Raw genomic sequence first — 57,671 nt, 5'->3', positions numbered from 1 at the left:
CCGAGCCATATTCGCCAATGCCCCGGGCAAAAGCCAGAGCAAAACCCGTCAGCAGCGGTGGGATCAGATCTGGCAGCAGAATCGTACGGAATATCCGCCATCTTCCTGCCCCCAGTGTGGCAGCCGCCTCTTCCACCTCAGACTCCAGCTCCTCCAACACCGGTTGCACCGTGCGAACTACAAACGGAATTCCGATAAACATCAGCGCCAGCGTAATCCCTGCCTGTGAATAGGCGAGCTTGATGCCCAAAGGCTCTACAAACTGCCCAATCCAGCCATTGCCGGCATAGATCGCCGTAAGAGCAACCCCTGCTACCGCTGTCGGCAAGGCAAAAGGCAGATCAATGACCGCATCAAACAACCTTTTGCCCGGGAATTCATACCGAACAAGCACCCATGCCAGAAGTAGTCCCAGCACGAGATCAATCAGCGCCGCTGCACCTGCGGTCAAGAAACTGACCTGGAAGGAAGCCAGTACCCTGGGATTGGTCGCAACCTCAATCATGGTTGCCCACGTCAGTCCTGTTGAGTTAAATAACAGCGCAGCCAGTGGAATAAGTACAACCAGGCTCAGGTAGAACACACTGTAACCCATCGTTAATCCAAATCCCGGCAATGTGCGTCTCCGCGCCACAACCACCTTGCTCATGCACGTTCATCCTCTCTGCCTTCAGCCGGTAAGGCTGGTTGGCCGCTCACAGCGCGATTGATCGGGTGTTCATTGAACAGAGCAACCTTAGCTGCCTGGAACATAGATCTGGTCGAAGATACCACCGTCATTAAAATGTTTGGCCTGAGTATCCCGCCATGTGCCAAATACATCTTTCAACGTGAACAGCTCAAGTGCCGGGAACTGATCTTTGAATTTTTCCTCCACGCTGTCCAGCGTTGGGCGGTAATAATTTTCAGCAGCAATCGTCTGTCCTTCTTCACTGTACAAATATTTCAGATAGGCATCCGCCACGTCGCGGCTTCCTTTTTTGTCTGCATTTTTGTCCACAATCGCAACGGGCGGCTCTGCCAAGATACTAACCGAAGGCACGACAATGTCGAATTTGTCCGGACCCAGCTCTTTTACCGATAAAAAAGCTTCATTCTCCCAGGCAAGCAGCACATCACCAATGCCACGTTCAACAAACGTCGTTGTAGATCCGCGAGCACCCGAATCCAGCACAGGCGCATGTTTGAACAATTCACCAACGAATTCCTTCGCCTTCTCTTCATCATTGTTATTATGCTTAAGGGCATATCCCCATGCCGCCAGATAGTTCCAGCGCGCCCCGCCGGACGTTTTGGGATTCGGGGTGATGACTTGGGTATCCCCTTTGATCAGATCATCCCAGTCCTTGATGCCTTTTGGATTACCCTTACGCACAAGGAATACAATCGTAGAGGTATATGGAGAGCTGTTATGCTCGTATTTGTCCTGCCAACCCTCGTTAATCAGACCTTTATCTTCAATCGCATCAATATCGTATCCCAATGCCAGCGTCACCACGTCTGCATCCAGTCCGTCAATAACAGAACGACTCTGTTTGCCCGAGCCCCCATGGGACTGCTTGATGGTTACTTCCTGGCCTTTCTCTTTCAACCAATGCGCCGCAAACGCTTTGTTATATTGCTCATAGAGTTCCCGCGTTGGATCATAGGAAACATTCAGCAGCTCGATGGCCTTGGCCCCTTCCTTGCCGCCTTCCGCTCCCCCCGATGTTCCTGCCGCACTGGACCCGCCGCTATCCGATCCGCATGCTGCCAGTACCCCTGTTAACACCAGTGCCAGACCAACCAAAATACCCTTGTGAACTCTCTTTTTCATGAATAACACTCCCCCGATATAGATCTGCATGACTACCTCAGGCCGGCTGAACAGGATCGAACGCCCCGTAAAAAAAACAAGAAGACGGAGGAACCCCCGCGCACTTCTCCCCATAAAGTCATGCCGGCTTAAGGCCGTGCATGCTCCATCTGAAAAGGATGCGCTGCGGTGTTCCTCCGTCTATACGGTGAGAACGTTATTCTGTTCAGGTTGCATGGTTGCATCTGTCTGTAAAATGACCGTTTTCACAATGAAAACAGATCCATTTTTATTATTCCTACCTGTTTAGTAAGTTATATACGTATAATAAAGGCAGTCTATATACCTGTCAAACGTTTTTTCCGATTTTTACCGTATTTCTGGGCTATTGGCAAAAAAAAGAGGAACAACGAACCAGCGTCCGTTGTTCCCTTCAGCGAATCCCATGCTTCGCTGGCTATTGTAAACATAAACGGAATTGGACGGCCACACCTTGTCCATTCCTCATCTGCCCGCATACCGGATATTCGGTACCTGTGGTGTGCTCATGCCTTCTCCCAGATAAAAACCGGTGTGTGGCGGTTGATTGTAGGCTACATTTTGCCAAGCGACACCAAGACGGTACACTGGATCATGCATCAGCGTATAGATGCGTTTGTCCGTAACTGCTGTTGTGGTATAGATCCGCAGCGCTGAACTGTCATTCGTCCGCCACACCACTTCCTCTCTCCAGTCCCCGAACAGATCGGCCTGCAGATTCGGCGTAGACTTGGTTCCGTTATTGGAAGATACGCCGGAAGCGGTGAGCAGGTTCATCGTTGTGCTGTTAGCATAGTTCCACTTATCGATTCGGTTGCTGTCCAGCAGTTCACGGAGCAGATCCCCATCCCACCAGATACCAAAATTCGTGGAGGACGGCAGGGTTGTCCCGAGTTTCTGCCCTTTGGCTGTATACAGACTGCCGTCTGCCCATACTTCAGCGCCTTTATATCTTGGATCAATATCTGCCGCCATGCCGCGTCCAATATCCTTTGTTGTTTTGACTCCCCAGATTAACTGGCCTGTACCTGCATCCCGGAACTCCACTCCAGCATTGGATGGCGTCTCATGAACCTGAAATACCTCAAGTCCAGGGCGGTCCGGGTCGAGGTCACTCAAATGCATGGCATCGCCATGATGAAGTCCTGTTGTGTACAATCCTTTGCCGTTATCATCCACTGCCATGGCACCATAAACGATCTCGTCTTTCCCATCTCCGTCTACGTCCGCCACACTCAGATTATGATTGCCCTGCCCGGCATAACCCGAGTTACCGGAGGTATTGGAATCAAATGTCCATTGTTTGGTCAGCTGTCCATTCCGCCAGTTATAAGCCACGAGCACTGTGCGGGTGTAGTACCCACGCGCCATGACCAAACTTGGGCGCTCTCCATCCAGATAAGCAATGGCGGCAAGGAATCGGTCCACCCGATTGCCGTAGTTATCTCCCCAACTGGATACATTGCCACGAGCCGGTTCGTAGTTCACCGTGGAGAGTGCTTTGCCAGTCTGTCCATTGAAAACCGTCAGGAATTCGGGACCAGACAACACATAACCGCTGGAATTGCGGTAATCCTTGCTTGCATCCCCGATGACCACGCCAGTGCCATCCTTGGTGCCATCGGCTGTTTTCATCGCAACTTCGGCTTTGCCATCACCGTCGAGATCGTACACCATGAACTGGGTGTAGTGAGCACCCGCACGGATATTTTTGCCCAGACTAATTCGCCACAGGCGTGTCCCGTTTAATTTGTAGGCATCGATAAACACTTCCCCGGTATAACCACTCTGGGAGTTATCCTTAGAGTTGGAAGGGTCCCACTTCACAATCAATTCATACTCACCATCACCATCCAGGTCACCTGCACTGGCATCGTTGGCACTGTAGGTGTAGGCTACTCCATCGGGCGTTGTCCCACCTGCAGGTACACTGAGCGGTACAGATAGATAGTTATTGCCCCATACGCTTGCAGCCGCTGAAGCAGCTTGCTCCGTTCCACTGACGACAGCGCGAACCGTATATTTGGAACTGCTCGTCCCGCTTGCATCCTGAAGGTTGGTGCTGTTTGTTATGGGCGATGCGTTCACCTTGGTTCCATCCCGATATACGTTAAACGATACATTCGATCCTTCCGTTCCCAGAAGCCGCCAACTGATAAACACACCTGTCCCGGTCTTCACAGCCACCACACCGCGATCCAGATATTCCATCTGCCTTGGACCCGCTGCATGTGTTACCGACGTGTTGCCAAGGCCAAGCGAAGTAATCAGTAACGCGGAACTCAACAACGATACTCCTACTGTACGTAATGTGCGCTTCCACAATGATGATCGATTCCCCATAAACAATTGCCTCCCCAATTGGTTTGGTAAGCCCGATGCCCTTGTAGCGCCATCTTTTATGTAAGCGCTTTAATATATTCATTTTAAATTAAACATATAATTCCATCTATAGGTCTAATTTAGTAATTGGATGGTTGGCATATGAAAAATGCCAAAGGATTTCTCCTTCGGTTAGCCGTTGCCCATTCTTCGAATTGCTTCAGTCGACTGGAGTCGCAATCAACTGACTCACGGATATGGGACGATTCCCATGTTCGCATAAAAAGCCTAAAAAAGCTGTAAAACCATGTGTTTCTCCATGATTTTACAGCTTATAGACCACTTTTTAGATGTAATATTCCACGTTTACTTCACCGTATTACAACTTTTATACCACAGGCGCAATACATACCGGACGAGGCAGTTCTAGCTTGAACCCGTTATGCGTCAGACGTCCGTCTTCTTCACTGATCTGGAAACCTACGAGGTTATTGCTGTCCTGATTCGCCACGACCAGAATCCCACCTGGCAAAATATTAAAGTTACGCGGTGTCTGCCCAATCGTGGACGTCCACTCTACAGCTTCCAACTTACCGCTCTCCTGATCAATATGATAAAGTACGATGCTGTCATCTCCCCGATTGGATGCATACAGGAAACGTCCACATGGAGATACACGGATGTCTGCAGCCGTACCCTCTCCTTTATGCCCTTCTGGAAGTGTGGAAATGTGCTGCACCGTAGTGAACTCCCCTCTGCGCTCATCGTACAGGAATGCCGTAACCGTATTGTCCAATTCGTTGATCACATAAGCCCACTTCGAGTTGGGATGGAACACAAGATGCCTTGGCCCTGCGCCTGGTGGTTGATCCATCTCACGATGGGTAACCAGACGTCCATCTTCCAACCGATACACAATGATCTGATCCAGACCGAGGTCACATACGACAGCATACTGCCCGGACGGATCGGGTTGAATGGAGTGTGCATGCGGCCCTTCCTGGCGTTCTTCGTTGATTCCACTTCCCGTGTGCTCCACCCATGCACTCATCTCACCAAGCGTCCCCTGATCGCCAACCGGGAATACATTGACACTGCCGCTACTATAGTTGGATGAGAACACCCACTGACCATCCTTGGAGATAGACACATAACATGGAGAAGCCCCTCTGGTCTGTTTTCGATCCATCAGGTGCAGCTCACTTGTTGCCGCATCTCTCCGATAGACCAACACCTCTCCCTCGTCCGTTTCACTCGCCACATACAGACAGTTTCCATCCGGGCTTAGCGCCAGATAAGACGGATTATCCACACCATCCATGTGATTGACGATTCGCATCTCTCCTGTATCCGCATTCAACGCACATAGGAATATTCCGGGTTCATCCGCTGAAGCATACGTACCTGTATAGAAAAGCGTTTCCTGTGTTTTGACTGGTTCCATATCTAAATCTCTCCCTTTTCCTGTATATTCACTGTTCTGATTCTTCCCACTGGTATGTACTTACCCAATTCACGGGCAACTGCTTCACTTCCTGTAACGTGGCTTTCTAAATCGAGAACACCTCCGGTGAGCGCTCTCATATCTGTCATTGACTCCCTTATCGCCTCTCACCATAATACAAAGTATGAGACCTAACAACAGACCACCCCTACAGCGTAAATCTGACGGATTTCGTATGCAAAAACTCATTGTGCTTCCGGACTCCCTGCTGCAAGAAACCGCAGCTTATCCGGTCACGTCCGGATTATATGTTACCGATATCGGTTACTTTCACGAAGCAGAGCATCATTACCGTGACCGTCCCAATGGTTGTGAATCACACATTCTGATGTACTGTGTCCAAGGCACAGGCTGGTATACGATGGATGGCAGCAAGACATATGATGTCAGCCCGGGAAACCTCGTTATATTACCTGCACATGTCCCTCATGTGTACGGAGCCAACGCAGCTGAACCATGGAGCATCTTCTGGATTCATCTGCGCGGGGAACACGCTTTATCCTACATAGAACCCTTGTTAACTCATCATATTACTACCATGCCACCGGCCAAGGCTCAAAAATGGCTTGAGCTGTTCCATGAATGTTACGGCGCACTTGAGACGGGTTACTCCATGCAGACGATGACGTATGCCTCCCAGATTATTGGCTATATGCTGGGCATGCTCGCTTATGGACCGGAGACGACAGGAACAGATGGTGGGATCGTGAGCAGCAAACGTGCGGCCGAACAATCCGTCCAATATATGTTGGAGCACCTGGAGAATGGAATCACCCTCAAGGAACTGGCGGCTCACGCGCGGTTGTCTGTCCCTCATTACTCTCAGTTATTCAAGCAAGCTACGGGGCATTCGCCCATCGATTACTTTCTGCGGCTGAAGATTCAGCATTCCTGCCGCTATCTGGATTTTACCGATTGGACCGTGAAGCAGATCAGTTCCGAGCTTGGATTCAAGGACCCGTACTACTTCTCCCGTCTGTTCAGCAAAATGATGGGACGTTCACCCACGGATTATCGAAATAAATCCAAAGGTTAGAGGCAGTGCCTTCACTTAGCCCTATCTGAATGATTATGAATTCAGTTGGAAAATTCCAGCAACCTTTTGAACAGAAGGGTCGTCTATAGGGCAAATAACTTTTATATAAAGGGATCATCCCTAGAAAAGTGAGGCGAACCTAGCATGAAAAAAAATATACTTGCTACATTAACTGCGGGAGCTCTGCTCACGCTGTCTCTAAGTGCAGGCCCGATCAACGCTGCGCAGGCCCAATTCACGGATATTCAAGGTATCGCAGGAGCAGACAAAATCGAATCTCTCCATAAAGATGGATTCATCAAAGGTGTGAGTGACAGCTTGTTCAAACCTGAACTGGAGTTAAATACCGCTCAGGGCATTCAACTGATTGCGGACGGCCTGAATCTGAATCTGGACACGATTCGTTTTATTAAAATGCCGGTACCAAGTGACTACTTCTCTGCTGTAAAAGATGGCGTATGGTACAGTGATGCATTTATCCGCGCACAATATAATGGCATTCAGATGTCACAGAATATCGATCCGTCCAAACCGCTTACTCGTGAACAATTCACACTGTTCCTGATGCAAGGCATCGAGGCCAAAGGCGGTCTGCCGATGATTAATATCAAACCTGTGGACATTACCGACGAAAAGGAACTTACGCCAGAGTATCAAGGTGCCATTCAGCGTTCACTCGTTCTTAAAATCAATGAACTGGATGCCGACGGAAACTTCAATCCCAAACAAACGATTACTCGCGCTGAAGCAGCAGTGATGATGTATAACGCAATCGAGTACATGGAATCGTTCCATGCACCACAAATCCCGGAAACACCTGAGAAGTAATACTTCCTTGGTGGAAGCAGTATGCCAAACAGCCGCACCTTCCCTCAGCAGGAAAGTGCGGCCGTTTGTATTATACCTATATCACTGATGCAATCATCAGATTTAACTTTCTAACTTAGAAAGAACCTTTAACAACTACCTCAGACAACGGTAAACGTCCTGACGGGCGAGCTGGCTGTGCAGCTTTACCTACAGTAATCAACAACGTTGGCACAAATCGTGCAGGAATGTTGAATGTTTCGATCAGTTTTTGTGGATTATATCCACCGATTGGACATGTATCGTAACCCAGGGAGCGTGCAGCAATCATAATATTTTGGGAAGCAAAAGATGCATTGCGGATCGCTTCATCGCGAGCGATTTGCGGGCTTTGGTAAGCACCGTTGATCTGTCCAACCAATGCGTCACGAACCTCAGCAGTCAGTGCGCCTGCTTCAACAGCTTGATCGTAGATTACAGTGTTACGGTTTGCTTCCAAATCTCCGAGAACAGCAATCGTAACCGAACTTTCCACGATCTGACTTTGACCGTAAGCAACTGGCAGCAATTTCGCTTTGTCTGCTTCGGATTCAATCACGAGGAATCTCCAGTGTTGCAGGTTCCATGAAGATGGTGCTTCCGCAGCTGCTGTCAGAATCGCATTGAGATCAGCTTCAGGCAATTCAAACCCTTTTTCGTACTTTTTGACAGCATGGCGTTCGCTAATAACGCGAAGTGTTTCATTTTTTTCAATGCCTGACATGTGTTCCACTCCCCAGAATCTAGTTTGTTTATACTTCTTTTACTTTCGCAAGGTGATCTCGAAGTTTACTCTACCAGGGATTTTCCTTCCGAAAATAACATCAGCGCAGACGATCTCTCCTCATCTGTGTTCAGGTTATGCCCGGAATCGCTTGAGAACATCAATGGATCTTTCACCGGAGCATACGCCCATGCCGTAACTTGTCCACCATGCCTGACTAAACCAAGGCCATGTCATGAAGGACCATTCGTTGTGGACTCCGTCAGGACTTCTCCTTTGCAGGCAATCCATTCAGCGACAGGGTTATCGCTTCCCCATGACCTATGCGCTCTTTCACATCCTGGATGGATATACGGTCAAAATAAGCGCTGAGCGCCTCTTCGCCTCCGTTATATATGTTCCCCATCACATCCTGCATATTGGAAGATACCACGCATGATGAACCGGACTCCCCTGAGCACCAGCTGGGACCGAGTGAACCACCAGCTACCAGTCTGTACAATTCTCCCAGCTTGATCTCTTCACTTGGACGGCTAAGCAAGTACCCACCATGAGCACCTTCCTTGGTCGTCAGGTAACCATGCTTGCGCAGAACACTAAGTACCTTACGGACTCTGGCCGGGTGTGTACCCACACTCTGGGACAAATCTTCACTATTGGCCATACACTCATCTCTCATCGACAGAAAAACAAGACAATGCACCGCTATGGTAAATTCACTGTTCATAACTTACTCCTTCCCGGCTTACAACACCGATGAACTCCAACTCAAGGTAAGTATAACTGTCATTATATGAATAACAGTTATGTTTGTCAACTTTCACCCAGCATGGAGATCAAACGTGATTTTTCCTGTTATACCAATACTTACAGCTCATCAACACAATTAAGCTAGGATGAACATCCCGTCTTCATTTTAATCCAAAAAGAACAAAAAAGTGAGCCTTCCGCTACGCGAAGGGCTCCAATAAGATAGACATATGAAAGGGCTTACGTGATTATTATAATCGGTAATCTCCAATTTGAAAACGCTTTTTTTGTAAAGTGCATCATTATTTTAAATTTTTTTTATTTGAATAAATTAAACAACAGGTATTGCTAAAACTAATCCCATTAGTTATTATACTAATACCATTAGTTTTAAGGAGGGTTTAACGATGCGTATTACCCGAGAATTTGATGTCGTTCAAGTTACGTTTTTCCCAAGACTCTTCCCTGTGAACGTATACCTGGTTGAAGAGGAAGAGGGTTTAACCCTGATTGATGCCGGAATACCGGTCAGTCTTAAGGGGATTTTGGCAACTGCCCAGTCCCTTGGAAAGCCCATTACCAAGATCATTCTGACTCACGCGCATAGCGACCATATTGGTGCATTGGATCGTCTCACAGAGGCACTGCCTCAAGCCGAGGTCTTCATCTCCAGACGAGATGCCCGGTTACTGGCGGGTGATACTTCCCTTCTTCCCGGTGAGCCACAAACCCCGGTACGCGGCGGCGTGCCTAAGCCCAAAGCGGTGCGCACCCAGCCAAACCACTTGCTGAATGACGGTGACCAGATTGGTTCACTGGTCGCCATTGCCTCACCAGGACATACGCCGGGGCATATGTCCTTCATGGATACGCGCAGCCGCGTTCTCATCGCTGGCGACGCGTACCAGCTGCAAGGCGGCCTTGCCGTATCCGGCCGCGTGCGCCCGCTCTTCCCGTTCCCCGCGCTGGCGACGTGGAACCGCGAAGCGGCTCTGGCCAGCGCGAAGCGCCTGGCGGAGCTGGAACCGTCCGTGCTGGCTGTAGGCCACGGACGGATGCTGCGCCAGCCCGCGGGCGCCATGCGCGCGGCAACCGCTGATGCACAGCAGCGGTTTGATCTTGCCGGGGGGCAACTATGAGCCCCCGGCAAGGGCTGGATCGCGGCGCTCTGCTCAGCGCCGCCACCCAGCTTGCTGACAGCGACGGCTTTCAGGCGCTGACACTGGCCGCGTTGGCACAGCGGCTGGATGTGCGCTCGCCGTCGCTCTACAACCACATCAGCGGACTCCCCGGGCTTCGCCAGGAAATGGCGCTGATGTCCGTGCAACAGCTTAGCCGCGCATTAACCGCGGCTATCGCTGACCGAACTGGCGATGATGCCATTCAGGCCATCGCTGCGGCATACATTGGCTTCGTCCGCGAGCACCCCGGGCTCTACGAAGCCTCATTTCATGCCCCGGACCGCGAGGAGCCACAGCTCGCCGCGGCCAGCACAGCCACGCTGGAGTTGCTGCTGCACAGCTTGCAGCCCTACCCGCTCACCGAAGCGGAAGCATTGCACGCCGTTCGTGGTTTGCGCAGCCTCTGCCATGGATTTGCCTCCATTGAGGCACAAGGCGGCTTCGGCATGGACTTTGATCCGGACGAAAGTCTGCGTCTGACCGTATCCGCCTTCCTGCACGGACTCCGGCATCTTCACCAGGACTAGTTAAGGCACGCATTGCATCATGAAAAAGGACTGCAGAGGATCTGCAGTCCTTTTTACATTGCCGTGTATTGGATCATCCCATAGATTTGGAAGTAATAATGTTATAGTTGCGCCAATGACTTTTAACACATTAACATCCACTTTGAATTCATCTTTCATCCGCTTGTGTTCTTTATAATTTCTTTCTTTACAATTTCATTTAATACAGAGAAAAGTGGCGCCTCGGTTGCACGATGCCATGATCGGTGCCCTCTGACCAAAATCTAACGAACCGAGGACACTCTATAGCGGCAATTAGAGCGAATAACAACAACTAACGAACTCCACACGTCCTATTTCGCAGAAAACTGGCTGCGGGACAGGAATAATGAGTATATTCCGTCATTTAACGTGTCTGTGATTCGTTACATTTACCAACGTACCAAATTAGGACATATAAGATGTGCTGAGTTCGTTAGAACGTGCTACGTACGGTGCTTCAAATCACATTGCCATAGCGGCACACATCCAGACACACATTGTGTTATGGAGCTAAATACGGAGCGTTCATGCTCCAAATTGCGTTGATCATGCGGATGCGGATACATGGCTAGATAAGGATCTTACCTTGCTCGTAATGCACATGGTAGTACATGTTTTATTACTATTCATGCATAGATCACGCTATAGTTCAGTGCACACATTGGGGCGATACTCGATAAGGATCTTACTCTGATCATAATGCACATAGTAGTACATGTTTTATTACTATTCATGTATAGATCACGCTATAGTTCAGTACACACATTGGGGCGATTCTAGATACGAAGCTTACCTTGCTCGTAATGCACATGGTAGTACATGCTTTATTAGTATTCATGTATAGATCACGCTACAGTTCAGTACACACATTGGGGCGATTCTAGATACGGAGCTTACCCTGGTCGTGATGCACACTTTAGTACTTATTTTAATACGTGTCCTAATACGAATCATTTAATAGATCTCACTACATGTACGCCGCAGCGGGACAATTTTTGTTTTGGATCTAGCTACAACTCCCATTGTTCAGGGCGGTAAGAGTCTGAAACATATTCGATCTACCCAGTCCCAGTCCCATTTCACCTGGCCATCTGATCCTTACTTGATCCGCCCTGTCTCTCAACCGCACTTTTGCCTTTCACATCTACGCACTTCTCTAATATGTACATCTCCCGTTCCTCTCGCAAGGTGGAATGGACTTTGGCTTCCCTTTTTCCATCGAAACGGTTCTCGATAATCTATCTATGGCCATTGCTGCCGTCCATCCTGCACTTCATTCAAAATATGCTTCATCACGGGCACGTACACTTTCCAGTAGAACATGTCCGGAATATCTTTCTGATCTGGCGTAAGCTTGGACCGGACGACCTCCCATCCACGGATTCGGCGCCAGAAGGAATAATGCTTCATCTCTCCAAAGGACCCTGCCATGTAATACGACCGATTATAGTCGTCGTACCGGACCAGTGCAGCAAATTCCGCAGGAATTCCTGCATCCACCAGCTTCTGCTCACCTGTCTCCGTCAGATCCGTCTTATACCAGGCCAGTATGGAGTTCTTCTCTTGCGGCACAATGATATCGAACCAGCCACTATAATGTATATCCTGGGTTATGCCGCTCCAATCACTGCCTTCCGGTGTAAATGCAATCTGTATATTGCCTGTCTTCACATCCGGACCTTTCGCCAGTACCATGACCTGTCCATCCATATGGATCAGCAGCATACCCGCTCCGTGATAAGACCATTTCTTCTTCTCTTGTTGCTCATAGTTCGTCCGAATCCAACGGGGTACTTCTTCTATACTTTGCAGATTAGATACCGATTTCCCTTGCCATCCACTGCTGTCCACACCCAAGATGGGGTATAGTTGCTCTCTTGTCATCTTGGAAGCCGTATTTGCCAATGCACTGTATTCGGCAACAATCGTTACCCCTTTATACGCAGCCTCGCGGATTTTCTGCACATCATATATCGTTAATCCTTCATAGATTCCGCCTTGTTTCCCTTCACTCTTGTGTGCAGACAGACTACTCCGATTCGCCGTCAGATAGATCAGATCCGTATCTGTCACCTCATCAGGCAGCAGTTGCTTCATCCGTGGAAGCCCGTTCTGAAGATCATAACCGTAATAATCCTCTTCATACGAGTAGTATTCCCCTGTGTGCTGTACAATCTTCTGTTGATTCAGAAGCCAAACCAACCCCTTGTGCCCCTGATAGGACAAGTCCGGTCTGCTCTTGTCAATAATCATGATGTTCAGTGAAACCGGGGCCTGGGATTGCCACATAATCCATGGGACAACCAGCACCACCGATACCACTGTAAAACAAGCCAACGTCCACATCGTGGCTGGCCTGTAACTTTTTTTCATGAAGCGTATTCCTCCTTGCTCTGTTCCAAGGTATTGTCAGGATCGATCGTTAGATTACCCTAATCCATGTCTGCTGTCCTTTTCCTCTGCCTTCCGCAATCCCATAGCCTGCAACATGCCATATATACGGGATATGTTATTCAGCGGTCTGAACCAGAACGTCTCCGTACATGCATACAACAGCAGACGTGTCACCTCTCGGGACGTATATACCTTGCGTGAACACCATATTTCGAACATCACCACACTTGCGGACAACAAGGAACCATAGAGGGTCAGTAGCAGAACGAGAATGATGCATAGGTTAATATCCACCCACTGTAGCCCTATGCCTGCAATGAACAGCACGATCGCTCCCAGTTCCAACACAGGCCCCAACAATTCGATCAAAATAAAATACGGGATGGATACCATCCCCATCCAGCCATAGGCCGGATTGAAGATCATGCTCCGCTGAGTCCATAGACTGCTTGCAAGCTGCATGTGCCAACCGATACGCTGTCTGCACAGCTGATGCCATGTACCGGGTACTTCTACCCTGCAGATCGGATCGGGAATATATATAATACGGCCACGTTCCCGAATCTGCTTCATATGTTTCTGTAACCGCATCACCAGTTCCATGTGAGCGACCTGGTCATCGCGCTTGTAACCTCCAACTTCCAACACCCGGTTCTTTTTGAATATACCGAATACTTCAGACGTAAATAAAAGCACATTAATATTATAACGAACAAGGCCCACACCGCTAATCAGAAAAGCACGCACGTATTCAATGGTCTGCATTACAAACAACGTACTGCCCGTCCTTCTTGCGCCGTTGTGGGTTAAATCCGTTTGATTCGTATTTCTGGAGGCCATGAGATCTACTCGTCCACTACAAGCAACGACCTCTTCTCCTGGGAGAGCATCCATAACGGGCTTCATAATCTTCACCAATGCATCCCGTTCCAGAACTGTCCTGGGTCCAACAGAGGCGATATAAGGATATTGCGAGATATTCAGACCGGCATTCAGGGAGTCCATTCGTCCCCCATACGCCTTGTCGATCACAACCAGACGATGATGTAATCTGGATTGGTAGACACATTTAATCTGAGCCGTCTCCTGACCGAGTCCCGAATAATGAACTTTACTCCGAATGGGCATCAGATCATAGGTTTCTTTTAGACGCCGCATGGTCTCATCCTCTGATCCATCATTAATGATAATAACCTCATAACGTGCATACTGCATATCCAACAGACAGCTGATTCGCTGTACGATCGTATCCTCGCTATTCCGCACCGGAACAAGCAGGGATACCGCAGGAGCCAGTTCTTCATCCAACATCTCATGATATTGCAGCGGGTCCAGATCCCTCTGGCGGATCAATGTGCGAGCGGCAGCAACGACCAGAACACTACACATCACAATTGCTAACACCAGATAGATAAATATCCCCTCGTAACATGCCAAAACAAAACTCCGCAGCATCTCAATCCATCTTTCGTCCATACTGCATCCTTTCCAGCGTTTCCTCCGCTATCTGCCTTGCATATTTATCCAGATGGTTTACAGCCGTATCCCGGAGCTCTTCAAGTCCCTGCTCGTACCGGGCAAGAGAGTTCGCCGCTTCCTGTCGGATCTGAAAAGAAGGATCACCCATCATTACCTTCAGTCTAGGAATAAAAGCATCCGCATGAACAGTACCCATAAGCTGGGTCACTGTTAGTCTTTCAGAGCGTTGCCTCTCCTCACCAGATTCGTTCCATACCAGCAATAGCCCCTTCAGCAACTCTTCGCGACCTCTGCTCACTTGAGCCAATGCCTGATAAGCGTGGGTACGCAGCAACGCATCCTCTCCAAGAATGAGCTTCTCCAGTAGGACAACAGCACCCTCCGTCTGGTCATCCCGAATACGAATGGCATGGACGATATTAGACTGGACCTGATAAGGTACCTCCTTGAAATGATCTTTCAGACAAGTCCAGGATGAATCGGTAAGCAACAGCAGAATCTGCAGATACTGCGAATCGGACCATACATATTGCTCACGCATCAATTCCTTCACGATTCTGAAATAACCGGTTCTGGCATATATGCGCAATATGATGAAGCGTTCAAGCGGCGTACAGGAAGTAACCCGCAGCATATCCTCTAACCTGGGCAGAAGCTCTATCATATGAAACTGTTCAATATATAACAACGTGTTGACCCGTTCACTCCACTTTCCCGTCTTCAGAACCGACCGGTATGAACTTCCAAAGACTTGCCAGGATAACAGACGAACTCGCAGAATCTCGTGCTCTTCCGGACCTTGAGCAAGCCGTTGCAATAACAATTGCTGCAAAACGATCTGTTGATCTCCACTCATATTCAATAAGTCTACGCCAATTTCTCCCTCGTTCAGGTACCGCTGTAGAAATGAACCTTCTGCAAGTAATTCATGCATCAGTGCCGTCTTAACCTTTTCCCTGCGCCTACTGCTATATTTCATCCATAAGATGTAACCGTAGATAACCAGCAAAAAAGCTAGTACACTTGCACATATGAGGCTGACCACATGTACTAACCAATCTGTATTACCTGCAAGCCACCCTCTATGATGTGAGCCGATAAGCTTGATATACATCCATTGTTGTCCAATCATTGCATGATTTCCCCTTAATCGAATAAACAGCCTTACAACGGGCACAATAATACAAAATTTTCAAATACACCCTGTGAATACATATCGGGTATATGATACACTAAGCTTTCTATCGGCTTTCTGCGTTTGTGATATAATAGGAACTGAAAATTCCGGCAATTCGTATTGGGTTCCGGATCTCCGGATAACATATTATTCCAGAAAGAGGGAGTTCTACGTGGCTCAAATCAGTCCGTACTACCTGCAAATCGGAGCAACCGTGGGCATGCTTGTCATGGCACTGCTTGCCATCTTCATCCGCATGAAAGCCAGTCACAGACCGGTGACCATTCGTAAAATCCTTATTCCTCCGCTCGGCATGAGCACAGGATTTCTCATGTTTGTTGTACCGGAGACTCATGTTCCTCTACTCTGGGCATTCATTGCGTTTCTGGTGGGCTGGTTCCTCTTCTCCTATCCCCTCATTCGCAGTACACGGTTTGAACGAGTAGGTGAAGAAATTTTTGCCACACGTTCTCGCAGCTTTGCATTTATCTTGCTTGGATTGCTGGCCGTACGCCTGATCCTGCATGAAGTCATTCAGCGATATGTAAGTATTCCGCAAACAGGCGGATTGTTCTTCCTGCTGGCTTTTGGCATGATTGTACGCTGGCGTGTATATATGTACAAACACTACAAAGAAGTGCTGGTCGCCGAACACTAGTCACCTACATAGACCACGCATAGATTTACAGATAAAAAAGACACGTTCTGCTGCACCCTCGGTGTGCAGAACGTGTCTTTTCGTTTTCAACCTAATTGTACATGTAAACCATTCAATATCTATTCAGGATCTGCAACCTTAACCAGTTGCTTGCCCAGATTATCTCCCGAGAAAAGACCCATGAATGCTTCCGGCGTCTGTTCGAACCCGTCCACAATGTTTTCTTCATACTGGATATGACCTTCCTTGATCCATTTCGCCAACTTGGCGCGGCCTTCCTTGAAGGATTTCGTATAGTCACCCAGCAGGAAACCTTTCATTAATGCTGTATTTGTTAACAGCAGCGTCTGTGGTCGCATCCCGATATCCGGCTTCTCCAGATTATAGGACGAGATCTGACCGCATAACGGAATACGTGCATTCCGATTGATGTGGCGCAAGACTGCATCCGAGATGTCCCCGCCCACATTGTCAAAGTAGACATCTACACCGTCCGGGCAAGCCCGTTCAATGGCCGCTGACATATCCTGCTCCTTTTTGTAATTCAACACCACATCGAAGCCCAGCTTTTCTTTCAAATAAGCGCATTTCTCATCAGAGCCTGCAATACCAACCACGCGTGCTCCCACAATTTTACCAATCTGACCTGCAATCATGCCTACCGCTCCGGCTGCTCCCGATACAACAACCGTTTCGCCGTCCTTCGGTTTGCCGATATCCTCCATACCAAAATAAGCCGTCAGACCCGTCAGGCCCAGCGCACCCAGGTAAGCCGTGATTGGTGCTTCTTCAGTATCAATTAGCGAAAGGTCAGCCGTATTCACTGCGGCATATTGCTGCCAGCCCCACATACCGGATACGAGGTCACCTTTGCGCAGATTCGGTTCCGAAGATTCCACAACCTGTCCAATGGCTCCACCCTTAATCACTTCATTTAACGCGTACGGTGCAGCATAGGATTTTGTATCTTTCATGCGGCCCCGCATGTATGGATCAACCGACAAATATAATGTACGTACCAGGACTTGCCCAGCTTCCGGTTCAGGAAGAGGTGCATCAATGAATTTGAAATTCTCTCTGGATGGGGCACCTTCGGGACGAGAAGCAAGTACGATCTGTTTATTTAAAGACACCAAAATTACCTCCTTGTTGCCAAGTGGACGCAAGGTTAACCCTTGTCAGCTGAGATCACTTACCACTGGCTCTGTGTTATCACTTCTTAATAGTTTAAACCGAAACAGGCGGTTCACAAACGTGGGCCGCCTTGAAATATGCAAATATCGTCACATTGTAGCTGCTTTTGGCTATTATTGTGCTGTCAAAATCACTGGACCATCCGCCGTAATCGCAATCGTATGTTCATACTGGGCAGACAGACTTCCATCCAAAGTACGAGCAGTCCATCCATCTGAATCCAGCTTACTTCGGAACGTACCAATATTCAGCATCGGTTCGATCGTAATAACCATGCCTTCCTTGAGACGCGGACCCCGATGAGGCGGACCGTAGTGAGGGACTTGTGGTTCCTCATGCATCTTCTCACCAATGCCGTGTCCGATAAACTCACGCACAACCGATAGGCCTTCACCTTCTGCATACACTTGAATCGCATTGGAGATATCTCCGATCCGGTTGCCCACCACGGCAAGTTCAATGCCTTTGTACAGAGAGTTTTTCGTTACATCCAGCAGATGTTGTGCTTCCGGAGTCACTTCACCTACGGCATATGACCAAGCCGAATCCGCCAGCCAGCCATTCAGATTAACGACCATGTCGATTGTAACGATATCGCCGTCTTTCAGTGCATATTTTCCCGGAAACCCGTGACAGATCACATCATTAACCGACGCACATGTCGCATATTGGTACCCGTTATATCCCTTTTGTTCCGGCGTAGCGCCATTTTTCTTCATAAAAGCTTCTGCAAACTGGTCGATCTCCTGTGTCGTAATGCCTGGACGAATCATCTTTGCAATTTCTCTATGGCATGCGGCGAGAATTTCTCCGGCTTTTTTCATATATTCAATCTGTTCTTTGGTCTTTATTGTAATCATAACAACTGCTCCTGTCCGTTAAAATCTTATCCTGTCCTCTATTGTAACGCTAAACGCTCAAAATAAAAAATTCCGCGCAATCAGCAACATCCTATTATACGCCAAGCTCCTGTCCATTGAATACAATTATCCATGAAAAAATCGAAACCCCTCCATATCTGGCCACGTATATGCTTAAAACAGTTGAAGTCGAAAGGGTGAAAGCTCATGTTCAAAAAGATTATCGGCAAACTTATCGATTCCAAATCTTCATCTCACCGCAAACGTCATAGCTCCTCCGACAGGCGCTCATATAAACGTCACAGTAGTTCCTCAGGCAAGCGTTCCTACAAGCGCTATTCTTCTTCGGATGTGAAATACCGGGATAGCCGTAGTGGCTCCGGGTATTACAAAAGCAGAAAATACAGCTCCAGCTAAGCTGCTAACACAACTGGTTTTAAAGAGCAATGATCACACCAGCTTATTAGACGCTACAATAAATGAATATGTAATAAAGGGGTGTTCGCCAGCCGTACTTACGGCCAGCAGAACACCCCTTTATTGTTTCTATATAAGTATGTATCAATTTTGCTGATTTTGATGTCTTAATGCTTCAATATAGCAAATTCGCTTATCCAGAGAGAACGAATAATACACTTTAAATTTATCAACTAATATCCGGTACGTCCCTTGCCAGGATGGTTCCTGAGCTGGCATGGATTCCGCCATGACAGCCACCTTCAATTCAATTCTTCGAACTAGTTCAATCTTATAGAGCTTTGTCTCTTCCTGAGTGAAACGAATACTTCCGATTTGAGCGAGAGCCTGTCTTGCTGAAGGTGTCCACTGGATCAACATCTATAAATTCCCTTTTTCAATTGCGTCAATTATATCATCTGTAGAGTAGACCCTACCCGAAGAAATATCTTTTTTGGCTTGCATAATTAGAGTTTTGAGCTCCAGATCACTTTCTATTTCTTCCTGAACCACGTTTTCCAGCGGCTTGATTAAATAATGCTTACCTTCAATATCCACAATGGTGTCTTTTTTGCTATGAAACCACGATTTGAATAATTCGGCATGATCGCCTTCCAGTTTTTTAAGCATATGATGAATCGCCTCCTTCAACGTGTAATTGTTATCCATTATATCATTTAACCCACTGTTTTGATACGTTTTGCATTTTCAGCAAAAAGGAAAAAGACCCCTGCAGATATCATACGAAGAGGTCACGGATAACAAATATAGGTCCGCCTACAGAGCTTATTTCATTGTAATTTCAGCAACACATTCTCAATCTCTGCCTGTAACTCTGTCGCCCCACCCTCATAACTTGGCCGGAGTCCAAGGAGTCGCTCCAGCATCTGGTGCAATTCCGGCGTAAGCTTAAGTTCCTCCTGCCAGCTGGCGGGTTCGCGGCCCTTCTCTGGCTCATAAGCCGAATACAGCATAAAGAGAAGAAAGTGGCCGATATCCTGCAAATCATGATCCGGTGTAGCCGGTTCATCTTCAGGCTCAGGGACTTCACGCATACGTCGCTTTAGCTCCGGCAACAACGGCTCCCCCAAGCGTCTCGCCAGGCCAAAGTCAATCAAATGCACCATCCCTTCACGTAAAATAACATTGGGAATCCGCACATCTCCATGAATATATCCCTGCTCATGCACATGAGCCACCGGAGCCAGCAGTTGACCTGCCAATTCCAGACATTCCCGCTCCGTATATCGAAGACCTTGCTCAAATATGCAATCTTCCAGCGTCTGTCCACGAATATACTCGGTAACGATATAACTTCGTCTCCCGGATGTGAACACATCCAATAGATCAGGGATCGCCGGATGATGCAGACGTCTCATCACGTCCGCCTCCCGCTCCAACAGGTGCGCAGAGAGTCTGCCCTTGCTAGGCTTGGACTCCTTTAATGCCACTTCCCTGCCGTTCTGGTCATCTGTACACAGGTATGTCAGCCCATAACTCCCCATACCCAGCAATTCCTGTATTGTATAACGCTCAGCAATGGTCTTGCCTTCCCGCCGAGGACGATCCGTCCATAGTCCGAGCAATCTTTGCCAACTTCGTCGCAGCTCCACAGATCCTCCCACGCCAGCTTCCTGATCCACTCAGTCTTTATCTATACTGAGCAGTTCGTTGCCAGTCTTCATGTTGTATGGAGCTTATTATATCAGGCCCATAATGCAAAATCACGATGAGCAAGAGCCTGTCATTCAAGCTTCCTTATGCTTCTTGGGCAGGAACCCGAACAACATACGCAGGGATACTCCTTTGGGTTTGCGTTTTCTTCCCTGGAAACTGCGCAGATTGGTTACGAGTTCACGATCCCGCTCCTCTTCCAGCTTCTCGTTCATCCATAGACGCTGTTTTTCCATCTGTTCCTGAAGCGCCATATGTGTCTCCGCCAGATGCTGAAGGGTCAGCTCCAGTTCATCGACCCGCTGTTGCAGCAGCTGTACCCGATCATCCTGCTGTTGTTCTACAGCACCATAAGTCACCTCACTTACCAGTTGCCCCAGACCTTCATAGGATCTCAGATTACCCATTATTTCAGGTTCTTCAGGGAGTACAGATGACATGACTGTCGCTGCACATTCCGCCTCTGACAGACCTTCAATTCCCACCACCGGGACATCCACTTCTACTACAGCTACAGGTGCTTCTGGAGCCAATACAGTCACCACAGCATCAGCCAAGGGTAGATTATGCTCTCTGAGTTCAGTCATCAGCCGTTCAATGCACTCGATGTCGTCGGACTTGAATAGTCTGGATTTGTTGGCTGACCGTTCGAACCGGTATCCCTGTTCTTCCAGTGCCGCCGCATATTTACGAAGAGTACTGGCACCTATGCCCAGGCTCTTGGCCGTTTCCGTCGTTGCTCCTGCTTCTTCAATCATCATTAATTCCCTCCCGGAATGAAGTCTTTTGGGAATCAATTTCATAATACCTTTAGTGAGTTATGAAATTGATTCTTGAATAAAAACATTATGGCTTCAGCGTTCCTTTATGGAACCGTCATCGGATCGGGGCAACCTGTCTCATGGATCAAGTATGCTTATCTTTTGCTTGTCCGTATGTATTCGTCAGCTTCTCGGCAGATCCCTTTGGCGGTTTTGTTCTGTTTCTGCGGATTCCTAAGAAGTTTTGTCAGGTATATGATCCGCACAAATAACCCCCAATCCGACAACAAGCATGAATGCTGTCATGTCGAATGACACAGGTGCAAACGCCGTCAAATCTTATGATTATGGATTATTCATGTCAATTTTGTTAACTCCGTTACTCCAATACGCTCCCGCGATAGCGGATATCATTGCTGCGCAGCTTTTTCATGTGTTATCTTATGTAACGTAGAAGTGGATTCCAGCATAAAATAAAGGACTATACTTAACATAGGACGCATTAGTAACGGATAAATATCAATCTAAATGGGGGCTGAACGGCAGTGTTAGGCAAATCAGGCAAAGTAGCGGTGATCGGGGCGGGTCTTGTCGGTTCGAGTTGTGCGTATTCCATGATTAATCAATCGATATGCAGGGAAATTATGATGGTGGACCGGACGTATGACCGTGCTGTAGCACAGGCACTGGATTTTTCCCATTGTATGGACTTCACACATAACCGCACCAAGGTATATGCAGGCACGTACGCCGATTGTGGCAATATGGATGTTATTATCTTAACTGCCGGGGCAAATCCCAAGCCAGGACAGACACGGCTGGATATTCTGGAGGAAGCGGAGTCGATTGCCAAAGACATCGTGGTCCCGATCATGAACAGTGGATTTAACGGGATTTTTGTCGTCGCTGCCAATCCGGTTGACATAGTAACTTATATGGTATGGAAATTATCCGGCCTCCCGCGCGAACACGTCATCGGTACAGGCACGTCCATTGACTCTTCACGACTCAAAACACTGCTGTCTGAAGTCTTCTCCATCGATCCACGCAGTGTGCATGGTTATGCTCTCGGAGAGCATGGAGAATCCCAGTTCGTGGCCTGGTCGCATGTGACCATCGGTGGCAAACCGATTATGCACATCATGGATCAGCACAAGGAGCGCTTCAAACATCTGGATCTGGAGGATATTGCACGCAAAACAAAGGATGCCGGCTGGGAAATCTTTACCCGTAAAGGTTCTACCCAATTCGGAATCGGCAATGCCCTCGCGCATATCACTCGTTCCATCCTCAATGACGAACACAAGATCATCGCCGTATCAGCTATCCTGGATGGAGAGTATGAGCAACATAACGTCTGCGTCGGTGTTCCTGCAATCATCGGTGGCAATGGTATTCAAGAGATTATCGAATTGAATCTGGATGCAACGGAACGTGAGAAATTCAACAATTCCTGTGAAATCCTATCAGGTAACATCAATCGTCTGACATTGGTATAAGCCATTCGTATACAACTCCACTTTGTATGCTTCGGCTCAACTTCAAAAGCCTGCCGACACAAACATGCCAATAACACTCCATCCGAGGAGTTTTATTGGCATGTTTGTGTTTATTATTTTTCACAGCCAGATGAATCAATTTCATAATTGATTTGAGTAGTTGTTCAATTCGGTGCAAGCTGAGGTTCGTCCCTTGGCCCCCATTGCTGTAACACTCGCTTCAACTCACTCAGCATAACCGGTTTGCTAATAAAGTCACGCATACCAATCTCCAGACAAGCTTCCTTATCTTCACGTTTGGCATTGCTTGTAACTGCGATGATTGGAGGTATGCGATCCTGTGGAATTAGGCGGTGTAACAGGTCTGTCGCCTTCAGTCCATCCATCACAGGCATATGAATATCCATCAGGACAATATCATAAGCATTCTGAGAGATGGCATCAATTGCCTCCACACCATTAGTACATACATCTGCGTGGTATCCGAGCTTCTCCAGATATTCTCGCAAAATCTTCCGGTTCACCGGATGATCCTCCGCCACCAGAATACGCATGGCCACCTTATCACTTTGACGTGTGCGATCATGATGGAACTGACTTGCTGTCTGTTCTGCTGAAGCATCTACACTCGCCGCAGGAACAGCAAACCGGAAGGTTGAGCCTTCCCCTTCTATGCTCTCGACACTGATACTACCTCCCATGATCTCCACGAGTCGCTTGGAGATGACCAGTCCCAGTCCGGTACCACCATACTTCCGGTTAATCACCGGATGCAGTTGAGAGAAGGACTGAAACAACTGATCCAGCTTGTCAGCCGGGATGCCAATTCCCGTATCTTGCACCGCAAAATCAAGAACACTGTCTTCAGGCTTTCTACCCTTGATAATATCCACGGCAACCTCAATGCTTCCCTGATCTGTGAACTTGAGCGCATTGCCAACCAAGTTCACCAGAATCTGCCGGATACGTATGGCGTCACCGACCATGAACTCAGGAATGCTTGGATTGAGACGATATCTGATCTCCAGATGTTTCTCATCTGCAAGCGGTTTAAACAGTTCGGCAACCTGTTCCAACATCTTGCGTAATGCAAATGGTTCATAAGCCAGTGCCATTTTCCCCGATTCCAGCTTACTGAAGTCCAAAATATCATTAAGGATGTTCAGCAGAGCATCGCCGCTGTCTCGAATAATCTCGGCATATTCACGCTGTTCTTCCGATAAATCGGTACCGATCAACAATTCTGTCATCCCCACGATCCCGTTCATCGGTGTCCGGATCTCATGGCTAACCATCGACAGAAATTCCGACTTGGCCTGAGCTGCCAGCTCAGCTGTCTCTTTGGCACGTACAATTTCACGTTCGCCAGTCACATCATTAAATACAACCACCGCGCCCTGAATCTGTCCCTGTTCAATAATCGGCGTCACCTGATACTGCACCAGAAAGCTGCTGCCATCTTTACGCCAGAACACATCTTCCTTGATTGAACGTATCTGTCCATCCAACACGGTCATGTGGATCGGGCATTCTTCTTGTGGCAAATGACTTCCGTCTGCACGGGTGTGATGGATGATGGGATGTGAGTTTTTGCCAATGAATTCTTTCGCCTCATAACCGAACATCGAAGCTGCTGCTGGATTCATAAACATGGTGATTCCATCCGCATCCAAACCAAATATTCCTTCTGTAACCGTGTTGAGAATCAGCTCATGTTGCTTGCTGAGCTCCTGAATCCGTTCCGTGTATTCCTTGCGCTCGGTAATATCGGACACGATCCCATAGACGCCCACCATTTCCTTATCCACAATAATGGGCACATTCGTAACAGATACTTCAATCTTCCGACCACTTGAATTGACGATTCGGGTCTCATAATATTGCGGTTCGCCTTGCTTCACCATGTCAAAATAATGTTTGCCATATTGCACTTCGCATTTATCCAGATTGGATAAAAAAGACTGGCCAATAAGCTTATTGCGCGGAATATCCAACATTTGCACCAGTTTGCTGTTCACTGCGCTGTATTTACCTTCCAGATTCAATGAATACACAGCTGCCGGGTTATGTTCGAACAACGATCTGTATCGCTGACGGCTTTCCCGAAGACGTCTTTCCGCATCCTTATGCTGGGTAATATCCCTGCTGATGCTTACAATCTGGACACTCTTGCCACGCTCTCCAGCAACAGGTTTCGCCAATGTCTCCATCCAGATATAATGTCCCTTCTTGTGCAACACACGCATCTTGCAGCCATTGCCGATCTTGGAAAGATCCATAGGGTCCGGATAATCTCCCGAATAACAATAATCCTTGAAGGACTTACCTATGACTTCCTCCGGCTTATAACCCAGTAAGGTGTACACGGAAGGGGAAACGTATAACAACTCGCCATCCATAGCACAAGTTGTAATCAGATCTTGTGCATGGTCAGCCAGCACCTGATATTTCTCCTGTGCCTCCTTAAGCTCACGTTGCACTTCCAGGATATCGGTAACATCTTTGGCAATGCCATAAATTCCTACAACTTCTTTTCCCTCCGTTATAGGCACATACGTTATCTCTGCCTGTTTCAGGGAACCATCTTTATGATAAAAAGTAATGGGATTACTGACTGAACGTCCAGCCAGTACCTCTTTAATGTATTGTTTGCGTGAATTTTCACTGTCCGGAGGACAGATCTCACTCTGATTCATACGAATCAAGTCATCCAGTGTATACCCAGATATCCGCTCTACCGAGGGATTAGCATCAATATAGTTTCCATGGATGTCCATTACATAAATGGCATCCGGATGGTTAAAAAACAGTGATTGGTAAGAACTTCCCTCAGAAATAATGCGCTTCAGGGTTTCCGTTTTATTAATATCCAAGGCTTACCCCTCTTTTCTCAGCCAATATCTTCATCTAACAGCAGGGATTAATTATCCCTTACTAAAATGGGCCTACCCTCGAATAACCATGTAAGCCTGCCTAGAAACAGCTTTTTTTATTTTACCAGATTCTCGTCTCATTTTGCTTGCAATCTATGTTTCAATTCACATGATGTGTGAGGTAATACTTGGAATTTTGATTTACTTAGGAGGTGCCTGCAAAGGCAGACAATTTATACAAGGATCAATGTAAGCCTCTAACAAGTTTGAAGTTCAAATCCAAGTCAGCTGATTCTGACGAATGGCTAAGCAATTTTCTAAAGAACCCAGGACATCTTATTTGGCGTCCATGTGCCCTTTGTAAATGTTAAAGAACATCAGGCACGTTAATCCCCATAATCTCCTGACATAAACGCTGCAAACGGTTGTTTCATTGGATATAACATGTCTCAGGTTCCTTAGATTGCTGAGATCACTTCAAATCCTTGAATAGTACTCCTCAGATTCATTCGGGAGTTGACCATTCATGATGGGTGGGTCAGACATTAGAAAAAATCCTCCTGAAGCATACATACAATAGAGCTTGCATGTTTTGCTTAAAGAGGATTTTGACTTACGATAACCAAGGGTGTAACGGATTATTCAGATTTCTTTTTTCGCAAAATACATCATGCCGATTCCAATGAAAATAACAGCACTGCCTCCAACAACCGCCAGCATTGTGATCAGTGGAACATTGTAGGCTCCGAAACCTGCGCCGTCCACGGGTGTCATCAGAATCATCGGTTGTGCCCATGGATAATACGGCCCATATGTCGCCGAGTTTACAATGAGAATATTCGGTATGGTCAATGCAAAATTCAGTGCGAGCGGTGCGGCAAAGCTGCTCCACACCAATGAAACGAACATCTGCAGGGCAGCCAGGGGTATACAGGCCAGCAAGCCAAGCAGCAGTTTACCTACCAAGAATCCCCAAGGTACTGGCATCGTAATGCCGTGAAACATGCCTGCCAGCAGAATGGACATCAGCAACAATACTTGCGTGCCCGCCAGAAGCATGAGTACAATCGTCAGTTTACCTGCATATACACCTGAACGTGTGAGCGGTAAAACCAGCATCTGCTTCCACCCTCCACCTGCATGTTCGAAACGGCAGACAAAGGACGTAAACACACCAGTCAGCATCGGTAACAATAACAATCCGTGCAGGAAAACCATCGTGGTCATCAATACCTGCCAATTGCCCGATGGCGTGGACAACAGTCCGATGAGCAGCGCAATGAGTGGACTCAGCAGAATCAGGAGCCATATGGGCGATTTGCTCATTTTCAATCGTTCAGCGGACAAGATTCGGAAGTACGTTGTCGCAAAGCTCATATCAGGCCACATCCTTCCGGCTAAAATGCACCATACCCAGCAACAGGATTAATAACCCTAGACCTGCCCCCATGCCTGCATACAGGTATGGATTAGGCCCATTCCAGGCCATCTGTGCCCATGCGAGCGGAAAGATTGGTGAGATACTGAGTGAGAACATACCCGTTATCGCGAGAACGATACCCAGGGTGACGGGAAGCGCCTGATTCTTGTTAACCATCGTGAGCCACAACTCCAGTGACAACACCGGAAGTGCACCAGCCAAAGGCAATAGACCCAGCTTGATCGCATGTGTCCAAGGTATTTCGCTGGCATGGAATCCGAGGATCAGACCCAGACCCACAATTCCTGCGGTTAGCAGCAGGCAGGAGATCACCAGCAGCACACAAGCAAGCAGGAACTTGGCTAAATACACGGCTGGTCTGGGAATGGGCATCGCGAGCAACTGTTTCCACGATCCCTGTTCATGCTCAACATTGGCGATCATGGAGCTGAGAATGGTTGCTCCCAGCATCAGAGACAAGGGCACAAAGACAACCACATTGCCCAATAATCCGCCCCACAGGTTATCTGCATACTGCTCTTTCAGATAGTCCAGCCGTAAGCCAAAATTAAGCGCCTGCATCGCTGTCAATCCAAGAGGGGCCAGAAAGACAAGAAACCAGATCCCTTTCCCCCGAATCTTGAGCCAGTCTGACGATAATGCACGCCCGGTCATATGGAAGCCCCCTCGCCAATGACCCGCATGAACAGATCTTCCAGCGACTGACGCTGTTCCTCTACACGATACACATCATGATCCTGCTCAATTAATCGGCGCACAAGCAGTGCCACTGAACTGTTATCCATATAAGGAAAAGTTAATGCAGAACCTTGTTGCTGACCAAATTGGCCCTGTTCTCTCGCCAGCTTCATAGCCTCTTCCGGCTCGGAAACCGTTAACCGGATAGAGCTACCCGTCTGACTATGCAGACTTGCGATGGTATCCTGAAGCACCATCTTGCCTTCACGGATAATACCAACACGACTTGCCATCTGTTCGACTTCACTCAGCAAGTGGCTGGAAACCAGAACGGTAATGCCATGTTCCAGCGGCATGCGTTTGATCAGTTCCCGAATCTCCTGAATACCGGCAGGATCAAGCCCATTCGTTGGTTCGTCCAGAATCAGCAGCTCTGGTTCACCCAGCAAAGCGCTGGCAATACCCAGACGTTGCTTCATCCCAAGGGAATACCCCTTCACTGAACGTTTGGCATCCTTGGTCAGATCTACAATGGACAGCACTTCAGCAATTCTTGATTTTGGTACATTGATGATGCGGCGCAAAGTTTCCAGATTCTCTACTGCGTTCAGATGGCCGTAATAGGACGGGTATTCGACCAAGGAACCCACACGGCGCAAAATATCCATGCGATCCTTGCGGATATCCTTGTCGAAGACACGGATCACACCTTTGGTTGGTTTAATCAAGCCGAGAAGCATGCGAATCGTTGTTGTTTTGCCGGCGCCGTTGGGACCGAGGAAGCCGTAGATATCTCCCTTTTTAATATGCAGATCAAGTTCACGGACCGCTGCACGGTCCCGGTATGTTTTCCATAGATTAGCCGTTTGAATAATATTTTCACTCACTGTATGATCACCTCAGAACTATCGTAACCTTCCAAGGTTAAAGCCAAAGTAGTCTCTAGTTTAAGTTTAGTTTAAAAAAGCTATTTCAGCGGTTTGTTGTTTCCCTGTTTCCCCTTACCACTGTAGATATATGTCTGGACACCCGTATCGGAACTGTCTACCCTCTTGCGCAGACCCATCTCACGGATCAACAGGTCTACAATGGACAAACCCAGACCTGTGCCTTTTGTGTCGGCATTCGGTTGCATTCCCGGACCCCGATCCTGAATAACGATGGCCGTCTCACCCTGAATCTCCTGAGTTGATATACCAATATATTTCCCGCTGTCGGCATGACGGATCACGTTTTGGAACAAATTATCAAGAATACGACGCATGCCCTGTTCATCCATATGCCAGATCAGCGGTTCCTCCGGGAGGTCAATATCAATCTCAAATTGCTCCTTCTCCCAGACTGGGTACCAGGCGGCCGCCGTTTCCCTGACGATCCGCAGTATATCTTTCTCTTCCAGCTTCAGTGTATATTTCCCACTCGTGAGCAAATTGTAGGATAACATGTTGTCAATGAGCCCGCCGAGGTCCTCCATCTTTGCTTCCATGCGATGTAATGAACGGTCACCTTGCTCGCTCAGCTCTTCCTTGTGCAAAGCATGCATATGTCCACGAATCACCGTTAGCGGGGTACGCAGATCGTGGGAAAGCCCCGCAATGAGACGTTTGCGCAATTGTTCCTCCTCGCGTTCACGGTGACGGCTGTCGGACAGTTGATGCACCATCTGATTGAAGGCTTCTTCCAGTTGACCGATCTCGTCTGACTGGCGGATATCTACCGGAAGCGGGAGGCCTTCCTTGCCTGTGGTCATCATGGCTGTCTGCAAACGAATAAGTCGTTTGCGAATGCGTGCGAAGAAGAGAATCGACATCATGATGAAGCTCAGAAAGATGATGGTCATTACAATGCCGAGATACAAAAGTTCCAGCAGCCCGTTACTGTGATTCATTTGCAGAAGTGATCTCGGCACTTCAATGATCATGAAGCCCTGTCCTCTGTCCTTTTCACCCCCGCCAATATATGAAACTACGGTCAACGGATCGCGAAAGGAAGCTTCTTTCATGAATTGCACGGTATTGTTCGCATTCCATTCGGCTGGAATTCGGGTCTCTGCCGTTTGCCCGGAATCCAGTGACCATCTCAATGTCGTGTCTGTCCTGCCATCCGGCGACGTGGATTTCAGAAGCGTTACATCTTCACTACCGAGAATAAAGAGGGTCTCACCGCTCGCTTTCACACGATACATGGAAGCTTTGGGATACGAGCCATGTAATTGCTCCAACTGGGCCTTAATCTCTTCATCCGAAGCACCATCCAGGTTCTCCGCTTCAAGCGACCAGAGGTTACTGATCTGGGTAACGTCACCATAAGGTGCCGCTTGATTCATATTCGTGTTATTCACTACAACAACATATATGATGGACATGATCGGAAGAATGACGGGGACAAATAATACAGCCGCCAAGATCAGGATGATGTATCTGGACATCAAGGACCGCCCAAAGCGAAGCTTACGCCGCCCGGATTGCTTTTGCTCCATGCTTCGTTCTCCCTTCCGTTCTCCCTTCATGATCTTCCGTTCCTTGAACCACCGAATCATGGCTTTTTCACACGATATCCCACACCACGGACCGTCTGAATAACTACCGGATTGGCCGGATCAAGCTCCAGCTTTTCGCGTAGATGTCGAATATGTACCATTAAAGTCTTGTCCCCATCCAGATAGGGCTCGTTCCAGACGGCTTCATAGATCTGCTCTTTGGTTCGAATCATGCCCATATGTCGTAGCAGGTAGGCGAAGATGTGGAACTGTTTTCCCGATAAAATAATCTCATCCCCCGTCTCCTCATTGATGATCCGATTGTCCTTCTCATAGATGGAGAGATGATCCAGCTTCAGGGCTGTATCCGTGGATACCGCTGTTCCTGCCTTACGCAGTTGTACTTCAATCCGGGCAGCCAGTTCATCGGGGTGAAATGGTTTGGTCACATAGTCATCGGCAAAATCAAGACCGTGCAACTTATCGTCAATGGACGTTCTGGCCGAGAGCATGACAATGGGCACGGCGGGATGTTCTTTTTTCAGTCGCTGGCCCACCGTAAATCCATCCAGTCCGGGCAGCATGACATCCAGAATAATGAGTGAGCAACCGACAGCGGCCTCCGCTGCGCCTTCACCACTGCCGAGCCACACCACCTCATAACCGCGTTCCTCCAGATCGGCTCTGACCCAAGTCGCAATTTCCGTATCGTCTTCAATATATAACAGTTTGGTTTTCATCCGAATATTCGTTTCCTTTCTGCCCCCATTGGGTTAATGATATATCTGAGCATCATCATGATAAAAGCTGTCTATATCATATGGATTCATGTCTTGTTGAGCAAATGTTGAAGTCCTTTACGTTACCACACATGCTAATTATAGCTTATCCATTAACATGGGGAATGTCATATTAATCAAGTCTACCAAGTACATATCAGTTCTACACCTGACGGGAGGAATTTCATTATGCTGCTGGAAGCCATCTATCATCAACCGAAACGAAACTGGGCCTATGCCTATGACCAAGATACAATCCACCTGCGCCTGCGTACCAAAAAGAATGATCTGACCGAGGTACACGCCCTGACCGGGGATAAATATGCGTGGGATGCAACCAAAGCGCTGGTTCCCTTAACAAAGTTCACCTCTGACTCCATGTTCGATTACTTCGAGGGTGAGGTGAAACCTCCCTACCACCGACTGAAGTACTCTTTTCTGCTCAAAAACGGAGACGAACAGATCTGGATGACCGAGACGGACTTCCAGGAAAAAGAACCAGACGATCCGGGTCGTATGTTCCAGTTCCCTTATATTCATGCTGGAGCTGTATTCACACCCCCTGCATGGGTTAAGGATGCAGTGTTCTATCAGATTTTCCCTGAACGATTCGCCAACGGCAACCCGGATATTAGTCCGGAAAAGGTAGAGCCGTGGGGTGGTGAGCCGACACCTTTCAATTTCTTCGGCGGTGACCTTCAGGGCGTGATCGACCATCTGGATTACATCAGCGATCTTGGCATTAATGCGATCTACTTCACACCCATCTTCGAAGCCACTACCAATCACAAATACGATACCGAAGACTACCTGCGGGTAGACCGGCACTTTGGTGACGCAGATACCGTGAAACGATTGGTCGAGCTGTGTCATGCACGTGGAATTCGCGTACTTCTGGATGCTGTGTTCAACCATTCCGGGAAGACATTTGCGCCGTTTGTAGATGTGCAGAAGAACGGAGAACAATCCAAATACAAGGACTGGTTCCATGTACACGAATACCCGCTGGACGTGAAGGACGGCATTCCTACGTATGAGACCTTCGGATTCGAAGCGCACATGCCAAAGCTGAATACGGAGAATGCCGAGGTGAAGGCCTATCTGCTGGAGGTTGCCGAGTACTGGATCAAGGAAGTGGGTGCGGACGGATGGCGGCTGGATGTGGCAGACGAAGTGGATGATGCATTCTGGCGTGATTTCCGCCGTGTAGTCAAAGCGGCTAATCCGGATGCCTATATTCTGGGCGAAGTATGGAACGAGTCTTCTTCCTGGCTGCAAGGCGACCAGTTCGACGCGTCCATGAACTATCCGTTTACCGATGCCGTGAATGCTTTCTTTGTGAAAAATACGATGCACGCCGAACAGTTCGCAAACTCCATCGGGCGACAGTTATCCCGTTATCCGCTTCAGGCCAGCGAAGTGGCGTTTAACTTGCTGGACAGCCACGATACCCCGCGGCTGCTCACGCTGTGTGAAGGCGACCAGCGCAAGATGAAGCTGGCTGCGTTATTCCAGTTCAGTTATATGGGCGCGCCGTGCATCTATTACGGAGACGAGATTGGCATGGACGGCGAACATGATCCGGGTTGCCGTAAATGCATGGAATGGGATGAAGCGAAGCAAGACCGAGAGCTGTTTAACTTTTATCAGAAACTAATCTCCCTGCGTCATGCGCATCCTGCCCTGCGTGCAGAAGGCACCGTTCGTTTCTTACAGGCTCGTCCCGATGGCAGCCAACTGGTATTTGAGCGACAAAATGAGGAGGAACGCATTCTGGTTCTGTTCAATCGATCAGAAGAGACAGCTATTGTCGAGCTTGAGGCCGGTGACGAGGAATGGACCGAGTTATTCGGCGGAAACCATCGCACCGCCAAGGAAGATGGCGTACTCGCCATTGAACTGCCCGCGTATGGATATGCTGTACTGAGTACTAGTCTCACATAAACACCAAGCTATATTTGCTTTTATACAAGACCGGACATGGGTCCACTTCATCGGAATATAAAAAACCAAATAGGCGCTCACAGACCTGTTCCGGATCTGATGAGTGCCTATTTGATTTTGACGTAATTCATTATGACCATGGATTACTCTGGCTGAACCAGCTGTTCCTTGAGCAACTGGATGGTGGCCTCATATTGTACAAGCCCCACTTGCAGACACAGACGCTGTGCAGGCGAAATACGTTCGCCGAATTCTTCCATCTGGCGCTGAAGTTCAGCGTATAACATTTCCTTTCGCTTCAACTGGCTGGATATCCAACCCGTTACGGTATCTTCATCCGCCAACTCTCCGAAATACAACCGCATCAGAAAATCAGAACGAAATACCTCAGCTTCCAAAGGACTCATTAAATAGGCGTGAAATTGCGCTGCTCCTTCAGGGGTCAATGAATACACGTTCTTATCAGGTTTCCCTTCCTGCTTAACCGATTCCTTAGTCAGCAATCCTGACTTTTCCATCTTCGCAAGTGTAGGATATATGGTGCCAAAGCTGGCATCAAAGAAAAATGAAAAATATTGTTCAAAGTACTGCTTGATCTCGTATCCGGAACTTGGCTGATTGTGCAGTATTCCGAGGATGACATGCTGCGTGTTCATCGGTGTACCGCTCCTTTCCATTCCCCTTAACGTATCACAATCAGTACCCCTTGTTCAATGTTCAGATGACGAAACGGTTGCTTTCAGAGCAACAGGCACAGCAGCAGTCTGGTCCTCCTTATGAGCTTCAGAACGTACCGGGCCGGAGCGTCTGATCCAGATGCTAAGGGCACCCAGAGTCAACGTTGCTCCCCCTATTACTGCAAGGAACAATACATCCCTGCCAATCCCGTTGCCCCCAAGCACAAGGTTCGTCATGCCTTCTACCGCATAGGTCGCCGGCAGATAATGACCGATCCCTTGGTAGAACTCAGACATTACATCGCGTGGAATCGTTGAGCCCGAGGACAACATCAGCAGAGGCAACAGCGCACTGTTTAACCAAGCCCCAGCATTGCCAAGCAACAACAAGCTCAACTGAGCCATGAGTATAAAAGATATGGTGACCAGCAACTGGAAAAGCCATAACATGAACCAACCATCTGCTGACGATACCCCCATAACGTGCATCATCCCCGACCCAACGAGCGAGACAATAAATGCAGCACCAACATTAACGATGTTGCGCGCCCAGAAACGCTCCCATTTCCCTGCCCTGTTACTCAGTTCACCAGATACTTTCTGCAGATTCATGCCAAGCAACATCGCTCCAGTAAACGTAGCCGTTACAATCAACATCGGTACCATGGAAAAAGAAAAATTATCAACAGGATTCAGTCGCTCCACTTCTGCCTCCACGCGTGAAGACAACCCAAGCGCCAGCGCATCGGACTGATCAGCAGTCATACCGGACTGATTCAGCACTCCGCGAATGCCATTCTCTTGTACTTCACGGTTCAACGTCGCTGTAACTTGTGCGGCTACGTTCTGCATCACACTTTTCACGGTAGCCACGTTTGATTCGTTCATCACATACTTCACTGTCATCAGTTTTGACAAGTCTTCTGCCTGTTGCATGAAACCTGATGGAATCTCAATAATCATGTACACATTCCGATCCGTTAACATCTGTCGTGCTTCTTGCATCGATTCAGATGGTTTGATCTCGAAATTCAGACCTGCCGCCAAAGACTTAGCCACTGGTTCAGCCGCTACCCCATCTTCATTCACGATGGTGACAGCCAATTGAGTCATTCTTTCGTTAACCTGGTCGTATCCGCTAAGCCAGATGATGTTAAAAAAAACCTGAAACAGCACAGCCGTAATTAAACCTACAATGGTGGCTCCGTTTTTCAAAAACAGTAGACTCGTCTGGAAAATACCTTTCATTCTATCCATCTCCTTTAGTTTTGTTTCGCTCTTTTATATATCGTATTGATATATGATAGTTGTTAATATATCTAATCGATATATAGATCGTCAATGTTTTTTTGTTTTTCTTCGTTGGAAAAAGACAAAAAAAGCCGATACATCTCTTCACCAGGAAGATTTGTACCGGCTTTTCATATCAATCCGATTTATGCCTTAGTTTCTACGTCATTTTCAGCAGGGGACTCAGTCTCAGGCTCTGCACGCTTTGCCTTCGGTTTAGCCAACTTCTGCATCATTTTGCGGCCGGTAGGTGTCTGGGCCAGTCCACCTTGGGCTGTCTCCCGGTGACGGCTCGGCATCGCACTGCCTACTTCCAGCATGACATCGATGACTTCGTCTGACGGAATGACACTACGCACTCCGGCCAAGGCCATATCAGCCGCAGCCAGCGCCGTAACTGCACCCAGTCCATTACGGACGATGCACGGGATTTCAACAAGGCCTGCGACTGGATCGCAGATAAGGCCCAGTGTATTTTTTAACGCCAAACCAACGGCATGAACAACCTGTTCCGGTGTACCTCCACGCAGTTCAACCATGGCACCCGCAGCCATGCCGATAGCGGAACCCACTTCCGCCTGACACCCACCCTCGGCTCCGGAGATAAATGAATTGTTCGCGATAACATAACCAATCGCTCCCGCACAGAACAACCCGTTCACCAAATGTTCGTCCGTCCAGCCAAATCGCTCCTGTGAGCTAATAAAAACACCGGGGATGATGCCGCAGGAACCAGCTGTTGGTGTTGCCACGATCCGACCCATGGAGGCATTCACTTCAGATACACACAGGGCATACGCCATGGCAAGTGCGGAAGCATCTCCCGAGCAAGTCTCACCCTTGCGAATGTACTCGGCCATTTTTTTGCCGTCTCCACCTGTTAATCCACTGCGTGATGTTGTATCTTCCGTTAACCCTTTGCGTACCGCTTCCTTCATTACCTGATAATATTCAGACATCTGCTTCACAACATCCGCTTCCGGTGTATTGGTCTCCTGAACTTGCTCCTCGATCATCAGCTGAGCAATAGTTTTGGATTCCGCTGTACAGATCGTATTCAGCTCGTGCAAATGTTTAAACCGCATCCGAATTAACTCCTCTCTTCAAATCGATAACACGAATGTCCAGCACATGGTCCAGCTCTTTTAGACGCTTGAGCATATCAGGATTAGGCACACCATCCATTTCCATCGCGGTAAGCGCTTCGCCATCACGGGCTTTCCGGTCCACCTGCATATACCCGATGTTAACCCCGGATGAACTGATCGTGGACGTTACCGACGCAAGCACCCCTGCTTTGTCTGCATGTCGCAGAACGAGTGTTGGAAACTCACCACTAATCTGAACACGAAAATCATTCATCGAATGCACCGATACGCTTCCACCACCAATGGATGCACCGATTAAGGAGCAGGCACGTTCTCCATGCCACAACTCAATTTTGACCGTATTTGGATGAGGAGCAGGCAGGCCACTTGTATAAAACTCAACCTCCATGCCCGCTTCCTCTGCGTATTGCTCTGCATCCGGGATACGCGGATCGTCTGTGACATAATCCAGCAGACCGCCGATCAGTGCCAGATCTGTTCCGTGCCCCTGATACGTATCTGCAAATGAACCGTACAGCGTCAGCCGGGCACGATCTGGCGTACATCCCAGCCACTGACGAGCAATTCTTCCTAACCTTGCCGCACCAGCTGTATGCGAACTTGAAGGCCCCGTCATCGATGGACCAATAATTGAGAAAACATCTTTAAATCGCACTTGTAACCCTCCATTATTAATCATGATTCATATTTGTAAAATGTATTCGTCATTTCGATCCAGGAGTTTCATCCACAATGTCCCTATTTAGGGTATGATGACATCAAAAAAGGACAGAAGAAGGCCTTAGGCCCTCTCTCTGTCCTCGATACCTGAGAGTTTCACGATCAGCAGTGTCTCACGACAAGGTGCATTGCCTGCGATTACAGACAAGTTCACCGGTCTGACTGATCATATACCCCTTGGGTGGCGCAGTTCGCGCACTCTCCAGAGTTGCGTCCAACGATGGTACATTTACCTGAGAGATTAACCACTGCGCCGGGTGCGCAGCAGCTTGCTCCTTCGGTGCCTGAACACTAGCCATATTGCTCGGCTAACCCAGGTCTCTCCCGCTCGTTATCATCCGCTGTATTATCTTAATTCGATTCGAATTGGTATATTTCTAATTTTTTGATCAAGTATACCCATAGAGTAATGTACAATATCATATATGTCAACAAAAGTAACGTGTAATTATCATAAGTTCGATGTCTATTTTAACTGAAACGAATAGCATTCAGATTTCTCACTTCCGCTGAGGCACTCGTGACGTTGCTAGTTGTCGTAAATTGGATACTTATCGTGTATGCATTAGTCGTTGTAGTCGGGGATGTATCCACGTAAGTGTTGGAGGAAAGAAACCTCAACGTTCCCGAAGCATTACCGGTTCGTGAGAGTTGCAATTGATTAATTAAAACTCCGTTACGTCTCAGATTAATGTTATACGCAATACTCCAGTTAGACCCTACAACTATTGCTACTTGTGTACTATTATCGATTTTCACGCGTTGACCTGCCACTACAGGTACATTAAGTGTCTGAATCGTTGTTTCAGCTACTAATGAAAGACCCAACGCCGTGGTCTGGCTATCAGCAAACAAGGAAGAGTCTGCCGGAGCCGAAGCTGCAGTTGATCCCGTGGCACCTGTCGTACCGGTAGCCCCAGTCACTCCTGTTGTTCCTGTAATACCAGTGACTCCGGTCGTTCCCGTCAGTCCTGTTGCTCCTGTAACACCAGTGACTCCAGTTGTTCCCGTCAGTCCTGTTGCTCCTGTAACACCAGTGACTCCAGTTGTTCCCGTCAGTCCTGTTGCTCCTGTAACACCAGTGACTCCAGTTGTTCCCGTCAGTCCTGTCGCTCCTGTAACACCAGTGACTCCGGTCGTTCCCGCTACTCCCGTTACGCCTGTTGCACCTGTAACACCAGTGACCCCTGTCGTTCCTGTTATTCCTGTACTCCCGGTAATCCCCGTGGCTCCAGTAGACCCTGTCTCTCCCGTACTCCCAGTAACTCCCGTCACTCCAGTAGACCCTGTCTCTCCCGTGCTCCCGGTAATCCCCGTGGCTCCAGTAGACCCTGTTTCTCCCGTGCTCCCGGTAATCCCCGTGGCTCCAGTAGACCCTGTCTCCCCTGTGCTCCCGGTGACTCCAGTCGTTCCTGTTATTCCTGTACTCCCAGTAACACCCGTCACTCCGGTAAGCCCTGTCTCTCCTGTGGTCCCCGTACTTCCAGTAGCGCCCGTGACTCCTGTCACTCCGGTAGATCCTGTCTCCCCCATGGTCCCAGTGACACCGGTCTCTCCCGTCGATCCCGTAGTTCCTCCAGGAGGACCAGTAACTCCTGTCAGTCCTGTAACACCTGTAGCCCCTGTAGGACCAGTTGTTCCCGCAACCCCTGCTGTCCCTGTAGCTCCAGTCGCACCCGTTACCCCGACTAGACCGGGGTTCGCTCCTAACAATTCCTCAGACACCAAACGATGTGCCGTTACCAGTTGACCGTTCTGGTTTTTCCCCCATACGGAAATCTGAACTTCATCCTCCGTATCATCACCTGTGATAAATATAAACTCAAATGCATCCAAATCTGCATAATAGTCTTTTGTTATAACCTGGTTAGGCAAAACATTAAACAATTCCTGAACGTATAGTGTGCGAACACCATTCAAATAATAGCCTTGAACCAGAACGGTAGAGAAACTAGTGAGACTCCAATTGTCTAATTTCACTGTAATTCTCTGTGTAGGACGCTCGCCGCTTCCCACCACTATATTATTTTCTATTGGCCCTGTTGATAAAACAGCCATCCTGCGATGCCCCCTTCTCCTGCCTCCATCACCAAATCAAGATTGTCTTCTATGAATATGCATATTGAACTGTAAACGTGAAGTTGCCCTCTTGCCTTTTTGGAATGGACTGAAAGGAGATCGAATAGATATCCACCACACCAAAAGGAGAATATACAAAAAAAGCTGCCGCTTCGTTTCTGCGGCAACCTTATTATTATTCTTTAGCTCATCTAGACGGATTGGTAAGGGTCAGTGCTTCCGCCCAAGCTTGCAGCTTTGCCTTTGTCCATCCTTCGTTTTCACCCATGATGGAGTACCGCAAGCCATTCTCACTCCATGATATGTTCCGAATGCTCTTCATATATGAACCCTCGGTGTTACGAACCTTAATCTCGGCTTCATCCGGTATTAGTGTATCGTCCACATTTTCTTCCGGCATCTTGAATACCGTCAGGCTGACTTCTACCTTGTCGTTACTTACATAATACAAGGTTACTTCATCTCTGCTCAGCTCACCGCGCGATGTAGACATTTCGATCCGTGATAGTTCGAATTCTCCACTCATGTCCTGTAGGAACGGCTGTTCCAACGCTTTTTCCGCTTCCTCTAGGGTCACTTCGGAATTCTGCATCATATCGTTCAAGTCCTTCACATCGACCTCCTTAGGGATGTCAATTACGAAAGTATCCTTTGTGAATTCAGGGTCATACTGAATCGGATCATAGACCATTTCTGATTTTCCATCCCCATACGCGCTGTTTACTTTGACAATCATCCACGTTTTGGGATCTACCCAATACTCTGAAGATATGGAGAATGCGCCTTCTTCTTTTGGTGTCAATTCAATATGAATGACGTCCTGTCCATGAAGTTTCTCCTGTCCCATCATATTCACATCATGCGTAGTACGTAACCGCTCTAGTTGATCGAGCAATATTTGCTTCTGGGTTTGATTAGGTTGTTGTGACACGGATGATGCATCCATGGAATATGCTGCCCCTGTTTCTTTTTCATATATGGTGATCTTCTTTCCATCATTAACTGCGTAACTGACATTGCCATTCTCTGATGTTTCCGTGCGCTTTCGTCCGGTTTCACCATCTACCCATTCCTTAATTTGCATCGTGTTAGTCAGCTTGTCATCCGCCCATATCTTCATCACACCTTCCGCATAATACGAGGCGGGTTCTGTTTCTGCTGAGACAACCTTCTCAATCATCTCATCTCCTGACATAGACAGCATATCCTTCTCCGCGCAACCTCCAAGCAGGGCGCCTGCCAACACAGCAGTACCCAGCATCATCCATCCTTTTTTCATCATCTTATCCACCCTCTCTGCGTTTACATTCTCCATGTTCAGGCAATCGGCATACTGCCAGCGTTCCATATCCTTCGTATGACCACATGCGCATATCCCCTCCGTGCTTTATTGCAACCCGTTTGGCTATACTCAATCCCAATCCCGAACCACCTGCATATGTCTTCTCCTCCTGATTCTGGTGTTGAACATAGGGTTCGAAGATACGAATGAGCTGTTCTTCAGGAATAGCAGGACCTTCGTTTTGTACTATGATCAATGTTGCTCCCGCCCTGTAGTTATCCAATTCAGCTCTAAGCGAAGGAATAATCCATTCAGGAAGCTCCCAATCTGAAGCAATAACCCCTAGTCCCATTACACCGTTCGTCCTTGTGTGGCGTAGTGCATTATTTATCAGATTATCTGTCAGGCGCATCAGTTGTTCGGGATGAACTCGGTACAGTTGATCTGTGCGGACATCCATCTTCACGTCAATCTGACCACGCTCGGCAAGTCCCTCATAGCTCCCAAGCAGCATATCAAAAAACTCTTCACCTTCCACCTTAACCATGGCCATCTCCGATTCACTGGAACCCAACGCCGTATACATCTCAAGTTCACTAATCATCTGTTTCATCCGCTCCACATTTCCGAGCAGCACATCCTGATATTCCTGCCTTTCAAGGCGTTTCAGTTGACGATCACCGTTAAGTACTTCCGTATAGGCACTAATGGACATCAACGGTGTTTTCAGATCATGGGATAACGAGGCGATCATGAGCTCTTTTTCTTTTTGCTCCCTCTCCACATCGGCCTGAGTATGTCTGATCTTGTCTTGCATTGCATCAAACTGTTGGAGCAAGATGCCCATTTCATCATGACGAACAGGTACCACATCCGTAGCAGCCTCTCCCCGTGCAAAAGCATCCATTCGTTCTATGAGATATTTCATCGGCCGAAAGAGCTTTCGGGATAGCAACCACAGCACTGTTCCGTATAACAGAATAAAGAAAGTAGCAGCGAGACCCATGACCCAGGTAGTCCGCAAGGATATGCCTTCCAGCCAATCTCCACGCAGCATGACGATTTCGTAAATGCCTACCAACTCACCTTTTTCCCATACGGGTTTCTTCAACGAGAATGTACGATGACGTATCTGTAAGTTGTACAAATTACGATACAGCTCCGCCCCCCCAACGGTGTAAGCTCCAGCAGACCATGTACTCCCCTCTGATGTGTACACCCGAATCCCTGTTGGTAAATACAGAGCAAAGTTCACCCGACCATTCTCCAATTCAGAGAGTGCAGCGAAAGCATCAGGCGAGTGCAGCTGGTACAGTCCCGGGTCAGATAAAGCCAGTTCAATAGGAGCCAATTGTCCGGACAACTCCACATATTCCGTTACGGCACGCTGATCATTGTAATAGTTATACAGGGAGTACAGCGCCCACCCAGCAGCGACAGGCAGCAGCATTACAATGAGGAAGGCAAGCATTAACCAGTACTTCAACTTCATTCCTCAGGCTCCCCCACGAACCGGTAACCACTGCCCCACACCGTCTGAATCCAGCGTGGATGATGGGGCTCGTCACCAAGCTTGGCCCGAAGGCTCTTCACATGAACTGTGACTGTACTCGAGTTCCCCGCCTCTGGCTGACTCCAGACATGTTCATACAGTTCCGCCTTGGTAAACACCCGGCCAGGATGAGAAGCAAGCAGTATGAGCAAAGCCCATTCCTTGTTGGTTAGTGCCACATGTTCTCCATGAACCTGTGCGCGCTGATTCAAATAATCAATCGATAACCCATCGTTATACTGTCTATCTGTCGAATCCGGCTCTACGCCCTGATATCTGCGGTACCTATTCAGATGAGATTTAATGCGAGCTGTAAGTTCCGTTAGACTGAAGGGCTTCGTAATATAATCGTCAGCTCCCAGCCCAAGCCCCCTGACTTTGCTCTCTTCCTCGATTCGAGCACTCATCATGAGCAGCGGAACATCGCTGATCAGTCTAATGTTTTTGCATACCGTGAACCCATCCATTTCCGGCAGCATCAGATCCAACAAGACTAATTGATAGGTTCCCTCCCTAAAGTCTTCCCAGCTCTCCAAACCGCTTGATGCCCAAGTTACCCCATAACCCTCATGACGTAGATGATCTCTCAAAATACGGGCAATCTCCGGATCATCCTCCACCAGCAATATATTCTCGCTGTCTCTCATCGCTGTTTCATCCTCCCATGACTATATTGTAGCTAAGAAAAGTTGACTCTCCTCAGAGTTTATACTTTCTTCATAAATGTCCATTACGATCGTTATCTAATGCATGCAAAAAGAGCACCCCGATTGTTCAGGACGCCCAGGTAATATTCACAATCTTAATCCTAAGTTATAGCTCCTAGAAAAGGAAACACCTCATAACTCATAGAAGATGCTCTCGTTCTGTACATAGGGTCTACAATACTTACTGCACAGCTTCGGCATGCGATCTTTCATCCATTCGTGCCTCGACTCATTCGCCATCTGAAAGGCATAATAACCCAGTGTAAAGATCAACATGAATCCTTCCATTAATCGGATATCACGATCCGTCAGTGATCCGATCTGTTGGGTATAACCGGATAAGAATATGTCACGTTCCTCCCGATTGAACATAAGTGCTGCCCCTCCGGCATCAAAAAGATAATAACCATAACCGTGTAGACAAAAATCAATCATGGAAATTCCCTGCTCCGTTATCAGCAGATTATTGCGAGTAATATCCCCATGAATGATCCCCCATGTCCCTGCGTGTTGCGGGTATGTTTCTAACTGTTCATTAATGTTCTCAAACGTCTCACGAAGCAGATCGAAGTCTTCCGTTGTAAAAATCCCCAGTCGGACACCTTCCTCTAGCTGCCCGAGCATGACCAAGTTCTCATGGCTATTGCCATATGCCGGCCGCACCTTTGTTCGATCTGTCTGATTCTGCTCACGCCCATATTGATGAAGCATCTGCATTTGTGCACCAAGATCATAGATCTGCTCTGTTGTCAGGCGTTCTCCCTGCTGGATGTCCCTTCCCTCAATCCACTCCAGTACCGTACAACAGATCTCTTTCCCTGCCTCACTTGTCCATAGCGTTACCCATTCACCCGATGCATTGCGTACCGGATGTTGCACGAGCAATGCTGTCGTTGCATTTAACTCATGAAGCAGATTCATCTCCGCCTCCAGCGCAGGAAGCGTATGCTGAATGCCTGTCATACTGGCATATGCGGCTTGATGGATACGTAGCAGATACTTGTGCCGGCTTGCTTCATCAACGACATGATACGTCAGATTCTCATTATGACGAATATATGAAACGACAGGTTTCTCAATAGTGTAGTTCTGTATAATCTGAGCTGCCATATGGTCGTAAGACATCTGATCCGTAGTGATTATCAACATCTCCTTCGAAGTCATGTAAACGTTCTCTTCACACTAAATATCGTAGCATAATGTTTATCCCGCATACAGAAAATCCCACTAAAATTATAAATTAAAAAAGCACAATCCCCGAACAACCGTCCAGGCATTGTGCTTTCTTTTGTCTCTATTATTTCTTTATCTCTCTGTCTATTACTCTATGTTACACTCCATGATCCAATTAACCGAAACGACCCATAATGTATTCTTGCGTCAGACGATTGTCCGGGTTCGTGAAAATATGCTCTGTATCCCCGTGTTCAATCATGTTCCCCAGGTAGAAATAAGCCGTATAATCCGAGATGCGTGCCGCCTGCTGCATGTTATGGGTAACAATGACGATCCGCAGCTCCTTCTTGAGTTCGGTGATCAATTCCTCAACCTTACCCGAAGATACCGGGTCAAGTGCAGATGCCGGCTCATCGAGCAACAAAATCTGCGGATCAACAGACAAAGCGCGAGCGATACATAGACGCTGCTGTTGTCCGCCAGAGAGAGACAGAGCTGACTCATGCAGTCTGTCTTTCACTTCGTCCCAGAGCGCGGCACGACGCAAGCTTTTTTCCACAATTTCATCCAGTGCCTTCTTACTCTTCGTACCACGGTAGCGGGGGCCAAACGCGATATTGTTGTAGATGGACTTATGAAAAGGATTTGGCTTCTGCCACACCATGCCAATCTTCTGGCGAAGCTTGATTACATCGGTTCCAGGCTCATTCAGGTCGTTACCGTCCATCCAGATATGTCCCTCTGTACGGGAACCGGCAATCTCGTCGTTCATCCGGTTGAGTGACCGGAGGAACGTGGATTTACCGCAACCAGACGGTCCAATAAGAGCCGTTACGCTTGCTTCAGGAAACGTCAGGCTAATCTGCTTGACCGCCTGGAAATGTCCATAATATATGCTTAACTGTTCCGTACCAAAAGGTATGGCCATGTTGGTTCCTCCTTATTTCGAAGCTGTCATGCGGCGGAATACAATCCGACCGATCCAGCGTGCACTTAGATTGAATACCAGCACGAGAATGACAAGCACGGCGGATGCCCCTGCTGCCACTTCTTTGGAATCTGGCCCAATACCTTCACTATTTACTTTCCAGATATGGACAGCAAGTGTCTCTGCCGGACGGAAAGGATTAAGCGGTGATCTTGGACTCGTCGGATTCCAATCTGTAAAGTCCAAAGGTGGACTACTCATACCTGCGGTGAACATCAGCGCTGCTGCTTCACCGAAGATCCGGCCCGATGCCAGGATCGTACCCGTAATCAAACTCGGCAATGCCACAGGCAGTAGAATCGAAGTGATAATCTTCCACTTGGACAGTCCAAGCGCCAGACCTGCTTCTTTCTGTTCCTTCGGAACGGCCCGGAAGGCCTGCTCCGTTGTCCGTACCATCAGTGGCAAGTTAAAGATCGCCAGAGCCAAGGCACCCGAGATCAGGGAGAAACCAAGACCAAATTGATTTACTAGCAGCAAGAGACCAAACAAACCGATAACGATGGATGGGAATGATGACAATACTTCAACGACCAGACGAATGAAGCTGGTAATCTTGCCTGGTTTGGCGTACTCCGCCATGTAAATCCCGCCGCCCCATCCGAGTGGAATGGTAACAAGCAAGGTCAGAACAAGCAAGAATACGGAGTTGAAGAGCTGTGGACCAATCCCGCCGCCACCCTTAAGCAACTGTGGTGCGCTCGTCAGGAAGTTCCAGCTAATATGCCCAATGCCTCTATACATGATGAATCCAAGCAGACCGAGCAATAGAATAACAATGAACAGGGCCAGTACAACGATAACTGATGTTGCAATTTTATCTACCGTCTTTGCCTTCATTTTCATACCCGGTTTCTCCTTTCAAGCAGGCGAACCAGAATGACGAAGACAAAGGTCATCACCAACAGGACAAGCGCCATACTCCACAGTGCATTGTTATGAACAGAACCCATCGTGGTGTTACCCATGCTGAGTGTAATTACACTTGTTAATGTTGAAGCCGATTCAAGCAAGGATGTTGGAACATGCGGTGCATTACCGATAACCATCTGCACAGCAAGTGCCTCACCAAAAGCACGGGCCATACCCAAAACGACACCTGTCAACAGAGCTGGCAAAGTCGTTGGAATAATGACACGGTAGATGGTTTGCCAGCGAGTGGCACCCAGTGCATAGGAGGATTCACGCAATCCTTTTGGCAATGCGGACAATGCATCCGCCATAATACTTGTCACCGTAGGAAGAATCATTACCGCGAGAACAAGACATCCGGCTGCAATCCCGACGCCTGTTCCACCAAAGATACTGCGCAACAAAGGTACGATGACACTCAGACCGATAAATCCGTACACAACGGATGGAATTCCGGACAAGAGCTCAATCGCAGGCTGCAAGATCTTTTTGCCTTTACCCGGGACAATCTCTGTCATGAAGAGCGCTGCACACAGGCCAAGCGGACTTGCGATCAATGCTGCAAGCAAGGTTGTAATGAAAGAACCTGTGATGAACGGTAATGCCCCGTAGAACGCAGGTTCTCCGGTCGGATTCCACGTCTTTCCACCAAGGAATTCGCTGATGCTTATTCCATTTTGGAAAAATGTGGATAGTCCCTTAGACGCTACAAAATAAACAATGGAAAACATGACAACGATCAGGAAAACGACACAAATCGACGTATAGATCCGTCCCGTCCACTCTTCCCAATAATGTTTCTCTTTTAAGGGCGGGCGCGGTTTCAACTTGTTATTCATTACCGTTCCCCCTTCGGTCTGTTCCATAACAACCATCCTTCTATAGTAGAATTAATGCAAAATATGGGATTATTTTAGAGCAAACCGCGTAAAGAGGCGGGACCTTAGTCCGCCTCTTTCGCTGTATGCGCAAGTTCAAAGATTACTCAACCACATTACCTGCTGCATCGCGTTTTACTTTCATACCTGACATTGGAATGTATCCAAGTTCTGTCACGTCGTTTTGTTGAATTTCGTCACTCAAGATGTAATCCAAGAATGCTTTTGTTGCTGCATCAGGCTCACCTTTTGTGTACATGTGCTCGTAAGCCCACACTGGATAAGTTCCTGCTTCTACGTTCTCAACTGTTGCTTCTACACCTTCGTATTTCAACACTTGCAAGCTGTCATCCAAGTAAGACAAGGCGAGGTAACCAATAGCACCTGGCGTTTCAGATACCAATTTTTTTACGTTACCAGAAGAATCTTCTTGAATCGAACCTTGGATATCACCCATTTTTGCACCCAATGCATACTTCTCAAAAGTTGCACGGGTACCGGAACTGCTCGGACGGTTTACAATAACAATTGCTTTATCCGCGCCGCCAACGTCTTTCCAGTTTGTTACTTTACCGGAGAAGATGTCGATCAGTTGTTGCTTCGTCAAATCTTCTACACCTGCATCTTTGTTGCTAACTGGTGCCATAGCTACTACTGCTACTTGATGGTCAACCAATTCTTTTACTTTGGCTTCGTCCTCCAGTTTCTCTTCTGCAAATACATCAGAGTTACCGATTGTAGCTTGTCCGTCAGATACTTGTGTCAAACCAGTACCACTACCGCCACCTTGAACTTGAACCGTTACGTTCTTATATTCATCAACTGCCATAAATTTCTGTCCAGCTTGTTCTACCAGAGGTAGCAATGCTGTCGATCCGACTGCCAGAATGTTACCGCTAAGCTCAGTAGCAGCTTCTCCTGATCCATTGCTTGCGGCACCCTCTGTACCAGCGTCATTTTTCGATCCGCATGCTGCGAGTACCAGTACGAACGTTAAGGTCATCAAAATAAACGGCAACTTTTTAAACATGTTTTGTTTTCCTCCCCCAATGTAGTGATGGCGTTTTGTGAATTTGTTTGTTCACCATCAACTCTTTACTCATTGTAGTTTCGGTATGTCATCTTAAAATCAGTGTTTTGTAAACGCAATGTTAAAAATATCGGCAGCATTTTGAAATATTTGGGATTTAATCTATCGCTGAAGAGGTCGTTTCGGGAACGGACGTTGTTTCAATCGCTGTTATCCCCGGATTTATATGATTTACTTTTTTCAAGGAATACATCCGGGGATAAAGGCGAACGCTTCGCTTTTCCACAATCGTTCCGTTCCCTGCGCTGTGTCAGCGCTCGTTGGATCTCAGGCATTTCAATCTCCTGCCTGGGAAGTAGGCAAAAAAGGCCAGCCCTATAAAAGGCTGGCCTTGTGTAAATACTTAATGTAGATATTGAATCAATCCGTTATATAGAACAATCAACTGCCTCACAGCCAGTGCATGGCACCAGGTGGTTAGAGAATTTATGCAGATTTCATAGTTGTTAAGGCTTTTTTATCTGACGGGTCGCTTGAATTACTTTTTGGTTGATATACAGGTTTCTTTAACAATCCAATCATACAAGCTGTAATGATGGAACCAACTAAAATACAGACAATATACAATAATGGATTACTTGCCGCAATGGGAATAACAAAGATTCCACCGTGAGGAGCTTGTAACGAAATGCCTAGAGCCATGCACATTCCTCCACCAATCGCTGCACCTACAATATTGGATGGAATAACTCGCAAGGGATCATTTGCGGCAAACGGAATCGCGGCTTCTGTAATAAACGATGCACCCATAATATAAGCGGCTTTGCCTGCATTACGTTCTTCGATTGAAAATTTATTCTTAAATAATGTTGTAGCTAATGCAATACCCAGTGGCGGAACCATACCTCCAACCATCAGAGCAGCAGAAGGTTCAAAGATTTGATTGGCGAACATCGCCAGTCCAAATGCAGAAGCTGTTTTGTTAATCGGCCCTCCCATATCAGATGCCATCATTCCTGCCAGAAGTGCTCCTAATAAAATAGCATTAGAACCTGTTAAACCATTTAGCCAACCTTGTAACGACTCATTGATCCAAGCCATCGGACTGTTGATGACAAAATACATAATCAAGGCGGTTATAAATGAACCTACTAATGGCAAGATCAGCACAGGTGACAGGCTTTGCAGTGAGTCAGGAATGCCTTTGACTAATTTTTTCAGAGCTATGATCGTATAACCGGCGATAAATCCAGCCAGCATACCTCCCAAAAAGCCGGAACCTCCAATAGTTGCCAGCATCCCACCAATCATACCAGGTGCCAATCCTGGACGGTCAGCAATACTATACGCAATATACCCTGCTAATACAGGAACCATCAATGCAAAAGCAGCACTACCCCCTGCTGTACTTAAAAAAGCGGCGAAAGCATTATAGTCCGGGCTATTTGGGTCAGCCGCATGAATACCAAACATAAACGAAAGCGCAATCAATATACCGCCTGCCACTACAAAAGGAATCATAAAGGATACACCATTCATAATATGGCTGTATATTTTAGGCTGCTTTAAACGTGTTTTTTCTTTTGCTTCTTTAAGAGTACTGTTGCCTTGATTCAAAACGACACCTTTTCCAGCAATCGCATCTTCAATTAACTCTTGTGCATGATGGACTCCATTTTTGACAGAGGTTTTGATCACTGGACGATCGCCAAAAACATCCATATCGACTTTGACATCTGCCGCCACAATAATACCATCAGCTTCAGCAATATCTTCAGGAGTCAATTGATTTCCAACACCTGTTGATCCATTGGTTTGCACTTTAATGTGTACACCGAGTTCTTTGGCCGCATTTTTCAATGCTTCCGCGGCCATAAACGTATGGGCAATTCCTGTAGGACAGCCTGTAACTCCAACCACTTTTTTGCCAGCATACTTTTTAGGACGTTGAAGTGCCTGCGCATCTTGCTCTTCTGCCTGTTCAAATAAACGGACAATCTCTTCTTGATCTCGAGCAAGGATAAGTTTCGCTCTAAATAGTTCATCCATCAAAAAGGTCGAAATTTTGGATAATGTTTGCAAATGTTCTGATGAAGAGCTTTGATCGACTGCAATCATAAAAAATAAATTACATGATTCGGTACTATATTCAATACCGCTTAATGATCTGCCCATAATAATGGCAGGGGACTGTACTCCAGTAGACTTGGCATGTGGAATGGCTATTCCGAATCCCACTTCTGTAGGAACCTGTTCTTCACGTGCCCAGATATCTTTTTTAAATTGCTCAATATCGCTTAAATAGCCGTTATCGTTTAACTTTTGCGACAATTCATCTATTAATTCGGCTTTGGTCGTAGCGGTGACATCTAATATGATATTTTCTGGTTTTAAGACATTAGAAATCTTCATGATGGATCTCTCCTCTTAAATTTCTCCCAGTTTATAAAGGGATGCTTTACCCGTAGAACCGAACAGATCCATTTTTTTCTTCACCAGTTCTGTTGCCGCTTTGGTCGCCTCAGGCATCAGTTGATCCGGTTCATATGCATTCGGATTCGCATCGAGTGTCGCTCTTAATTGGTTGTAGAATGCTCGCTTCATATCGGTTGATAAATTGATCTTCGCTATCCCATGCTTCACGGCTTCTCTAATCTCTTCATCAGGATTATCTGATCCACCATGCAGCACTAACGGAATTTTTACTTTTTCATGAATTTGTTTTAAACGATCGATTTTGATTGAATGATCTTTGGATTGAGGATAAATACCATGTGAAGTACCTACAGCGACAGCAAGTGTATCGATACCTGTTTGTTCTACAAAAATCGCCGCTTCTTCTGGATTCGTATACAAAATCTCGTCAGCCCCACCTTCCGAGCTGCCTTCATTACTCCCAATTGTACCTAGTTCACCTTCTACAGATACATCGACCAGATGAGCCAGTTCAACCGCTTCCTTGGTTGCCGCAATATTCTCCTCAAAAGGTAAATGAGATGCATCCATCATGACTGATGAATACCCATTGCGAATCGAACGCGTAATATCTTTGATCGTCGCTCCATGATCCAGATGAATAACAAACGGGACTTTGGACTTGGATGCCGCTTCTCGCACATAAGCTATAAACCCATCAGTGACTAAATCAATTTCATTCGGGTGAATCTGCATAATTGCAGGCGAATTCTGCTCTTCTGCGGCTGTAATGACCACTTTGACGAACTCGCTATTGGCTACATTAAATGATCCGACTGCAAATTTATTTTCATACGCTACTTTAAGTAAATCTTTCATATTAATTAACATTTGAATTCCTCCTAGATTTATTTGGAAGACCAGACTTCCAAAAATTCATCGTAATTGGTGATATGGAGTAGTTTTTCTGTCATATTGGTCTGTTTAAACACATCGTAAATTTCTTCGAAAAATTTGGTGTTATTCACCTTCTGATTTTTCGGCGGAATAAACAGAAAAATGATCTGCGCCATCTGATCACCCCATAGCATTTTCTGCTTATTAATCGCTACCAGTACACGTAGTTTTTTGTTATCTCCACAATCAAATGGATGGGGCATCGCGACCAAATTCCCAATATTGGTACTCGACATTTTTTCTCTTTCCACAATACTGGTATATAAATGCTGAATATCGCCTAGTTCTGTAAGTTTTTTTAACAAATCAATTGGATTGTCTTCATTTAGGAAAAAAACATCATCTGGTGATAAATAATATTTGAGTAGTCCACGATTTAACTGAATCGAAATATTCTTCATATCATCACTTGTAATCATTTCACTTACCAGAATGATATTTTGTACATTTAACTGCTGTTGTTCCGCAATCTCGCTCGTTGTGATAATCGTTTCAATTTCTTCGGGAAGAAGATGTATTTCATGATTAGCTAATAGACTATCGATTCTAATATTCGGAAAATAGAGATTAATCTTACGCTCCAATAGCTTGCCGACTAATAGATTTTTGCCATAAATAATTGCAATACGTTTTCTGTTATCTTGAGAGTTCTCAATAATGCCCATTATGTGTAACGTCAAGTAACCGATTTCATTTTCGGGTATTTTGATATTTAAGCAAAATTGCAATTCTTTTGCCAACACAACTGCGACATTATAAGCATTGGTATATTCTGATTTTATTTGAGCAATAAAAGGATTTTCGACAGGGAAATAATACTTTAATGGGTATAATGATTTGGTAATATGAGCTAATAATCGATCAAGTAACTCTTGGTTTTTGTAGCTGATGAATCCATATTGCTCTCCAACTTTTTGGATCACTGATTTGATTTTTTGTTCCATTTCATTCACGTGTTCATGCCCGATTTCTTCATTTTTTTTAGGTAAGATCTGCAATGCGATCAGCAGGTAACCTAAATACTGATACTCATATTCATCAAAAGGGATATCCATTTCTTGAGCCAGACGGATCAGAATAGATTGGGCTATTTTTAATTCTTCAAAGCTTGTATGATCCAACCTCATATCCTGTTCAGTTATTTTTTGTGTAAGACTTACTCGTTTAAGACTGATCAAAACATTCACACAGATCGAGAATAATTCTTGAAAACTTAGCAATAAATTATACTTGGCAACCTCTTCTTCAATACAAGCGTAGATAAAATGAATAGAAGATTCGTTGAACCAATCGCCAAAATAGTATTGCAGTGCTTCGTCTATCGGCATGTGTTTGAGACAATCGGTAGTGACTAGTTTTTTGAGCAAAATCCGCTTCTCAACTTCGCTTCCTTTAAGCCGGATACCTTGGAAAATAATCGCTTCAATTTCGATGTTCTGCTTTTCTGCTTGAATCGTTTGCACTAATTTTTGCACGTCTTTACGGATCGTTTGAGTCGAAAAATAAAGCGTTCTAGCCAGATCCTCATACGTAATAAAATCAGTCTGCGATAACAGTGCTTTGATAATATGAAATGCTCTTTCTTCGTCATCATCTTCATTTTTATACAGGCTGGATAAATCCCCGACTAATTTGTATCCTTTGCGAGTATTGCCAATAATCATTGCTTTATCTAAATAATTTTCATTTATTTCTTTGATGTCATTGCGAATCGTTCTAGTCGTTACATCAAATAGATTAGCTAATTCGCTTCCACTCACAAAATCATGCTCAGATTGTTTTAAATGCTCTAATAGCTTAATGTAACGTTTTCTCATTTGGCTTTCCTCCTTACACACATACTAATGCAAGCGCTTTATATCCACCAAGCCTATACTCTTTCCTAATAGTTAGGAAGTGATCGTGTATTCGTTTATGATACCCACTTTTTTAAATTCTAAGTTAGTATTCTATTTAAGAATCGTTTGGGAAGGAAAACAGAACACAAAAAAACCAACCTTCTAAAAAGGTTGGTTTGTGTGTATAACGGTCTGTGCTAGTTGAAAATGTAAAATACGATTGTACTAACCTAAAATCCAGAGCCACAGCGCCAATCCGGCCAACGTAATTAACAATGTCGGGATCGTCAGGATGATGCCTGCTTTGAAATAATACCCCCATGTGATCTTCACACCTTTGCGGGACAACACATGCAGCCACAGCAATGTGGCAAGTGATCCAATCGGGGTCATTTTGGGACCCAGGTCGGAACCAATGACATTGGCATAGATCAATGCTTCCTGAATAATACCTTCAGTATGTGCACCCTGGATGGCTAGCAGGTTAATCAACACGGTCGGCAGGTTGTTCATCACCGATGATAATACAGCAGCGATGATGCCCATCCCGAGCGAAGCAGCCAGCAGACCATGCTCTGCTATGGCATCCAGCCAGCGGCTCAAATGATCCGTTAACCCCGCATTACGCAGTCCATATACGACGATATACATGCCCACCGAGAACACCACAATCGACCATGGCGCTTCTTTGATTACCCGTTTCAGATCAACAGCCTCGCTCTTGCGTGCCAACAAAGCGAACAGCAACGCAACGGAGCCAACGATAACCGACACGGGAATCGGCAGAAACTCACTGGATGCATAGGCAACCAATAACAGCCCAAGCATGAACCAGGCGATTCGGAACATCCGTGGATCACGTATCGCTTCCTTGGGGTCACGTGCCGCGGAGATGTCGTAGCGAAGGGGTATGCTTTTGCGATAGAACAAAAACAACATCCCCGTACTCGCTACGATTGAGAACAGATTGGGCACAACCATGCGTACCGCATACTCCACAAATGTAATGCCAAAGAAATCGGCCGAAACAATGTTAACCAGATTGCTGACGACCAGCGGTAACGACGTGGTATCGGCGATAAACCCACTCGCCATCACAAAAGCCAACACCATGCGCTCATCAAACTTCAATGCACGCACCATTGCCAGCACAATTGGCGTCAGAATGAGCGCGGCACCGTCATTCGCGAACAAGGCAGACACCGCGGCTCCCAGCAGAATGGAGTAGAAGAACAGTCTGCGACCGTCTCCTCCAGCCAGCCTTGCCATATGAAGGGCAGCCCATTCGAAGAAACCCGTCTCGTCGAGAATGAGAGAAATCATAATAATGCCAACAAAGGCTAGCGTTGCATTCCATACAATGGATGCTACATCCGAGGCATCGTTTAAGCTAACAACTCCACATAACAGAGCAAGCAATGCTCCACCCGAGGCAGTCCAACCGATACCCAATCCACGAGGTTGCCAGATCACCAAGGTGATCGTTACTACAAAAATCAGTATTGCTACGTATACCATAGAGCCTCCTGCTGTACCCTGTATCAATATATTATTTCGTTAATTCGATCTTGTTTTGTAAGATTACACCGCTATACGCGCAGAATAACCAGACGATATATTTATACAGGGCTACAGGAACATTGTCTATCTTTATTTTCTTCTATTATAAAAAGTGTGGTAAATTATGGCGTTCCAATGTTAGATTTTATTCTTTGCCCTTATCCTTCGGCGTATCCTCTACCATATTGAACATGCCAAGCAACCCTTGTAATTGTTCCGCCATGCTATTCAGATGTGCCGAGGATGATGCAATCTCTTCTACCGATGCCAGTTGTTCTTGCGAAGATGCCGACACGGATTCTGTATTCGCAGCCGATTCCTGGGTCACATTCGAAATATCACTCATCGCCTTGGCAACGTGGGATGCACCGCTCTCCAGTTGCTTCGTTGTTGCGGACAAGTCATCCAATGTATGAACAGCATCTTCCACCGCCTCCCGAATCTGAGCAAAGGATTGTCCTGACGTATTCACGGCCTGAATTCCTTCTCCTACCCGAGTCTGAGCCGCATTCATAGCGATTAGAGCGGCATCCATGTCCTGACGGATATTATGAACCACCTCACCAATCTGCGCTGCCGAACTTCCGGATTCTTCTGCCAGTTTACGAACCTCACCAGCTACAACTGCAAACCCACGACCCGCATCCCCCGCTCTTGCCGCTTCAATGGAAGCATTCAATGCGAGCAAGTTCGTTTGTTTGGAGATGGAAGCAATGACATCAACCATGCTACCAATCTCAACGGAACGGGCATTCAGAGATTGAACCACCGTCCCCAGCTTCTCCACCGTTTCCTGGATACTGTTCATCTGCTCCACAGCCTGTCCTGCTGCCTCATTCCCAGATGAAGCCGCTCCGGACGTATGCCGCATATTCGCCGTAATCGACTGCACACGCTCCGACATCATTCGAACATCTTCTGCCATTCGGCTCATCTGTCCCGATCCGTCTTTCACGCTGTTTACCTGCTGCTCTGCACCTTCAGCCAGTTCCTGAATGGCCAGTGTTGAATGTTCAATCGCTTTGGTAGTTTGTTCTGCACTGGCAGACAATTCTTGAGAAGAAGCAGATACCTGCTCTGTCGTTTCCTGTACGCCCAGAATCATCATCCGCAGGTTATCGACCATACGTTCAAAATACTTCGCTAGTTCTCCGACTTCATCTTTACGCCCTGTTTCCATTTTCACGGTCAAGTCACCTTTACTCACGGCTCTGGCAGATTCCTGCAGTCGTTTAATTGGACGCAGCATGGAGCGTGTAAACCATATAATAAAGAGGAGTGTAAGGAACGTAGCCGCCAGAATAACAATAAATGTGGCCATGCGAATATCCTTACTTGCATTAGTTACTTCACTCTTGAGCATCGTGCCTGCAATTTTCCAGCCTGTTGCTTCATTTGTTGAAAAAATCATCATCTTCGGCTGATCGTTGAACACGTAATCGAATTGACCTTCTGGACCTTCATACATCTCATCCAGCAAGCCACTCGTTTCCGGCGTACCTGCATCTGCTACAGGGGATACGACATAGTTTTTGTTTGCATCCATAATAATGACGTAGCCTTCTTTGCCCACCTTAATGGATGTCTGCTCTTGCAGGTCTGTCAGGTCCAGAGATAAACCGATGACACCGGATTGATCCTTTAATGTTTTGGAGATAAACACAACTGCAACACCATCGGTATTAACAGATACAGCTGATACAACAGCTGTACCTGGCTTTTCCATCGCTAGTTTGTACCACTCCCGCTCTCTAGGGTCAAAAGCATCTCCCCGTGTGCTGCTCGCTGTTGGTTTACCTCGAACCATGACTCCGTCTGTTGTTCCTACAAAAATATTCATGGCATCGGGATGCAAGCCCAGATATTGCTCCAGTTTCAACTGAAGCTCGGGACTATCGTTCTCCCCTTTGATCAGGGTCGGATCAAGAGCATCCGCGAAATAGTTAATGTCATGAATCTTGTAATTCACTTGGCTTTCTACAATGGTATTGGCAGTGCTCACACTTTGCATGGCACTATCCACTAATTGTCCTTGTACGCCATCTTCAGCCATCGTTAGTGTGATCAAGCCGACTGCCAAGCTTGGCAGGAGTAGAACAGCCAAGAAGGAGACCAATAGTTTGTTCCTTATATTCCAGACAAAACCTTTCTTTTTCTTCTTTTTATTTTGACTATGTTTTGGTTTGGTAGGTTTCGCTGCTTTCATTGGTTTATTATCCTGAGTTTCACTCATGTCTTTCTCCCCCTCAAAATGTAAAAATGCCCTCTTTCTTTGTATGTATGGATCAATCTAAAAGGCTTATCTTATATATCGGCTAAATGAGGGTATTTATTTGAGAGAAAAATGTGCAGGCACGCCAAACAAGCCACCTCTGATCAGAAGCGACTTGTACAAGGTACAGGTTACTAATTATTCCATGAATTAGATGAAGTATTAGAGTAAGGACCGCCTGGGGGTTGCGCAGAGGGTTTACCAAAATAGTAGCCCTGTGCAAGCTCAATACCTATGGAACGACAGAATTCAAACTCTTCCATTCGTTCGATCCCCTCGGCAAGGACTTGCCCTCCAAATCGACTCGACATCTCAACAATATGAAGAATTTTCTCTTGTTTGGTCGAATCCTGATCACAACGATCAATAAGACTTCGATCTATTTTGACAAAATCCGGTTCTAACCGATTCATCAACTCTATTGTCGAATATCCGGCACCCACATCATCCAGTGCAACCGACATTCCACGGGAACGATATACCTCAAAGATTTGCTGCAAGATAGGCATATGCTGAATCTGCTCTGTTTCCACGACTTCAAACACAAAATCTTTAGGGTCCAGCGAAAGGCGTTCAATCGCTTCAAACGTATGTGTCAGACAATATTCGGGATTGTATATGGAGGAAGGCAGGAAATTTACGAAGCGTTTGACACCATGCGGCAAAAAAAGGGCACTGGTCTCAATAGCAGTAATACGCGCCAATCGATCCAGAAAAGAATGTAGTCCGGTCTCACGCGCAACTTCAAATAATTCATAGGAACTGAAGGATTTTCCATTCTCAGCAGGACGAAGCAAAAACTCATATCCGATAATCTGCTCCGATGCATCAACGATGGGTTGCATATGACTGCTGAATTGATGCTCCAGAATAATGGAAACAAGCTCCGCATGTTTGAAACGGGACTCCTGCATGGTTAGACTAATCCAGCTTTCTTCATTAGCCTGTTCGTAAATAGGCATAATCTGAACGGTTAGGGAATCACGTAATGTCGGATCAATTTCGCCGATCTCTTTTATTAAATTTTGAACCGTCTCAAGATTCGAAAAATCCATCCACATCATGTCATCCGACGTCTCGATAAGTCTTCCCGGCGTTTGTAGCGCTTCCAGCAAAGCGGGGGAAATGGGACGCAAGT

The 57,671-nt window shown here is 47.0% G+C and carries 47 protein-coding genes and 1 riboswitch (2 of these 48 running past the window's edge); of the genes, 7 read left to right on the top strand and 40 right to left on the bottom strand.

Translation table 11 applies throughout. The features are described from left to right. The 4 genes from cysT to MHI48_RS02685 all read right to left on the bottom strand — a co-directional run. Window positions 1–649, bottom strand: partial view of a sulfate ABC transporter permease subunit CysT gene (gene cysT / locus MHI48_RS02700; protein WP_036672173.1) — the 5' portion only. Its footprint begins 188 nt before the window's first position; 649 of the gene's 837 nt are visible here — the first part of the coding sequence; the start codon lies at window positions 647–649; its stop codon lies beyond the left edge, outside the window. A gap of 87 nt (window positions 650–736) precedes the next feature. Continuing rightward, window positions 737–1,816: a sulfate ABC transporter substrate-binding protein gene (locus MHI48_RS02695; RefSeq protein ID WP_100528621.1), complete on the bottom strand. Its 1,080-nt coding sequence runs from the start codon at window positions 1,814–1,816 to the stop codon at window positions 737–739. 483 nt (window positions 1,817–2,299) lie between these two features. Further along, window positions 2,300–4,177 (bottom strand): rhamnogalacturonan lyase, encoded by a 1,878-nt coding sequence (locus MHI48_RS02690; RefSeq protein WP_405142924.1) that lies wholly within the window; start codon window positions 4,175–4,177, stop codon window positions 2,300–2,302. Between the two features lie 367 nt (window positions 4,178–4,544). Further along, complete coding sequence (locus MHI48_RS02685; RefSeq protein WP_338707649.1) at window positions 4,545–5,600, bottom strand: lactonase family protein; 1,056 nt, start codon at window positions 5,598–5,600, stop codon at window positions 4,545–4,547. Window positions 5,601–5,835: 235 nt separating this feature from the next. Between MHI48_RS02685 and MHI48_RS02680 the strand changes: the two genes are divergently transcribed. Beyond that, the gene (locus tag MHI48_RS02680) at window positions 5,836–6,696 is read left to right on the top strand and encodes an AraC family transcriptional regulator (protein WP_051447037.1); all 861 of its coding nucleotides are present in this window, start codon (window positions 5,836–5,838) and stop codon (window positions 6,694–6,696) included. Between the two features lie 144 nt (window positions 6,697–6,840). After that, complete coding sequence (locus MHI48_RS02675) at window positions 6,841–7,524, top strand: S-layer homology domain-containing protein (protein ID WP_076254458.1); 684 nt, start codon at window positions 6,841–6,843, stop codon at window positions 7,522–7,524. Window positions 7,525–7,639: 115 nt separating this feature from the next. Here MHI48_RS02675 and MHI48_RS02670 read toward each other — a convergent pair whose 3' ends face one another. Together MHI48_RS02670 and MHI48_RS02665 are read right to left on the bottom strand one after the other, a co-directional pair. Then, the gene (locus tag MHI48_RS02670; RefSeq protein ID WP_074093278.1) at window positions 7,640–8,266 is read right to left on the bottom strand and encodes a nitroreductase family protein; all 627 of its coding nucleotides are present in this window, start codon (window positions 8,264–8,266) and stop codon (window positions 7,640–7,642) included. Window positions 8,267–8,528: 262 nt separating this feature from the next. Further along, on the bottom strand, window positions 8,529–8,993 hold the full coding sequence (locus MHI48_RS02665; RefSeq protein ID WP_338707648.1) for an Rrf2 family transcriptional regulator: 465 nt from the start codon (window positions 8,991–8,993) through the stop codon (window positions 8,529–8,531). A 430-nt stretch (window positions 8,994–9,423) separates the two neighbouring features. Here MHI48_RS02665 and MHI48_RS02660 point away from each other — a divergent pair, with 430 nt between their 5' ends. Together MHI48_RS02660 and MHI48_RS02655 are read left to right on the top strand one after the other, a co-directional pair. Further along, complete coding sequence (locus MHI48_RS02660; RefSeq protein WP_338707647.1) at window positions 9,424–10,155, top strand: MBL fold metallo-hydrolase; 732 nt, start codon at window positions 9,424–9,426, stop codon at window positions 10,153–10,155. After that, window positions 10,152–10,724: a TetR/AcrR family transcriptional regulator gene (locus MHI48_RS02655; protein WP_036607476.1), complete on the top strand. Its 573-nt coding sequence runs from the start codon at window positions 10,152–10,154 to the stop codon at window positions 10,722–10,724. Before MHI48_RS02660 ends, MHI48_RS02655 begins: the two co-directional genes overlap by 4 nt. Window positions 10,725–11,987: 1,263 nt before the next feature. Here MHI48_RS02655 and MHI48_RS02650 read toward each other — a convergent pair. The 3 genes from MHI48_RS02650 to MHI48_RS02640 are packed head-to-tail and all read right to left on the bottom strand — an operon-like array spanning window position 11,988 to window position 15,750. Then, window positions 11,988–13,118: a hypothetical protein gene (locus MHI48_RS02650; RefSeq protein WP_036607479.1), complete on the bottom strand. Its 1,131-nt coding sequence runs from the start codon at window positions 13,116–13,118 to the stop codon at window positions 11,988–11,990. Window positions 13,119–13,172: 54 nt separating this feature from the next. Beyond that, window positions 13,173–14,615 (bottom strand): glycosyltransferase family 2 protein, encoded by a 1,443-nt coding sequence (locus MHI48_RS02645; protein WP_405142917.1) that lies wholly within the window; start codon window positions 14,613–14,615, stop codon window positions 13,173–13,175. Continuing rightward, window positions 14,596–15,750: a HEAT repeat domain-containing protein gene (locus tag MHI48_RS02640; RefSeq protein WP_405142915.1), complete on the bottom strand. Its 1,155-nt coding sequence runs from the start codon at window positions 15,748–15,750 to the stop codon at window positions 14,596–14,598. Before MHI48_RS02640 ends, MHI48_RS02645 begins: the two co-directional genes overlap by 20 nt. Before the next feature lie 217 nt (window positions 15,751–15,967). On the opposite strand from MHI48_RS02640, the gene MHI48_RS02635 reads away from it, so the two are divergent. Continuing rightward, window positions 15,968–16,453, top strand: a complete 486-nt coding sequence (locus MHI48_RS02635) for a CcdC family protein (RefSeq protein ID WP_176873064.1) — start codon at window positions 15,968–15,970, stop codon at window positions 16,451–16,453. Window positions 16,454–16,572: 119 nt separating this feature from the next. Here the strand turns inward: MHI48_RS02635 and MHI48_RS02630 are convergent, their stop codons facing one another. The 6 genes from MHI48_RS02630 to MHI48_RS02605 form a co-directional block, all read right to left on the bottom strand. Next, window positions 16,573–17,586, bottom strand: a complete 1,014-nt coding sequence (locus tag MHI48_RS02630) for an NADP-dependent oxidoreductase (protein WP_036607487.1) — start codon at window positions 17,584–17,586, stop codon at window positions 16,573–16,575. Window positions 17,587–17,760: 174 nt separating this feature from the next. Then, on the bottom strand, window positions 17,761–18,507 hold the full coding sequence (map, locus tag MHI48_RS02625; RefSeq protein ID WP_036607489.1) for a type I methionyl aminopeptidase: 747 nt from the start codon (window positions 18,505–18,507) through the stop codon (window positions 17,761–17,763). 561 nt (window positions 18,508–19,068) lie between these two features. Then, window positions 19,069–19,344, bottom strand: coding sequence for a hypothetical protein (locus MHI48_RS02620; RefSeq protein ID WP_076329673.1), 276 nt, complete (start codon window positions 19,342–19,344; stop codon window positions 19,069–19,071). Beyond that, window positions 19,345–19,593 (bottom strand): hypothetical protein, encoded by a 249-nt coding sequence (locus MHI48_RS02615; protein WP_076329672.1) that lies wholly within the window; start codon window positions 19,591–19,593, stop codon window positions 19,345–19,347. A 161-nt stretch (window positions 19,594–19,754) separates the two neighbouring features. Continuing rightward, on the bottom strand, window positions 19,755–20,576 hold the full coding sequence (locus tag MHI48_RS02610) for a serine/threonine protein kinase (RefSeq protein WP_405142912.1): 822 nt from the start codon (window positions 20,574–20,576) through the stop codon (window positions 19,755–19,757). A 135-nt stretch (window positions 20,577–20,711) separates the two neighbouring features. Next, the gene (locus tag MHI48_RS02605; protein ID WP_053061335.1) at window positions 20,712–21,398 is read right to left on the bottom strand and encodes a hypothetical protein; all 687 of its coding nucleotides are present in this window, start codon (window positions 21,396–21,398) and stop codon (window positions 20,712–20,714) included. A gap of 545 nt (window positions 21,399–21,943) precedes the next feature. Between MHI48_RS02605 and MHI48_RS02600 the strand changes: the two genes are divergently transcribed. Next, window positions 21,944–22,897 carry an L-lactate dehydrogenase gene (locus MHI48_RS02600; protein WP_036607494.1) on the top strand — a complete coding sequence of 318 codons (954 nt, stop codon included), beginning with the start codon at window positions 21,944–21,946 and terminating at the stop codon, window positions 22,895–22,897. A 164-nt stretch (window positions 22,898–23,061) separates the two neighbouring features. Here MHI48_RS02600 and MHI48_RS02595 read toward each other — a convergent pair whose 3' ends face one another. The 6 genes from MHI48_RS02595 to MHI48_RS02570 form a co-directional block, all read right to left on the bottom strand. After that, window positions 23,062–25,770 carry a PAS domain S-box protein gene (locus MHI48_RS02595; protein WP_076329671.1) on the bottom strand — a complete coding sequence of 903 codons (2,709 nt, stop codon included), beginning with the start codon at window positions 25,768–25,770 and terminating at the stop codon, window positions 23,062–23,064. 642 nt (window positions 25,771–26,412) lie between these two features. Further along, entirely contained in the window at window positions 26,413–27,147 is a 735-nt protein-coding gene (locus MHI48_RS02590) for an ABC transporter permease (protein WP_036672186.1), read from the bottom strand. A 1-nt stretch (window position 27,148) separates the two neighbouring features. Further along, window positions 27,149–27,865, bottom strand: coding sequence for an ABC transporter permease (locus MHI48_RS02585; RefSeq protein WP_036607500.1), 717 nt, complete (start codon window positions 27,863–27,865; stop codon window positions 27,149–27,151). Continuing rightward, window positions 27,862–28,776, bottom strand: coding sequence for an ABC transporter ATP-binding protein (locus tag MHI48_RS02580; protein ID WP_036672188.1), 915 nt, complete (start codon window positions 28,774–28,776; stop codon window positions 27,862–27,864). Before MHI48_RS02580 ends, MHI48_RS02585 begins: the two co-directional genes overlap by 4 nt. An 80-nt stretch (window positions 28,777–28,856) precedes the next feature. Continuing rightward, complete coding sequence (locus MHI48_RS02575) at window positions 28,857–30,428, bottom strand: histidine kinase dimerization/phospho-acceptor domain-containing protein (RefSeq protein WP_405142908.1); 1,572 nt, start codon at window positions 30,426–30,428, stop codon at window positions 28,857–28,859. After that, window positions 30,425–31,108, bottom strand: a complete 684-nt coding sequence (locus tag MHI48_RS02570; protein WP_339196736.1) for a response regulator transcription factor — start codon at window positions 31,106–31,108, stop codon at window positions 30,425–30,427. Before MHI48_RS02570 ends, MHI48_RS02575 begins: the two co-directional genes overlap by 4 nt. 228 nt (window positions 31,109–31,336) lie before the next feature. Between MHI48_RS02570 and MHI48_RS02565 the strand changes: the two genes are divergently transcribed. Beyond that, complete coding sequence (locus MHI48_RS02565; RefSeq protein WP_405142906.1) at window positions 31,337–33,091, top strand: alpha-glycosidase; 1,755 nt, start codon at window positions 31,337–31,339, stop codon at window positions 33,089–33,091. Between the two features lie 143 nt (window positions 33,092–33,234). Here MHI48_RS02565 and MHI48_RS02560 read toward each other — a convergent pair whose 3' ends face one another. The 19 genes from MHI48_RS02560 to MHI48_RS02470 form a co-directional block, all read right to left on the bottom strand. Further along, window positions 33,235–33,747: a helix-turn-helix transcriptional regulator gene (locus tag MHI48_RS02560; RefSeq protein WP_051447042.1), complete on the bottom strand. Its 513-nt coding sequence runs from the start codon at window positions 33,745–33,747 to the stop codon at window positions 33,235–33,237. Between the two features lie 54 nt (window positions 33,748–33,801). Next, window positions 33,802–35,016, bottom strand: a complete 1,215-nt coding sequence (locus MHI48_RS02555) for a YhgE/Pip domain-containing protein (RefSeq protein WP_051447043.1) — start codon at window positions 35,014–35,016, stop codon at window positions 33,802–33,804. A 188-nt stretch (window positions 35,017–35,204) separates the two neighbouring features. Further along, entirely contained in the window at window positions 35,205–36,143 is a 939-nt protein-coding gene (sdaAA, locus tag MHI48_RS02550; protein ID WP_405142903.1) for an L-serine ammonia-lyase, iron-sulfur-dependent, subunit alpha, read from the bottom strand. Further along, a complete protein-coding gene (gene sdaAB / locus MHI48_RS02545; RefSeq protein ID WP_405142901.1) occupies window positions 36,133–36,822 on the bottom strand; it encodes an L-serine ammonia-lyase, iron-sulfur-dependent subunit beta in 690 nt (229 codons plus the stop codon). The genes sdaAA and sdaAB overlap by 11 nt, the downstream gene beginning before the upstream one ends. A gap of 277 nt (window positions 36,823–37,099) precedes the next feature. Continuing rightward, a riboswitch (glycine riboswitch) is annotated at window positions 37,100–37,224 on the bottom strand. 134 nt (window positions 37,225–37,358) lie between these two features. After that, window positions 37,359–38,945: a collagen-like triple helix repeat-containing protein gene (locus MHI48_RS02540; protein ID WP_405142899.1), complete on the bottom strand. Its 1,587-nt coding sequence runs from the start codon at window positions 38,943–38,945 to the stop codon at window positions 37,359–37,361. A gap of 208 nt (window positions 38,946–39,153) precedes the next feature. Further along, entirely contained in the window at window positions 39,154–40,281 is a 1,128-nt protein-coding gene (locus MHI48_RS02535; RefSeq protein WP_405142897.1) for a LolA family protein, read from the bottom strand. Beyond that, window positions 40,250–41,740 carry a sensor histidine kinase gene (locus MHI48_RS02530; RefSeq protein ID WP_405142895.1) on the bottom strand — a complete coding sequence of 497 codons (1,491 nt, stop codon included), beginning with the start codon at window positions 41,738–41,740 and terminating at the stop codon, window positions 40,250–40,252. The genes MHI48_RS02535 and MHI48_RS02530 overlap by 32 nt, the downstream gene beginning before the upstream one ends. Beyond that, window positions 41,737–42,447 carry a response regulator transcription factor gene (locus MHI48_RS02525; protein ID WP_047840351.1) on the bottom strand — a complete coding sequence of 237 codons (711 nt, stop codon included), beginning with the start codon at window positions 42,445–42,447 and terminating at the stop codon, window positions 41,737–41,739. The genes MHI48_RS02530 and MHI48_RS02525 overlap by 4 nt, the downstream gene beginning before the upstream one ends. 192 nt (window positions 42,448–42,639) lie before the next feature. Beyond that, on the bottom strand, window positions 42,640–43,671 hold the full coding sequence (locus tag MHI48_RS02520; protein WP_405142894.1) for a phosphotransferase enzyme family protein: 1,032 nt from the start codon (window positions 43,669–43,671) through the stop codon (window positions 42,640–42,642). A gap of 184 nt (window positions 43,672–43,855) precedes the next feature. After that, window positions 43,856–44,611 carry a phosphate ABC transporter ATP-binding protein PstB gene (gene pstB / locus MHI48_RS02515; protein ID WP_074093254.1) on the bottom strand — a complete coding sequence of 252 codons (756 nt, stop codon included), beginning with the start codon at window positions 44,609–44,611 and terminating at the stop codon, window positions 43,856–43,858. 12 nt (window positions 44,612–44,623) lie between these two features. Continuing rightward, window positions 44,624–45,511: a phosphate ABC transporter permease PstA gene (gene pstA / locus MHI48_RS02510; RefSeq protein WP_405144571.1), complete on the bottom strand. Its 888-nt coding sequence runs from the start codon at window positions 45,509–45,511 to the stop codon at window positions 44,624–44,626. 2 nt (window positions 45,512–45,513) lie between these two features. Continuing rightward, a complete protein-coding gene (gene pstC, locus MHI48_RS02505) occupies window positions 45,514–46,449 on the bottom strand; it encodes a phosphate ABC transporter permease subunit PstC (protein ID WP_405142893.1) in 936 nt (311 codons plus the stop codon). Window positions 46,450–46,564: 115 nt separating this feature from the next. After that, window positions 46,565–47,491: a phosphate ABC transporter substrate-binding protein gene (locus tag MHI48_RS02500; protein WP_074093252.1), complete on the bottom strand. Its 927-nt coding sequence runs from the start codon at window positions 47,489–47,491 to the stop codon at window positions 46,565–46,567. Between the two features lie 486 nt (window positions 47,492–47,977). After that, complete coding sequence (locus MHI48_RS02495) at window positions 47,978–49,903, bottom strand: fructose-specific PTS transporter subunit EIIC (RefSeq protein ID WP_353883097.1); 1,926 nt, start codon at window positions 49,901–49,903, stop codon at window positions 47,978–47,980. 15 nt (window positions 49,904–49,918) lie between these two features. Beyond that, a complete protein-coding gene (locus MHI48_RS02490) occupies window positions 49,919–50,797 on the bottom strand; it encodes a ketose-bisphosphate aldolase (protein ID WP_405142890.1) in 879 nt (292 codons plus the stop codon). Between the two features lie 17 nt (window positions 50,798–50,814). Beyond that, on the bottom strand, window positions 50,815–52,680 hold the full coding sequence (locus MHI48_RS02485) for a PRD domain-containing protein (RefSeq protein ID WP_036673202.1): 1,866 nt from the start codon (window positions 52,678–52,680) through the stop codon (window positions 50,815–50,817). Window positions 52,681–52,926: 246 nt separating this feature from the next. Continuing rightward, complete coding sequence (locus MHI48_RS02480) at window positions 52,927–54,219, bottom strand: arsenic transporter (RefSeq protein WP_047840355.1); 1,293 nt, start codon at window positions 54,217–54,219, stop codon at window positions 52,927–52,929. 187 nt (window positions 54,220–54,406) lie between these two features. Next, window positions 54,407–56,494 (bottom strand): methyl-accepting chemotaxis protein, encoded by a 2,088-nt coding sequence (locus tag MHI48_RS02475; protein WP_405142887.1) that lies wholly within the window; start codon window positions 56,492–56,494, stop codon window positions 54,407–54,409. A gap of 173 nt (window positions 56,495–56,667) precedes the next feature. Further along, window positions 56,668–57,671: the 3' portion of an EAL domain-containing protein gene (locus MHI48_RS02470; protein WP_076253863.1), read on the bottom strand. The gene runs 55 nt beyond the window's last position; only the last 1,004 of its 1,059 coding nucleotides appear in the window; its start codon lies beyond the right edge, outside the window; it ends in the stop codon at window positions 56,668–56,670.

The organism is Paenibacillus sp. FSL H7-0942 (assembly GCF_045040715.1).
Lineage (GTDB): Bacteria > Bacillota > Bacilli > Paenibacillales > Paenibacillaceae > Paenibacillus > Paenibacillus amylolyticus.
Note: the sequence above shows the minus strand (reverse complement) of the source record. Positions and strands in the feature narration are given on the sequence as shown.

What these genes read in the sequence shown, in the direction of transcription:
- MHI48_RS02695 (WP_100528621.1), bottom strand. Translation starts at nt 1,816, where the DNA reads ATGAAAAAGAGAGTTCACAAGGGTATTTTGGTTGGTCTGGCACTGGTG.
- MHI48_RS02690 (WP_405142924.1), bottom strand. Translation starts at nt 4,177, where the DNA reads ATGGGGAATCGATCATCATTGTGGAAGCGCACATTACGTACAGTAGGA.
- MHI48_RS02685 (WP_338707649.1), bottom strand. Translation starts at nt 5,600, where the DNA reads ATGGAACCAGTCAAAACACAGGAAACGCTTTTCTATACAGGTACGTAT.
- MHI48_RS02680 (WP_051447037.1), top strand. Translation starts at nt 5,836, where the DNA reads ATGCAAAAACTCATTGTGCTTCCGGACTCCCTGCTGCAAGAAACCGCA.
- MHI48_RS02675 (WP_076254458.1), top strand. Translation starts at nt 6,841, where the DNA reads ATGAAAAAAAATATACTTGCTACATTAACTGCGGGAGCTCTGCTCACG.
- MHI48_RS02670 (WP_074093278.1), bottom strand. Translation starts at nt 8,266, where the DNA reads ATGTCAGGCATTGAAAAAAATGAAACACTTCGCGTTATTAGCGAACGC.
- MHI48_RS02665 (WP_338707648.1), bottom strand. Translation starts at nt 8,993, where the DNA reads ATGAACAGTGAATTTACCATAGCGGTGCATTGTCTTGTTTTTCTGTCG.
- MHI48_RS02660 (WP_338707647.1), top strand. Translation starts at nt 9,424, where the DNA reads ATGCGTATTACCCGAGAATTTGATGTCGTTCAAGTTACGTTTTTCCCA.
- MHI48_RS02655 (WP_036607476.1), top strand. Translation starts at nt 10,152, where the DNA reads ATGAGCCCCCGGCAAGGGCTGGATCGCGGCGCTCTGCTCAGCGCCGCC.
- MHI48_RS02650 (WP_036607479.1), bottom strand. Translation starts at nt 13,118, where the DNA reads ATGAAAAAAAGTTACAGGCCAGCCACGATGTGGACGTTGGCTTGTTTT.
- MHI48_RS02645 (WP_405142917.1), bottom strand. Translation starts at nt 14,615, where the DNA reads ATGGACGAAAGATGGATTGAGATGCTGCGGAGTTTTGTTTTGGCATGT.
- MHI48_RS02640 (WP_405142915.1), bottom strand. Translation starts at nt 15,750, where the DNA reads ATGATTGGACAACAATGGATGTATATCAAGCTTATCGGCTCACATCAT.
- map (WP_036607489.1), bottom strand. Translation starts at nt 18,507, where the DNA reads ATGATTACAATAAAGACCAAAGAACAGATTGAATATATGAAAAAAGCC.
- MHI48_RS02620 (WP_076329673.1), bottom strand. Translation starts at nt 19,344, where the DNA reads ATGTTGATCCAGTGGACACCTTCAGCAAGACAGGCTCTCGCTCAAATC.
- MHI48_RS02615 (WP_076329672.1), bottom strand. Translation starts at nt 19,593, where the DNA reads ATGCTTAAAAAACTGGAAGGCGATCATGCCGAATTATTCAAATCGTGG.
- MHI48_RS02605 (WP_053061335.1), bottom strand. Translation starts at nt 21,398, where the DNA reads ATGATGATTGAAGAAGCAGGAGCAACGACGGAAACGGCCAAGAGCCTG.
- MHI48_RS02590 (WP_036672186.1), bottom strand. Translation starts at nt 27,147, where the DNA reads ATGAGCTTTGCGACAACGTACTTCCGAATCTTGTCCGCTGAACGATTG.
- MHI48_RS02585 (WP_036607500.1), bottom strand. Translation starts at nt 27,865, where the DNA reads ATGACCGGGCGTGCATTATCGTCAGACTGGCTCAAGATTCGGGGGAAA.
- MHI48_RS02575 (WP_405142908.1), bottom strand. Translation starts at nt 30,428, where the DNA reads ATGATTCGGTGGTTCAAGGAACGGAAGATCATGAAGGGAGAACGGAAG.
- MHI48_RS02570 (WP_339196736.1), bottom strand. Translation starts at nt 31,108, where the DNA reads ATGAAAACCAAACTGTTATATATTGAAGACGATACGGAAATTGCGACT.
- MHI48_RS02565 (WP_405142906.1), top strand. Translation starts at nt 31,337, where the DNA reads ATGCTGCTGGAAGCCATCTATCATCAACCGAAACGAAACTGGGCCTAT.
- MHI48_RS02560 (WP_051447042.1), bottom strand. Translation starts at nt 33,747, where the DNA reads ATGAACACGCAGCATGTCATCCTCGGAATACTGCACAATCAGCCAAGT.
- MHI48_RS02555 (WP_051447043.1), bottom strand. Translation starts at nt 35,016, where the DNA reads ATGAAAGGTATTTTCCAGACGAGTCTACTGTTTTTGAAAAACGGAGCC.
- sdaAA (WP_405142903.1), bottom strand. Translation starts at nt 36,143, where the DNA reads ATGCGGTTTAAACATTTGCACGAGCTGAATACGATCTGTACAGCGGAA.
- MHI48_RS02540 (WP_405142899.1), bottom strand. Translation starts at nt 38,945, where the DNA reads ATGGCTGTTTTATCAACAGGGCCAATAGAAAATAATATAGTGGTGGGA.
- MHI48_RS02535 (WP_405142897.1), bottom strand. Translation starts at nt 40,281, where the DNA reads ATGGAGAATGTAAACGCAGAGAGGGTGGATAAGATGATGAAAAAAGGA.
- MHI48_RS02530 (WP_405142895.1), bottom strand. Translation starts at nt 41,740, where the DNA reads ATGAAGTTGAAGTACTGGTTAATGCTTGCCTTCCTCATTGTAATGCTG.
- MHI48_RS02525 (WP_047840351.1), bottom strand. Translation starts at nt 42,447, where the DNA reads ATGAGAGACAGCGAGAATATATTGCTGGTGGAGGATGATCCGGAGATT.
- MHI48_RS02520 (WP_405142894.1), bottom strand. Translation starts at nt 43,671, where the DNA reads ATGACTTCGAAGGAGATGTTGATAATCACTACGGATCAGATGTCTTAC.
- pstB (WP_074093254.1), bottom strand. Translation starts at nt 44,611, where the DNA reads ATGGCCATACCTTTTGGTACGGAACAGTTAAGCATATATTATGGACAT.
- pstA (WP_405144571.1), bottom strand. Translation starts at nt 45,511, where the DNA reads ATGAAGGCAAAGACGGTAGATAAAATTGCAACATCAGTTATCGTTGTA.
- pstC (WP_405142893.1), bottom strand. Translation starts at nt 46,449, where the DNA reads ATGGAACAGACCGAAGGGGGAACGGTAATGAATAACAAGTTGAAACCG.
- MHI48_RS02500 (WP_074093252.1), bottom strand. Translation starts at nt 47,491, where the DNA reads ATGTTTAAAAAGTTGCCGTTTATTTTGATGACCTTAACGTTCGTACTG.
- MHI48_RS02495 (WP_353883097.1), bottom strand. Translation starts at nt 49,903, where the DNA reads ATGAAGATTTCTAATGTCTTAAAACCAGAAAATATCATATTAGATGTC.
- MHI48_RS02490 (WP_405142890.1), bottom strand. Translation starts at nt 50,797, where the DNA reads ATGTTAATTAATATGAAAGATTTACTTAAAGTAGCGTATGAAAATAAA.
- MHI48_RS02485 (WP_036673202.1), bottom strand. Translation starts at nt 52,680, where the DNA reads ATGAGAAAACGTTACATTAAGCTATTAGAGCATTTAAAACAATCTGAG.
- MHI48_RS02480 (WP_047840355.1), bottom strand. Translation starts at nt 54,219, where the DNA reads ATGGTATACGTAGCAATACTGATTTTTGTAGTAACGATCACCTTGGTG.
- MHI48_RS02475 (WP_405142887.1), bottom strand. Translation starts at nt 56,494, where the DNA reads ATGAGTGAAACTCAGGATAATAAACCAATGAAAGCAGCGAAACCTACC.